A 57178-nucleotide genomic window follows, 5' to 3' on the forward strand; every position below is an offset into this window, starting at 1 on the left:
ATCTGCACGTCCTCCTGTATCTCTACCTCCACGTCCCGAATCTGGGCCAGTTTGAGATCATAGTTCTGGCCGTCGTCCGCCTGCAGGGTGAAAACGGAGCCATCCTCCGTGGTCTTCACCACCGTGCCCTGGAGCATGTGGTAGCGGTTGGTCAGATCCACCGCCTCCCCGTCCGCCTCGGTGGAGGCTTCCGTGGTCTCCGGCTCAGTGGCCGCCTCCGTGGTCTGGGCCTCGGTGGTCTCAGTGGCGGACGGCGCCGTCTCCGCCGCCGGTTTCTTCGAGCAGCCCGCCGCCAAAAGCACCGCCGCCAGCACTGCCGCTGTTGCTATCATCCATGAACGTCTCTTCATTGTTCAATTCCTCCGTTTCCATCCATTTCATATTGCGCTCCGGCTCCATCCGCGCCCACAATTCCCGGGGCCGCGCCTTTCGTCCCGCCCGTAAAAATCTTCCGGCGGAATCTGACCGGCGAACCGCAGCAAACTTGTTACTTATGAAGCTTACCATTAAGCTTTCTAAAAAACAAGGAAATTTCCCTTAAAGCTTTGTGAAGGAATATCCCCGGCAGAAAACGCAGATACAAAAGCAGAATCAACCGGGCCATCCTGGGCGAAAGATCCATACTATAAACTCCTTTTCCACTTCGGTATCCCCGAAGCTTCCAATTTCTTTATAGTATGCCCTGAATTCTGCATTTTCTGCAAAGAGACTCAAATTTTGCGTTCCGTAACGTAGGTGAAGGACGTGTACTGGGGCAAATGATAGGACAGGGTGTACTCGATCATCAGCCCCTGGCGGTCATAGGCCAGGTACGTGACCGCAAATACCTTTTTATCCGGCGGATTGTCCAGCAGCTGCGCGTACTCTGCAGGCGGCAGGTCGATGCGCAGGTAGGACTCCACCTCCGCGGGATAGCGGTCCTTGGTGTCCATGTAATCGTACAGGGAACCCTCCGCGAAATCATACCGGTCCGCATCCCAGAAAACCTCCGCGGGAATGTAGGTTTTCTGCACCGCGTAGGGTCTGTCGTTGATCTTGGAAAGGCGGAGCATGACAAAGACATGGCTGGTGTAGGGAAACATTTCCCTGATCTCCCCCTCCGCCGGACATTTCTCAAAACTGATCACATCCCGGCTGGACCGGTAGCCCCGCTGGCGGATACCGCGGCTCAAACTGATCACCGCGCCGGAATCCGCGCCGATCTCGATTTTCCGGCTGGGCTCCTCGGGAATCCGGGCCACAAAAGTGCCCCTTCCCCGGTATGCCTTCACATAACCTTCCTCCTCCAGGGCCTTCAAGGCGTTGCGCACGGTCATCCGGTTGATCCCGTACTGGGCTGCCATCACCCGCTCTGAGTCCAGCTTGTCTCCGATCCGGTACTCCCCGTGGATCATCTTCTCCTTCAGGCTCTTCATCAACTGCACATATATCGCATCATATTCAATCATAATCTGGTAACACTCCTGAATTCATAGAGATCCGAGACCGCCACAATCTCAAAATACTCGAAGGGCTCCGGCTCTTCCTTGTAGGTGATTCCCTTGATCATCATCAGTTCCCCGTCCCTGCAGCCCAGCAGCTCCTTTTCCTTCTCCCCGGCCGCCACGATCAGGATCTCCTCCTCGCTTCTGCGGGTCACATAACCGAACATTTCCTGTAATGTCTTGTAAAATGACTGCTTCCCAAGATCCGCGCTCTCCACGCCCTTAACCTTGTCATAGAGAATGTAGGTCTTTTCAATCGACTTGGGAACCCCGTCCACAAGCCGCAATTTCCGGAAATAAAAAATCCGCGAGGCGATGGGAATCTTCAGCTTTTGGCTGATATAGCGGTTGGACTCCGTGACCTCCATATCCAGCACACGGTATTCTGACCGGAATTTCCTGGATTCCAGCGTAGCTGTGATCGGCTCGAACCGTTCCATATCCCTTAATATGTATCGATTTCCCTGTTCCATAACTCCCCCTGTTCCGTTCCATTTTCAGTCTGTCCAAATCATAACACAATAAACCGGTCAATGCAAGAACGGCAAAGCCTCTTATAAAACGCAAAACAGCGCCGTGAATCCTATGTTCACAGCGCTGCGCACGTTTGTCCGGCGATTCCGGGCAGTTCCAGTATCTCGGACAGCGAATCGATCCGGTACGCCGCCCCGGTCTGGTCAAAGGGAAACCGGCTGTCCCGCCTGGCTGCCACGCAGGCCCCGGCGGCCACTCCGGCGGTCACCCCGTAGGTGGAATCCTCCACCACCAGACATTCACCGGCCTGGCAGCCCAGCGCCTCCATAGCGGTCAGGTAGATTTCCGGATTGGGTTTACTCTCCCGAAACTGTTCCCCGCTGACCACATAGTCGAACAGATCCCCGATCCCGCACTGCCTCAGCACCTTCCGAATCCCCTCCATACCGGTGGAGGAAGCCAGCGCCGTCTTAAATCCCATCTCCCGCAGGCTTTTAAGCACGCCGGGCACCTCCGGGTACAGAATCTCCCGGTAACACACATCGTCGAACAAGCTGTAAATTTCTTCCAGTTCCCGGTCGAACTCCAGGTTATCAAGTGGCTCTCTTGCCACCCGGTGCATCAACTCCCGGTTCCTGGCGCTGTCCATCCCCACGGACGGGTATAAGTCCTCCTCCCGGACCCAGGGCCGTTTTTTCTGCAGCTCCCGGTGGATTCCGGTCAGGTACAGATACTCGCTGTCGATCAGGACCCCGTCCATATCAAAAATCACTGCTTTGAAACCCATAAACTCCCCTTTCACGGCCGCAGCGCCGCCCATTTTCCCTAAAATGAGTCGTCATCCTCCTCCACGCCGCCCGCTTCAAACCGTCCCACCTGGCTCCGGCCCTTTTCCACGATATCCGCGTTCAGCTCCTCCAGGCTCTTGCCGAAATTCCGGTTCAGCGTGGTGTCCAACAGCATCGCCACGTTTGTCCCATAGTACACGGTGATTCCGCCCCGGCGCATGGCCCGGTCGATCAGCGTGTTGAAGGGAGAGCCGCTGAGAATGTCGCAGAACGCCAGAATGTGCTCCGTCCCCTCCAGGCGCTTTAACGCCTCGTCCATATTCCGCTCCAGCTCCGTCTTGGTGTCCCCGTCCGGGAAATCCACCGCCTCGAACCACTCCTGTTTCCCCAACACCAGCTCCAGGGCGCTGGTGATACCGGTGGCAAATCTGCCGTGGCCTGTGACTAAAATTCCGATCATCTTTTATCCTCCTGCGCCCGGCCGCCGGACCGGCCGCCCCCACAAAAGCAGGGGCGGGCGGCCCGGAAATACCGCGCGTTTAAATCCTATTCCCCGTCCGGATAGTGGGCCAGCGGCTCATCAAAGGGGTTGATATTGGTGTCGATGAAAATATCTTTGGCGCCCTTGGCCGCCACAAACTGGAACGGAACCGTGTACATCAGGGGCGCGATAAACTTGTTGGCCTTGATTCCAAACACCAGATCCCGGCCGTCGCCCTCGATCTCCCGGCAGGTGATCACGTGAACACGGTCGGTATACTTCTTGAACGCGGCCCGAAACTGCAGCATGCGCTCAAACTCCGCCTCGTCCGAACCGATCATAAACAGGGTCTGATTGGGCTTTAACGCCATCGTCGGGCCGTGGGAATACTCCTCGATCTCATAACCGATGGTGGGCAGGCGGAGCATCTCCCCCACCTTCAGCATGCCCTCCAGCATGGAGCCGTAGTCGATGCCGTAGCCCAGCACAAACAGCCGGTCGCTGTTCACGATGGAGGCCCGGTTGCGGTCATACCACGCTTCGCTCTCCTCGATGACGGTCTGGAAATTGTCCACCAGCTCCTTTGTCTCCCGAATCGCGGTCTGGTACTCTTCCTCGGAATAGACGCCCTTGTCCCGGGCCACGCCCACGGCCCACAGGTAAGCGCTCAGCACGGAAACCGTGTAGCCCTTGGTCTCCGGCGGGGTCAGCTCCTCGCCCACCAGCAGGTGAACCGCGGTGTCCACGTGTTTGGTGATCTCGCTCTCCAGATTTCCCGTCAGCGCCAGGGTGGGGTAACCGTTGGCCTTGGCGTGGGCCATCACCTCGCAGGTAGAAACCGAGGTGCCGGACTGGCTGATACCCACGAACAGAATCTGATCGTTTCGCAGAAGCCCGGTCCAGTCCGCTTTCTCATAGTTTTTAAATACTGTGGGGTACTGGGCGATTCCCTCGATCCCCACAATGTGTTTGAAATAGTAGGCCGCGATCTGCGACACGTTGTAAGAGGTGCCGGAACCAAAGAAATAGATTCGTTTAATGTCGTGTTTGCGGAACAGCTCCACAAATGGCTCCACAAAAACCGCCTGATTCTCCAGCACCTGGGGCAATACCTGGGGCTGGAACTTGATGTTGCCAAGTACCGTCTGCTGCATGTTGTTCTCCTCCTCTGATGGGTCCGGCCCGGCGCGCCGGCCGCGGCCGCCGGACCGTTGATCTCTGAATTTACATTAATTCCTTAAAAGTTCGGAAATGTCCTCCCTCGCCTCATTGGGAACCATCTGGGAATAAATAGGAATTCCCATCTCCACCAGCTCCGCAAACGCCGCCTTTTCCTCCGGCGACACAAACACCGTCTTGCGAATCTGGGTGGCTCCCTGCTTGGTGGACATGTTGCCCACCGTGACAAAGGGCGCTTTGTAGCCCAGCTTTGCCATCTTTAAAATCGGCACCGGGCTGTTGCACAGGATCATAACCCGGATCCCCTCGTCGATCTTGCGGATAAACTTATCCGCCGCCTTGACCGTGCTGAAAATGGACAGCTTGCACTTCTCGGGGCAGCCGAACTTCAAAGCGGTCTTGCGAATCTCGTCGTTTACAATCTCATCGTCCACGATGGCGATGCGCTCCAGGGAATAGTGGGGAATCCAAAACCCGCACACCTGGCCGTGAATCAGCCGGTCGTCAATTCTCACATCCAAAATGGCCATACTACGTCCTCCTTACATTGCGATCAGTCCCAGGATACCCAGGATAAAGCCGACCACCACGATTCCGCCGATGATGGCGGTCACTTTCATTTTCTTCTTGATGCAGGCGAAGATACCCAGGGTAAACGCCAGCGGCAGCAGCTTGGGAAGAAGCTGGTCCAAATATTCCTGGAGCACGATCTCACTTCCCGCGATGGTGAACTGCAGGGGGCAGGAAATGCTCACCCACATGGCGATCATACAGCCGATGGACATGGCTCCGATGATGCCCGCGCAGTGGGTAAACAGCTGCACGCGGCCCGTGGCCTGCATCTCCGACAACAGGGAATGTCCCTGACGGTAGCCGATAAACAATCCGAACCAACGGGTCAGGAAGTTGGGAATATTGAAGAACAGCAGCAGCACAAAGGGCGCCAGGATATTCCCCTCCTTGGCAAAACCCACCGCCAGGGCGCAGGCCAGAATCCGGAAGATGCCCCAGAAGAAGGTGTCGCCGATTCCGGACAGCGGGCCCATCAGGGATACCTTGATGGCGTTGATGGAAGCCACGTCAAAGGTCTTGTCCCGCTTGGCCTTCTCCTCCATGGCGATGGTGGTGCCCATGACAAAGGGCGAGGGCGCCACGGTCATGTTGAAGGCTGCGATATGGCGGTGCATTGCGGCTTTTAACGCCTCGTCGTCCCCTTTATAGATCTTGCGCAGCACCGGCATCACCGCGTAGAGGAACCCCAGCCCCTCCATGCGCTCATAGTTAAAGGACCCCAGCAAGGTAAAGCTGCGCCAGAAAACGCCTACAAAATCTTTCTTCGTCAGATTATTTTCCGCACTGATTATCTCATTTTTCCCCATCGTTTAATCCTCCCACTCGTCTTCCACACTGGACGCAGCAGCGGCGGCCCTGGTTCCCTCGTTCTGCCGCAGCATAAAGATGATCCACGCAACTGCAACCGCGATCGCCGCGATCGCAACCATGGTCAGGTCGAATCCCACGTAAGCCGCAGGGATAAAGCCCAGGATAAAATACGGAACCAGATTCTTTTCCATAATGATGTTGAGCAGCAGCGCGAAGCCCAGGCAGGGAAGAATAGCCGCCACGCCGGTCAGGCCCGCGTTCATCCAGGCCGGAAGGCCGTTTACAATACCCTCGATCATATTGTTTCCGAAGTACATCACGATAAAGGTCAGGCCGAAATACAAGAGAAACGTGCCGAACCCGCAGAGATAATGGACAGCGTTTACGCTCTTAAAATTCAGCTCGTCGATCTTGCGGTCCGCAACCAGCATAGCGCCCGAGTATGCGGACAACAGCAGGGTGTTCAAAAACTGCATAATCACGGCCACGGGAACGCCGAACAGAATGGCGCTCTCAGCGCCGGTTCCGGTCAGCAGCGCCACCGCGGTTCCGATGGTTCCGCCGGTACCAATATCCAACTGAGCCGTAGGGCCGATGCCCGTGGCCCCCATCCACATCAGCTGCAGTGTCGCGCCGATCATCAGGCCCTGTTTCACATCCCCCAGAATCAGACCGACCAGAAATCCCGTCACAATGGGTTCACGGAGCTTGCATTCCCCCAGCCAACCCCCTTCCAACTGGGTCAGCGCCGCCACACAGCCGATCAGTATCGCTTGTAACAAACTCATATCGCTTCCTCCTATTCATCTCTCCATCTTCATACCGGTTTGCGCAAATTGGTATATGTGGTATAGCAAATAATCCACTTAGATTTTTTATACCACTTTATTATCAGAAATGCAATACTAATTTTAAAATTAACGATACTTTTTATTCACATTTATAGTTCTATGCAATGCTGACGCCTATGGACCGCTGAGACACATGCACAGAACCTCGCGCAACGCCGCTCCGGTTTCCGTCAATTTTGCGCGCCAAAAAGGAGGGTATTCCAAAGGCCAGCACTGCTGTCCTTCGGAATACCCTCCCGATAAAAGTCGTTTTCAGTTTATTCAGCTATCCCCTCTGCAGCATCTCCCCATACCGCCCCAAAAAGCTCTGGGTCCGCTCGTTGTCCGAGGCAAATACCTGCTCCGGAGTCCCCTGCTCCACGATCACTCCGTCGGCCATGAAGATCACCCGGTCGGAGATATCCCGGGCAAAGGCCATCTCATGGGTGACGATCACCATAGCGATATCCAGGTCCGCCAGGGATTTGATCACCTTCAACACCTCGCCGGTCAGCTCCGGGTCCAGGGCCGAAGTGGGTTCGTCAAAAAACAGAATCTTGGGGTTTAACGCCAGCGCTCTGGCGATGGCCACCCGCTGGCACTGTCCGCCGGAGAGTTGGCAGGGGTAGGCATTTTCCTTGTCCTCCAGCCCCATTTTGCGCAGCAGCTCCCGGGCCTCCCGGTAAACAATTTCCTTCTCCCGCTTCTGCACATGGATGGGCGCGTCGGTGATGTTCTTCATCACGGAATAGTGGGGAAACAGGTTGAAATTTTGAAAAACCAGGCCGTACTGGCTCTGGATCTCCCGCAGCTCCTTCTTGCCCGCGTACACGGCCTTACCGTCCGCGCCGGTCCAGGCCGCCTTTTTCCCCAGGTAAATGACCTCCCCGCTGTCCATGGTTTCCAGCATGGTGGCGCAGCGCAGCAGGGTGGACTTTCCGGAGCCGGAGGGCCCGATAATGGACACGATTTCGCCTTCCCCCACGGTCAGGGAGATGTCCTTAAGCACGCCCAGCCCGTCGAAGGCTTTTTCCACATGATTGATCTCCAAAAGATTCATTGTCCCCAAACTCCTTCCCCTTACTGGTAATAATTCAGCTTCTTCTCAAGCCCTTCCATGGCCAGGGCCACGATCAGGTTGAACACATAGTAGAACAGGCCTGCTGCGATAAACGGGATCATGTTGCTCTGGGACGCCGCCAGCATCTTGGCGATGGAGAACATCTCCATAACGCTCAGGGTAAACGCCAGTGAGGTATCCTTTACCAGGGTGATGACCTCGTTGGTCACGGACGGCAGAATCCGCTTGATCACCTGGGGCAGAATAATCTTGAAAAAGGTCTGTCCTCTGCTGTAACCCAGGATCTTGGCCGCCTCGTACTGGCCCTGGGGCATGGACTGGATGCCGCTGCGGTAAATCTCCGCGAAATAGGCGGCGTAGTTGATCACAAATCCGATCAGCGCGGCCCAAAGGCGGTAGCCGCTGCCCAGCTTCAGCCCGAAAATATAGTAAGGCCCGAAATACACCACCATCAGCTGCAGCATCAGCGGCGTGCCGCGCATGACCGATATGTACCCCTTCACAATGGTGCGGACCACGCGGTTCGCGGACATCCGCCCAAAGGCGACCACCAGGCCCAGAGGCAGCGAAAATACCAGCGTCACCACGAATATCTGCACGCTGGTCAGCATCCCCCCCATGAGCTGGATCAGAATCTGTTCAACCGTCATTTTCCCCATAATTATCTACCGCCTTTTCCATCCATTAAAGCGCTCCCCGATGCCCGGCCGTTTTCTGCCGGTTCCGGACCGTTTTCACCCGGCCATCGCCGAAGCCCTCTTAAAATCGCGCGGGCCGGGCCCCGCCCCCCAGCGCGGCGAAAACCGCTGTACGGTTAAACATGCAGCGGCTTTCGGAATATGAATTGTTTACTTGCCGATGGTGGTCACGTCCTCGCCGAACCACTTCTCGGAAATCGCCTTTAAGGTGCCGTCCTGGGCCATCTCCTCCAGAGTTTTCTGAACCTTGTCGCGCAGCTCCGTGTTGCCCTTCTTAAAGCCCACGCCGTACTCCTCAGCGGAAAGGTGATCCTCCAGGATCACAAAATCGGCGTTCCTCTGCTGAATCTGGTACCCCGCCACGATCACGTCCATGGCGATGGCGTCCACCGCGCCCTGCTCCAGGTCCATAAACGCGGAGTTGTAATCCGCCGTGGTCAGAAGCTGTTTAAAGGTGGCCGTCAGGTCCGGGTTCTCATTCAGCGCCGCCAGCGCGGAGGAATCAGCCTGACACTCCACAACCTTGCCCTTTAAGTCGTCCATGGACGCGATACCGGAATCCGCTGCGACCACAAACACCTGGGAGTTGGCCATGTAGGCTTCCGTCCACTCGTAATCGCTCTCACGGCCCGTCATGGTGAAGCCGTTCCAGATACAGTCGATATTTCCGGAATCCAGCTCCATGTCCTTGGTATCCCAGATAATGGGCTGCGGCTGGTATTCCAGTCCCAGGCGTTTGGCGACCTCCTGGGCCAGCTCCAGGTCAAATCCGGTGTATTCCCCGTTATCCCCCATGAATCCCATGGGCGGGAACTCCTGGTCAAATCCTACGATAAAATGTCCGCCAGCCGCCTGGGCCTCCGCGGAAGTCTCGCTCTCAGCCGCGGAAGTGTCCGCCGCCTTATCCGCCGCAGTGGTGTCCGCCGCCGTAGTATCCGCAGTGCTCTCAGCCGTGGTGGCTGCCTCTCCCTTGGTCTGCGCTCCGCCGCAGCCTGTCAGCCCAAAGGCCATCACGGCCGCCATGGCCAGACAAAATGTTCTCTTTTTCATAATACTGATCCTCCTCAAAACATGATTTCATGGGTTCGATACTTTATTCAAAAATCACTCTACCATAGTAGCATACTAAAGTGAATATGTAAAGAGGAAAAATCAAAGGACGGCTCCCTTTGCAGAATATCTGCAGGTAAGCCGCCCGAATCATCTGTTATGACTTCGCCTCGCGCGCTGCCTTCACGAAAGCAGCCGCCCGCTGCGGATCAATCTGATTCCAGAGAATCCCCTCTTTTTTAATACTGGTTCCGATAATCACACCATCGGCGATTGTCAACAATTCCTTTATGTTGTCCACACGGCCTCCGCTCCCCAGAATCAGAGGGGTCTGCGGGAACCGTTCCTTCACCCTGCCCAGAGCAGTGGCCTGAGGCGGCAGCCCCGCCCGCGGCCCCCCCATAAGCACGCCGGCTATGGGTAGATTTAAAAGTGCGCCGTCAATCTGGTTCTCCACTGGCCTGGTATCCATTCCAGTCCCGGCGTGAGGTTCAAAATAAGTATAAACGCGTACGTTCTCGGCACCGATCTGCTTCTGGTAGCGGAAAATCTCACCGGGATTAAAGGTTTGCCAGCCGAACAGGCCGTTGTATGTTCCCGTCACATAGGTACGCACAAATTTTGCATCAATCGCTTTTGCCACGGCCAACGTTGCAATGGGATCAATGAGAACCCCACAGCCATAGGGAATTGTTAAATCCGCAGCCACCTCCGCGGCAATCCGGACATAGGAGGCCACCGTCTCCGGTCCAACCTGCGACAGGTATGGCCGGTCCCCCTCATTGGCAAACACACAAGCGTCAAATCCTTCTCCCATTAAAATTTTGGCATCCTCTTTCAGGCGTCTGATCTGGTCCCGGTACGTCATTGTGGGGTCCGCATAATAGCTTCCGGGCAGGGCCGCCATATGCAGGCAGCCGATCAGCGGTTTTTTTGTGCCAAACACATTCTCATGCTGTTCCATCATCATCGATATTTCCTCCACTTTCCACCGTCCTGCGTCATACTAAAATTCCGGTCAGCGACAGGACCGTGCCTGCCGCAAAAATGATCCCCATAGTTTTCATAGGCGTCATCCCCTTACGCAAAAGCGCATATACGCCGAAGAACAGCGCCAGCGGAAGCAGCGCCGGCATAATCTGGTCGATCAGCGCCTGGACTTCCGTTACCTTCTCGCCCAGCGCAAAGGACAGCGGAGTCGTAACACCGATTTTCGTGGCCACCAGACCGCCCAATACCATCATTCCCATTGCGCCGCAGCCTTCCGTAATTTCCTTGATCAGACCTCCGCTGAGGATTTTCACAACAGCGTTTTTTCCCATCTTATATCCGGTCATGTAACAGGTATAGCCTACGCCCAACGCATACGCTGAAAACACCAGCACAAACAGAATCGGTCCCAGCGGATTGCCCTGCATGGCCAGATCAATTCCGATTGCCAGAAGAATCACCTTAACAATCCCCTGAGTGATTGCATCTCCTACCCCGGCCAGCGGCCCCATCAGCGCTGTTTTGATATTGCTGATTGCATCGTCCTCCACATCCGCTCCGTTCGCCTTTTCCTCCTCCATTGCGGCGACGATTCCAGGTATCAGACAGCCCCAGGTATTCTCCGTATTATAGTAGGTCAGATGGCGGCTCATACCCTCAGCCCGCTTTTCCTTATCGTCCGGGTACAGTTTTTTCAAAATCGGGATCATGGAGTGGCAAAAACCCAATCCCATCATACGCTCGAAGTTGTAACAAATCTGCCCCCAGCAGGTCCAGTTCCACCACGACTGGCGAAGCGTTTTTTTATCCAGAACTATTTTCTTTTCCTCAGGCATTCTCTTCCGTCCTCCTTCCCCTGGTATAAAGCAGATGCAACATTCCAAACGCAGCGCCCAGTATTGCCAGGGCGATGATATCCAGCTTCAGATATGCAGCCAGCACGAAGCCCATAAAGAAAAATGGAATCGTGGAGCGTTTGTTCATCATATTCATCAGCATTGCAAGGCCCAGCGCAGGAACCATGGCCCCGATCAATTTAAGTATGCCGATCACCTGCTCCGGAACGATCGCCAACATCCGATCCATAAACGGAGCCCCGAATACCACACAGAAAAACGCCGGGAGAAAATAGGTGATGAACGGTACAATCTGCGAGGCAACCAGATTCATCATAACAACGCCCCTGTCATTTCCCTGCGCAGCATACTGATCCGCCTTATGCACCCAGATCGGATTCAGCGCCATTTTTGCGTTGGAACAAAGGATCCCCAAAAATCCCAGGGAAACGGCGATAGGAAGCCCAACCGACGGATCAGCATGGGAAGCCATTGTCATATATACACCCAGATAACCGGCCAGCGAAAGATCCGACGGCAGGGAGCCGCCGATTGCCACCAGGCCAATATAGGCCATCATTATCGTGCCACCGCACTGCAGCCCATAGGTCATATCTCCAAGAAGTATCCCATTAATCAGCCCCGCCACCAGCGGAGCGCCAAAGTACATGGACCATCTGAGCCACATTGGAAATGCCGTAGCTACCAGCCATGTAAGCAATGCAATAATCAGTGCATGCAACAGTTGCATAATCCCCACTCCTTTATCGAATCATTCTGCGTCTACAGTTTCGTGGCAATACTCACCCGGCTCTCCTGCTGAACCATCTGCAGGTATACATCAATCCCCATATCCAGAAGCTTTTTGAATATTTCGACCTCAGAGGCGGAGGCATACACATTGCGCGAGATTGCCTTTCTGGACGGACCAGCCCCCATATTACCGATGTTCAGCTCCCTGATCTCAACCCCCTTCTCAACCAGTGCCAGTGCGCATTGCGGCCCTTTAAACAGCAGCATGGTGTTGACCCCGTCCTGTGTCCCATCCTTCTGAATACGCCGCACCGCTTCATCCACGCTGACCAGTTCAACCTTAACCCCTGAAGGAGCGGCCATTGCCAAAACAGTTCCCATAAAGCTGTCTTTCGCCAGCTGATCGTCAATTACCAGAATCTGCCTGATACTCAGAATCTTTGACCAGGAAGCGATGACCTGCCCATGTACCAACCGTTCGTCCACTCTGCACATTACAATTTTCATAACGCTACCATTCCTTTCCGTTCCATGATCCGACCAGAAAATCCCTTATCCCGCGCAGCAATCCTGGATCTTTGACGAAAATGCATGGATACCTGCAATTCCGTCCCTAAGCGCTCCGCTTCTGGCCGCCTCCAAATCGTTAACCGCGCGGTTTGAAACTGCCTCAATCACCATCGGAAGATTCATCCCTGTGATAATGTCCATCTTGACACTGCCGGCACGTTCTCTGTACACCTTTGCGGATGTGATAAACGGGCTTCCGCCTGCAATGTCCGTAAAGACCATACATCCCCCACACGCTTCCGATTCGGCTACAAATCTGTCGATCGCACGAAAATATTCGTTCATATCCTGCTCAGGGTGAAGCGAAAACGCCGTCACCTCCTTCTCCGGCTGCTTACCGATCACCATCTCCACGGTTCTGAGCAGCTCACCGGCCAGGTTGCCATGGCTCAGCAGTAATACCCGATACATTCAACCACCCCCTTTCAAAACTTTAAACCGAATATAGCACGCCCATTTTTTTCTGTAAAACTTTTCTCCGTTTTGTATTTTTTCCAATGTGTGTCAAATATTTATTTTCATATTTTCGTATTTTCTCCCCATTATCTGATCAGAACACGACACGATTTTCCCCATCTTTTCTACTTTTCCGGCTTATGTGACACACATCTGCCTGACGTTTACTCATCTTTTCAAATACCCAAATGTCTTTTATCACAAAAAAACACAGATTTCCAGAAATTTATTTATCTATTTTTAAGCATTTTTCTTTCCTTTCCAGTTTTTTCCTCATATTGAATATTTAATTGCTATTTTTAGCGATCTATATTATGCTAATTTATACAATCATTTAACTACGACACGCTTACGAAAGGACAATCACATGAGTCAAACTGTTCCCCGGCGCCTTGACAGGGTTCTGGCGCTGATTCGTGAAAACACGCTCAAGGCTGCTGAACTCAATTTTACAGATACGATCGGCCTAACCGCTTCCGGGCTGGCCGTGGAGGCCGGACTGGACCGCACCAATGTGTCCAAAGAACTAAACCGCCTCTACCGGCAGGGCCTTGTCATCAAATGTCAGGGTAAACCCACCCTGTTTCTGCACCGGGCAGCTCTCGCTTCACTTTTCCCCCAGGCATTTTTCCCAGGTACAATTCCGTGCACCGGGCGTCTCTCCGACTATTTGGCCTCTCAGAACACGAACGACGCTCAGGCCAGGCAACCCGCCGACAGCCTGGAGGCCGTGATCGGCAGCAACGGCAGCATGAAGCAGGCGGTCCGCCAGGCCAAAGCAGCCATGCTCTATCCCCCCCGTGGAATTCATACCCTGATTACAGGCAGCGCAGGCATCGGAAAGCTGCGTTTTGCCAAAACCATGTACGAGTATGCAAAACAGCATGGTCATCTGGCCCCTGAAGGGAAATTTATCGTGCTGAATTGTCAGGACCACTCAGGATCTCAACAGCTTTTGATGGCTCAGCTTTTTGGATATGGAAAAAATTACCTGCCCGGTGCAGAAAAGGGGCGGTACGGCCTGATCGAGCAGGCAAAAGGTGGAATCCTCTGCCTGAACGGTGTCCAAAAGCTCTCCCCAAAAGTGCAGGAACTCTTAGCCACTCTGATCGAAAAAAATACGTTCTGCCGTATGGGCGAGTCTGCCGTTGTGCGGGAAGGCGAGACCACGATTATTGCCACTACCACAGAACCGGCGGATTCTCCCAGCATCGAACGGTTTGTGCGCAACATGCCCATGCTGATCGCTCTCCCTGATCTGTCGGACCGCGGCCCCAGGGAAATTTTAGAGCATCTGGCTCTCTTTATCAGCCGGGAATCCCGCTGCATAAAGCTGCCGTTTTGTATTCACCGTGATGTGCTTTCCTGTCTCCTCCAAGCGCCTTACCCCGGTCAGATCGGTGAGCTCAAGGGCTGCGTCAAAGGTATCTGCTCCTTAGCGTACCTGGAATATATGACCGACGGCCACACCTCATCCACAATAGAAATCGGCTACCGGCATCTTCCTCTCTCCGTTACCGGCATTTCGCTGACTCACAATGAAAAATACGCTCAGACCGGGAAGCTTCTGAGCAGTTTGAGAAGCGATTATCTGACCTTCTCCCCTGAGGATCCTCCGGAACTTTCCCTTTCCCCCAATGCACCTGATGACGATCCTCGAAGCGGCCCGGAGTTTCCCCTTTCCACGGAACCTCTGCAGATTACCGATGTGGGCAGTTACATCAACCGGTGCGTCGACCGCATACGCAGCGTACAATCCATCAGTATGGAGCGGCTGCGCGCCTCATTCCCGCCAGCTCTTTGCCAGGCGGTGGACCATGCGCTGGAAAATGCTCCCCGCTATAAACACGCATTGGAAAATCCCCGTTTGTATTACGGTTTTCTGCTGCACCTGCACAATGCGCTTCGGCGGCAGGACGGAAATCCCACGGTTTCCCCGGATCAAACAGGTCATATCAGGCGTACCAATCCACAGGAGTACGGACTTGCTCTGAAACTCCAATCCGAACTGTCTGAAAGCGGCCTGACTTCCCTGCCCGACTCTGAGCTGGGCTTTATCGCAATGTATTTATATCTGTCCATTAACTGGACTGCAGAACACAATGTGGAGTTTATCACGGTCTTTCACGGCGAGGGTGTCTCCTCCGGAACCGCCGCTTTTTTAAACGGCGCTGTCCGGCTTCCACTGGTCCATGGCATCAACTGCGGCCCTGAAACCTCACTCGGCCAGGTGTTGGAACAGGCAACCGCCATTGCGCAATCTGTGGATTGCACCGCCGGCCTTCTCATTTTTACAGATATGGCTCCCTTTACGGACCTGCACCACCATCTCACCCAGCTCACCGGCATTCGGGCCGAACTTATTTCCGGCGCCTCTATGCCGCTGATGCTTCGCCTGGTTGAAAAATCGGCCTCAGAGCACGCTTCCCTCATCGCTCTGATGTCGGAGGCCCCGGGAGCGGAACCGGAGACCCGGTCATTGTCCGGAACCGTTACCACCTCGTTTTTAAACCGGATTATTCACGAAATCCTCTCCCCGTCCCTGACTTTTTTAAACCCTGGTAAAGCTGCGGACACGCTGCTCCACGTATTAAACAAAACGCTTGCTGACCTCTCCCTCAGCTATTCCGACGAAATCGCTTTAAAGTTCATTTTTCACACCGCACACATGCTGGAACGGGTAATAAAAGGAGAGCCGTTAAATTATCCACGCTTAAAAACCTTTATCAATCAACACTCCGCCCTCATGTCGGTTCTTGAACGGCGCCTGGTTTACGCGGAGGAAGTGTTCGGCGTTCCCATTCCAGCCTCCGAAAAAGCTTATATCACCGAAATCTTTATTCCCTTCGTGGAAGATGGTCGATAACTTCATAGGAACGATTATGAAAACGAACAGAAGCCGCGGATCACTCAACGTTTCGTGATCCGCGGCCTCTGCCGTTTGCTTACTTTTTATACAATTTTTTCCAATTCCCTCAAATCCCGTATCTCATAATCCACCCGGATCCCGCTCTCTCCCGCCTTCCCCTTCGGATTATACCAGCAGGTATCGGTACCCGCCACATTTCCCCCCAGTATGTCGGAGTGCAGCGAGTCCCCCACCAACAGCATACGGGAGGGGTCCGCGCCGGGAATCCTTGAAAAGCAGTAGTCGAAATACTCCTTCTGGGGCTTCTGGCTCCCCGCGTCCTCGGACACGAAAATGTCTTTCACATACAGATCCAGCCCGGAAGCCGCCAGCCGCTTGTACTGGGTAGACGAAGTTCCGTTGGTCACGATATACAGATCGTACCGGTCCCGCAGATAACCGCAGATTTCCACCGCCCCGTCGATCAGGATAGCGGAGCCGTCCAGCTGCCTGCGGTACAGGCTCTCCACCTGAGCTCCGCCCACGGTCTTGCCGAGACTCCCGAAAAATGTCTCGAACCGCTGGCAGACCAGCCGTTCCTTGGTCACCTCGCCCCGCTCAAAGGCCGCCCAGTACGCGTTATTCACCTGGTGGTAGGCCTCCAGAAGCTCATCCGTCGGTTCGAACCCGTATTCCCGCAGCACCACCCGCATCCCGTCCGCCTCAGCCTGATCGAAATTCAGCAGCGTGCCGTCCACGTCCAACAGGATCACGTCATATTTTCTCTCGCCTGTCATCTGTCCTGGTATACCACCTTTCCCTCACAGATCGTGTACTTCACACGTCCGGTGAGCCGTTCCCCCACAAAGGGACTGTTGACCGCCCTGGAGGCGAAATCCGCCACCGTCCACTCCTCGTTCTCATCGAACAGCACCAGATCAGCCGGAGCTCCGGCTTCCAGGCGGCCGCAGTCCAGCTTGTAGAGCCGGGCCGGATTGAAGCTCATTTTCTTCATCAGTTCGCACAGGCTCAGATGTCCGGGCTTCACCAGACAGGTGATTCCCAGCGCCAGAGCGGTCTCCAGGCCGATGATCCCGCTGGGCGCCTCTGTCAGCGGTCTGGCCTTCTCCTCCACGCTGTGGGGCGCGTGGTCCGTGGCGATCATGTCGATGGTGCCGTCCTTTAACCCCTCGATCAGCATCGCGCGGTCGGTTTCGGTGCGCAGGGGCGGGTTCATCTTAGCCAACGTGCCGTATTTGAGCACCGCTTCCTCGGTCAGCGCAAAATGGTGGGGCGTCACCTCGGCCCACACATTTGCGCCCAGATCCTTGGCCAGCCGGACCATTCTCACCGCGTGCCCGGAACTGATGTGCTGGATGTCCACCTTCGCCCCGGTTTCCAGCGCGATCATACAGTCCCTGGCCACCAGCACGTCCTCGGCCAGCGCCGGGGAGCCGTAAATCCCCAGGCGGTCCGACACAGCCCCGTGGTTGATGCCGTTGTTGACGATAAAACTCTTGTCCTCCTCGTGGAAGCTTAGCACCGTGTCCAGACGGGCCGCCTCCTCCATGGCCTTCTTCACAAACACACCGTCCATCAGCGGAATCCCATCGTCCGTGAATCCGGCGGCCCCTGCGGCCAGAAGGCCCTCCATGTCCGTCAGCTCCCGGCCCTCAAAGCCCTTGGAAACAGCGGCGCAGCTCAGCACGTGGATGCCGGTCTTTTTGCCCTCCGCAAGGACGTAACGCAGCGTCTCCTCATTGTCCACAATGGGTTTGGTATTCGCCATGCACACCACCGTGGTGAAGCCGCCTCTGGCCGCGGCCCGGGCTCCCGAGTGAATGTCCTCCTTATAGGTCAGTCCCGGATCCCGGAAATGCACGTGAACGTCCACAAGTCCCGGAGCAGCCACCAGGTTCTGCGCATCGATCACCTGGTCAAAATCAGTCTCCGCCGTCTGGCCGGGCGCGCAGATTTCCCGGATCACTCCGCCCTCCAATACCAGATCGGCCCGCTCATCTCTGCCCGTCGCCGGGTCCACCACGCGTCCGCCGCGAATCAATATCATAATGTTCTTCCATCCTTTCCCTGTGCGGCTTTTCCGCCCATAATTTTCCAAATCGCAAACGCAGGCTGGCCCTTATCTCACCGGACTCAACTCCGCGCCGCCAGGCTCACCCATCCGCAAGCCCCAGCCCTGCCGTTCCCTCTAAATCACAAACTCCTCGCCGCAGCGGTGGATTTCCATCACCCTGCTGCGGTAATCCGCAGAGCACTCCAGCTGTTTCAGCTTGTCCGTCACCGTAAAGTCTCCCCAGAAATGCATGGGGAATACCACATCCGCGCCCACCGTGCGCATAAAGCCGTCCATGCCCCGGTAAAAATCGCCCTCCTGGCGCGGATCCAGGGGCACGAAGGCCACGTCCACGTGGTTGCCCTTCATCTTCTCCAGCTCCAGGCGGTAATTTTCGCTCATACGGAGGTTGTCCGCCTCCGGCTCGCCGGACCACACCCAGTTGTTCAGATCGCCCGCATGGTAAATCCGTTTGCCCCCACACTCCACCAGAAAGGCCACGCCCTCGTCCGTGGACTTCATAGTCCGCACGTGAACCGCGGGCGGGAGATTGATGGAAGCCTCCTCGTCCGGCCCCATAAACAGAATCCGACGGCGCAGCTCCTGAGGCGCCCGCTTGCGCCAGATATCGTCGCTGAGAACATACAAAACCTGCTCCGCCTGGTCCGCCAGCTCAAAAATCACCGGCGAAAAGTGATCTCCATGGCGATGACTGGAAAATATCACCAGCGGTTTGTCGAGAATCTCCGGCAGTTGTCCCTCAAAATAGTCGAACAGAAACGCTGCCTGGTCCATTTCCACCAGAAATGAACTGTGGTGAATATACGTGATCTTCATTCCTAAATCCCCCTTTCCGGAACATTCCAAAATCGGTTGACTATCCTTCTCTCTTTCTATTATATATCATAATATTCCATGATAAAAGCATTTCCACGTTCCCTCAAAAACTGCGGCGCAAAAAAACAAAACGCAGAATGTGTTATATTAAAGACTAATGCATAACACCATTCTGCGTCAACCTGCATTTTATCCAAAAAAGGATTATTTGATCATCAGACCCAGCCGTTTTGATAGCTCGGCCGCCTGGTAAAGATCCACCGTAAGCCCGCGCAGCTCCTCGCAGCTGTCGGACAAGACCAGGCCGCCGATCTGACTGGTGGTGAAGTCCATTGCCCGAAGGGGCGTCCTAAAAAAGCTGGCCCCGGTCAGGTCAACCCGGTCCCAGTACACATCCTTGGCCCGGCACTGGCTGAATACGGCCCCCTTCAGGCGGCTGTCCGAAATGCAGACGCGCTCCAGGCGGCAGGCGTCAAAGTTGGCAAAATCCATGGCGCTGCCGTCCAGGGTCAGATTCTTTATCGTACTGCCCGCGAACTTTGTCCCAAGCCCCTTGCAGGATTTGAATTCACAGCGGTTAAAAAAGCTGTCGCTGAAATCACAGTTGGAAAAATCGCAGGACTGAAACACCGTGTCCACAAACGAACTCTGCTCAAAGAAACAGCTTTGAAAGCTGCAATTCACAAACCGGCACTGGGCGGCGGCCAGCAGCCGCAGGGATTCCTCCCCGGCCGCCAGCCCGCTAAACCGCAGGTCCCGCACGCATTCCTCCTGGCGGACGCAGTCCAGGAGATAATCCAGCCCCCGGGAGGCCGTCTCCGGCTCCCGGGACAGCCAGGGCCCGGTCACGCGCTCCGCGGCCATCAGGTATTCTCCGCCCCGTCCACAAACAGCGGCGTAAACTGGAAGGTCCGGCAGTCCACCAGGCCCCGGTCCGTGAGCCGCAGCTCCGGCAGGCAGGCCAGGGGAATCAGAGCCATGGTCATAAACGGGGAGACCATGGTGCAGCCAATCTGCTCCCAGCACTCCGTCAGGCGGCTTACCATGGCGGCCATCTCCTCCGCCGGCTTATCATTCATCAGCCCTGCGATGGGAAGAGGCACCACGCCCAGAACCTGGCCGTTCTGCACCACGGCCATGCCTCCCCTGCTCTCGATCAGGGTATTGGCTGCCAGCGCCATATCCGCGTCGTTGGTTCCCACCACCAGCAGGTTGTGGGCGTCGTGGGCAACGGTGGAGGCCATGGCGCCGCAGCGGATGCCAAAGCCCTTGCAGAAGCCGAAGCCCACCTTACCGGTCTCGTGGTGGCGCTCAAACACCGCGGTCTTTAATACGTCCTGCTCCACGTCGGAGTGCACCTGCCCGTCCGACACGGTCAGAAGCGCCGTGCCCGCAATATCGGCCACCTTGCCGGAGCCTACCTCGATCACCTGCACCTTCACCCGGCTTCCGTCGGCCAGCGGGGCGCCCTCCCCGGTTTCCGGCGCATTAAGCCGGAAGGATTCCGGGGTGATGGAGCCGCCGACGTGCACGGAATCCATCGCCCAGGCAGGATAGGAATAGGGTTTAAAGGGAACGGTCATCTTCCCGTCCTCCGCCACCACGTCGCCGTCGATCAGCACCCGGGTCACCTTGAGCTCTTCCAGATTGTTGAGGAACACGATGTCCGCGCACTTGCCCGGGGTGATGGAACCCAGCTCGTGGTCCATCTGGAAGCACTGGGCGCAGTTGATGGTCACCATCTGGATCGCCGTGACGGGGTCGATGCCCTCCTGCAGCGCCCGGCGCATGATGTGGTCCAGATGTCCTTCCTGGATCAGGGTCTCCGGGTGGGCGTCGTCGGATACCAGGCAGGCGAACCGGGTGTCCACCTTGTGCTCCGTAATGGCCTTTGCCACCTGGTGCAGGTCGTGCCAGGCGGAGCCCTCCCGCAGCTGGGCGTACATCCCAAGGCGCATCTTCGCCAGAGCGTCCTCGGCCCGGGTGGACTCATGACAGCAGCGGGTTCCGGAGGCGATGTAGGCGTTTAAGCCCTTTCCGGTCTCCGGCATGGAATAGTGGCCGGTGACGATCTTCCCGGCTCTCAGGGTGGCCCCCACGATCTTGTGGGTGCGCTCGTCGGAATTTAAAATACCCGGAAAATTCATCATTTCCCCCAGGCCCACAACGCTGTCCCAGTACATGGTTCCCTCCACGTCCTCCGGGCCGATTGCGGAGCCGGTGTCCTCAAATCCGGGCACCGCGGGCACGCAGGACGGGGTGGTGATCATGGCTTTCAGCGGCGTCCTGGCCGCGTCCTGCGCCATACACTTGACGCCCTCCAGGCCCAGCACGTTACAGATCTCATGGGGATCCATATAAATGCCCACGGTGCCGTGGGGAATCACCGCCCTGGCATACTCGCCCACGCCCATCATGGAGGACTCCACATGGATATGGCCGTCCATAAATCCAGGCGCTATGTACTGTCCCTCAGCCTCGATCACCCGGGTGTCCGGCCCGATGCAGTGGGAGCCATCCCCCACCAGGGCGATCCTCCCCTGGGCGATGGCCACGTCCGTGTGCTCCTGAATCTCACCGGTACACACATTGACCAGCCTGGCATCCCGGATCACCGTCTCCGCCGGAATCCTTCCCTCTGCCGTGGCGGCCAGCGTCATAGTCGCCTCCCACAGTGGCGTTTTACAGAATTTGTTAATCATACGTTCTCCTTTCTAAGCCTAAATAGAAACAACAGCGCCCTGAAATCCCGGCGCTGTCTACCCCTTTTTTGTTATTACCAGTATGCCATATTGTGGCCGGCTTTTCAATACTTTCCGGCTTCTTTCTGAATATTTTAGAATTGACACTGTATTGATGAATAATTCATCGAAAACTTGCAGGAAAATGCAGCGTTATAGCACGTTGGCGGGGCCGGGGCCGGGACCAGGCCGGGCGGCGGCCTCTCCAAGGCACCGGCGCAAAAATCCTTTTCGCCTATTAAACGCAGTGGTATAATCTTCTAATAGAAATTCATTTCACACACAACCACACCCCAAATCACACGAACCTACAGGAGGATTCTCTATGTTTGAACTGACCCAGGCCGGGGATTGCAGCTACTATGTCAACGCACCGGCAAAAATCGGCGTTTACTGCTCAGGGGACAACCAGGTCTACCTGATCGACAGCGGAAACGACAAGGACGCGGGACGCAAGCTCCTGCGGATCCTGGAACAGCGCGGATGGCGTCTTGCAGGGATTGTCAACACCCACTCCAACGCGGACCACATCGGAGGAAACCATTTTATCCAGCAGAAAACCGGCTGTAAGATTTTTGCCGAGGGAATCGAAGGGCATTTCACCGAAAGCCCCATCCTGGAACCGGCCTTCCTGTACGGCGGTTTTCCGGCGGGAGAGCTGCGCCACAAATTTCTCATGGCCCAGCCCAGCAGCGTATCCCCCTTCTCGGACCCGGACTTTCCCAGCGGGCTTAAGGTCATCCCTCTGCCCGGCCATTTCTTCCAGATGTACGGATTCCGGACGCCCGATGACACCGTGTTTCTGGCGGACTGCCTGAGCAGTGCGGCCACCCTGGAAAAATACCACGTCTCCTTCATCTACGACGTAGCCGCCTACCTGGAGACACTGGACGCGGTGGAGCGCATGGAAGGCCGCCTGTTCGTCCCCTCCCACGCGGAGGCCACGGACGACATCGGCCCGCTGGTGGACTTAAACCGCAAAAAGGTCCGCCAAATCGCGGACCTCATCTGCACCTTCTGCCAGACCCCCGCCTCCTCCGAAGCGGTTCTAAAGCATGTATTTGATTCCTACGGCTTGACTATGAACTTCGAGCAGCACGTGCTGGTGGGAAGCACGGTCCGCTCCTATCTGTCCTGGCTCCACAACTGCGGAGAGCTGGAGGCAGAATTTGCGGACAACACGCTGCACTGGAAACGGAGCTGACCTGCCCCGCCTCCCCCGGACATTACCCCGCGCTGTCCTGATCCTGCACAAAGCGGACCAGCCCGGCCGGGGGCACCGCGGGACTGTAGAGATACCCCTGGAAAATGCGGCAGTTCAGCGAGAGCAGCAGGTCCCGAAGCTCCCGGCTCTCCACATACTCCGCCACCACCTGGAAGCTTAGGTCCTCCCCCAGGCCCACGATGGCGCGCACGATATCCTGACTGCGCGGGCTGTCAAGGAGCTGGCGCACAAGAGTGCCGTCCAGCTTCACAAACTGGAAATTACTGCCCTGAAGATATTTCAGGGACGTCTGACCCATACTGAAATCGTCGATGGCCGCCAGGATGCCGTGCCGGAAGAGCTCGTGCAGATTTTCCGCGATCTTTCCAAACCGCTCCAGGGCGGCCTCCTCCGTCACCTCCAGGCAGAAGCTGTTCTGGAGTCCGGCCTCCTCCACCAGGCGGATTGCCGTGCGGACAAATTCCTCGTCGTTTGCCTCATAGGGGGAAATGTTCACCGACACCATGAGGGGCCTGCCAAGGGCGTTTTGGAAGCGTACGCTGTCCGCCACCGCCGTGCGCAGAATACAGGCGGTCAGGTCCCCGTAGATCCCCGCCTCCCTGGCCAGCTTGATCACCAGCGGGGGCGGCAGCGGCGTGCCCCGGAACTTCCAGCGCAGCAGAGCTTCCGCACCGCAGACCCAGCCCTTTTCGTCCACCTGCGGCTGGTAAAATACGGGAATACTCCCGGCTTGCAGGTCCCGGTGAAGCTGTTCCGCCACCACCTTAGCCACCGCGCCGACATTGTCCGGCCGCTCCAGGAACTGATTTCCCAGAGCGGGCAGCTCGCTCTCCTCCGCAAACACCCTCAGAAGGTCCTCCAGATCAATCCGGATGCGCTCCTGCTGCATGTGCTCGGAGAGCCGCACAAACGGCGCGTAAACCGCCGTGCCAGCCGCCACAATCACCGCCTGTACCAGAGCTCCGTTGACAGAGCGGGAGGCGGCGTATCCGCTGAGAGGCGCAGGGGTCGTCCAGGTCACCGTGGTGGTCACCACCGGCATAAAACCGCAGACCACCGCCGCGTACCCGATGAGCAACGAGATCACGGGCACCAGGAGAAACGGCAGAAACAGGATGGGATTTAAGATCACCGGAAATCCAAACACCAGCAGCTCGTTCATATTGAACACACCGAAGGGCAGGGAACACCACGCCAGCCGCCGGTTCTCGTGGGACCGGGAGAACAGCAGCAGAGCAAGCAGCAGGCACAGCGTGGCTCCGCTGCCGCCGATGAGCGCGAAATTGTCCACAAAGGATTTGCACACAACGGCGCTGGTACTCTGGTCCAGGGTGGCGAAATAGGCCTGGGCCACCGGCTCCATCACATTTCCCCCGTGGATGCCGAACAGCCACAGCAGGTCGGTCAACAGCACAAACAGCACGCCCTTGCCCAGCTCGTTGGGCACATTTTGAAACAGGGCCATCATTCCGCCCGAGAGCAGTTCATTGATGCTTCGTACCCCCAGAAAATGTTCCATCGCCAGCCCCGCCAGGGCAAAGACCAGCAGACACAGACAAAGCGGCACGATCAGGGAAACCGACACCCGGAACTGCACGTCCATGCCCGCGCTGTAGGACCGGAGGCGGGCCGGCAGGTAACGGCTGAATGCGCCGAACAGCGCCGTAGCCGCGATGGAACACAAAATGGCCCCGAACATGCTGACCGCGCCCAGACTGGCGAACTCGAACACGCCGTTGCTCTGCACGCTGAACAGGATGAAAAAGCTTCCAAGGGACGCCATGACCGCCACCAGGCAGAACGTCCTGTCGGACCCGGAAATGGTCGCTGCGTAGGAGTAGCTGATGCCGCACAGCAGGCAAAGGGACATGATGCCGATGGTGGCGTCGTAGACAAACCCAAGGGCGCTGTAAACCGCCCCGCCCGCCGCCCCCATGATCCACTCCTGGAACCCGGGAATGGGAAGGTTCCGCAGCATCAGGGCCACCGCTCCCACGATCAGCACCGGCGTCAGCAGCAGCAAGCCGCGTTTGACCGAGGCGAACACCGGATTCCGTTCCAAGCGGTATGTAAAACGCAGCAATTTCCCGTACAGCATAGATTCCCCCCTCTTTCTACTTCCCCAATTCCCGTTTTTCGCTAAACCACCACAGCGTCGCGGCGATTGCCGCCAAAAGCACCACCGTAGACACAATACTGCCCTCCGGCCCGAACGCCCCGCCGTTTAAAAGCGGAGAACCGGTCAGCTCCGTCACCGCCACGCTGGGCGTGCTGATGCCGCTGACGCCGAAACCGAACACGCAGCCCTGGAAAAAGTTCCAGGAAATGTGAAATCCGATTCCCAGCCAAAGGTGCCCGCTCTTTAAGGCCAGAAGCCCCAGCAGAATCCCGGCCAGGATAATATTACCGCAGCCCATCAGGCTGAAATTGGCATTGGTGCTGTGGGCGATCCCAAACAGCACGGCGGGCAAAAGCACTATGAGCCAGTCCTTTTCCGTCTGCCGCAGCGTTCCCATGGCATAACCGCGGAACGCGATCTCCTCGCCGAACCCCACAAACACGAACATGAGCAGGTACCCCGCCAGCCACGGGCTGAATTGCAGCCCCGATCCGGCCATTATCCGGGTGCTGCCAGTCAGATAAATCCCACCGCAGACAATGGTGATCAACGCCACCCCGATGGCAAAACCCACGCCCAGCTCCTTCAGCCATGTTCTGCCCGCCAATCCCATGGAACGCGCGCTGCCGCGGAGCAGGTATTTCCACGCTCCCAGGAAAAACAGGGACAGCAGCAGGTTCTGTATCACCATTCCAGCGATAAACCAGCTGTTCTCAAAAACCTCCGCATACTCCATCCGCAGAACGCCGTCGCCGTCCAGCACCCCGGAGGCCTGTAAAATCGGGAACAGCAGATTTACAAGAGCCACGGAAACCAAAATTATGGCGATGGGCCCCAAAATCTCCTGTATCAAAAGAAAGGAGGCCAGCTTATAACCCCACCGAACCTGGTTTCTGTCGTTCTTAAATAGATTTCTCATCCAACGTTTTCCTTTCTGTCTCTCAAATCCGTGCTCTCAGCCGCTGCTCCTCATCGTCAAACAAAAGCCGTTTATTGTACTGGTAATACCGATCGCAGTCGTAATCCTGCAAAAAGCGGACGCAATATTCATTGGTATTTAACTCGGTCACAAAAATGACCATCTCCTGGCTGTCCCCGAAAGCCGCCTCCATAAAGTCAAAGGCGTGCTCCAGCATCTCCCCGCAGGAAACCCGCTGCTCCTCATAGCGGTCGCTGGCCCGGCCGAACCGCCCGCGCACCTGCTCCCAGGCCGCCGCACCGTCCACGCTCTCCGCGCCATCCATCTGCGCCAGCTCTTTTCCATAATTCTCCAGTTCCTTCAGGGCAGACCGGCGCACCGCCTCCTCCCTGCGGCTCAAAAGTCCGGCGGAACGGTCCGCGTTTATCTCCCGCTCCATTCTGGCCGCCAGGTCCGTCATGACCGCGGCCGGAGTCATGACGTTTTCCGAGTCCGCCAGTCCGGCGCATGCCTTGCCCGGATCCACCCGGCCGGCGTGCGCGGCTCCCTGGTCCGCCGCGCCGTGCTCAACACCGCCTGCCGCCCCCGTGACAACCCGCTTCTGAAACTCCTTCAGTCCATTCATCACAAGTTCCATCTGCCGTTCCTTCAGGCGCAGTTCCCGAAACGCCCCGGACAGCCTGGACAGCAGCAGGCCCACCACGCTGAGCTTTTCGTCAAATGCGGCCTTCGCCACCTTGTCGCACAGGGCCTCGCTGATAATCCCGGCCAGAATCTGATCCACCTGGTAATCATCCCGGTACTTGTAGTACAGCTCCAGATAATTGGCGAAATCCTTTGCAATGGCGGGAAACTGGATATATTGTCCCACCACGTCCCGGTCCGCCTTCTTCTCAAGCCGCTCGTAAACGCAGATTAGTTCTGACAAGTCCTCCCAGCCCCGGGGCGTGGCGAACCGTTTGCCATCCACCGTCGTCTCGATCTGGCAGAAATTCTGCCGTTTGATGCCCAGGTAAGAGAGAATGGCCGGGTGGATATTTTCCCGGTAGGCGTACTCCTTCCAGACCTCAAAATCCGGCTCCACCGTGATTTTCTTGATCCGGTCCAGCGTCACCACGTCGAACTCCCGAACGGACTTGTTGTACTCCGGCGGGTTGCCGGCGGTCACGATGATCCAGCCCTCCGGGATCCGATGGCTGCCGAAGGTCTTGCACTGCAGGAACTGCAGCATGGTGGGCGCCAATGTCTCGGACACGCAGTTGATCTCGTCGATAAACAAAATCCCCTCCTCCAGTCCCGTGGACTCAATCTTGTCGTAGATGGAGGCCACGATCTCGCTCATGGTATACTCCGTCACCGTGTACTCCCGGCCTCCGTACTGCTTTTTCTCAATAAACGGCAGCCCCACCGCGCTCTGCCGCGTGTGGTGGGTGATGGTGTAAGCCACCAGGCCAATCTCCATTTCCTGGGATATCTGTTCCATAATCTGGGTTTTGCCCACGCCCGGAGGGCCGATTAACAGCACCGGCCGCTGCCGGATGGACGGAATCGCGTAAGCGCCCGTGTCATCCCGCAGCAGATACGCCTGGATGGTGTCCTTGATCTCTTGTTTGGCCCGTTTTATATTCATGTCATTCTCTCCTGCTCTTCCTTCTGCAACAGTCCCATATTCCCCGTCTCCGGCTCATTTTGCCCCTTCTCCAGCAGATCGTCCGCCTCCAGAATCACCTTCATGGCCCAGGGCGGCACCGACTCGTCGCTGTACTGATCCTTGACAAACACAAAGGCCATGTCGTAGGGCGGAGCCTGTACCGGATAAATCCCTTTTCCGTCCGTAAAATAGATCAGGCCCCTGAGCCTGGAAAATGCCCCCGCCGCCCGAAGGCCGTTCACATAGTCAAAGGCCGGCCTGAAATCCGTGCCCCCCAGGCCCTTTAAGGTCAGATGCTCCATATAATCCGCCAAATCCTCCGCCCTGGTGATCACCACGTCGGACCGTATTTGGTCGTCGCACTGGATCACGTGCACATTAACCCGGCGGAAAAAACTCTCCGACTGGGACAGCACGTCGTAGGTCTCCTCCAAAAAGCGCTGTACCAGTTCCCCGGAGCAGGACATGGACGTATCGATGACCACGGCGAAATCCTCCACCCGGTACACTTCCCTGGACTCCTGGGGTTCAACCAGCGGCATGTTCCCGTACAGGGACAGCCCATAGGTGTAAAAGGCGTAGTCGAAGGAGTCCATATCCACCTGAATCTCCTCCTTTAACACCGCGAACCGCCGGAGAAACTGCCGGTAATCGTACCGCTCCCGGTTCTCCACCTCCAGCTCATCCAAAAGGCTCCGGTTGTCCTCCGAGGCGTCTTTGGAGCCGGTCTCCATCTCGGTCTGCATGCGCTCCCGGTTGTCCTTCCACTTGTTTTGCCGGTTTCTGACCTGGCGGGGCGGCTGAGGCTCCTCCCAGCGGCTGTGGTCGTCCACATAAAATTCCCGTTGCAGCTGGCCTCTGCGCCGGTCGTCGGGTTTCATCTCCACCAGCGCCTTGTATACGCCCTGGGCGGTCAGAACCTCCTGGTTTAACATCTTCCGGATCCGCAGGTAGGTTTCCCGGCGGAACGCCCCCGGCTGGACGTGGGTGCACTTCTGGTAGAGTCCGTCCAGCACCGACTCCATGGCGATGTCGCAGGCCAGATTCCAGTCGGATATTTCCCGCTCTCTCCGCCCGTCCAAATGTCCGAACAGGCAGTGAAACAGCATGTGCAGATACGCGCGGTTCACCCGCACGCGCCCCTGGCCGTAAAGTCCGGTCAGCCAGTCCGGGCCGTAATAGATATTGAAACCGTCCGTTCGGATTCCGTTCAATCCCCACTCCGCCTCGAATCCCAGGCTGCTTAAGGGAATATCCAGGAAACGCATATTCAGATAAAGCTCATTCCTGGCCTGGTAGAGAATCTGCGCGCAGAGATTTACCTGCTCCAATTCCCGCAGCTGCCGGTCTCTGGTTGGATCAATCATAAGGGCCGCCTCCCGGGTTACTCTGCGGGCCGGGCGGGGGCCGCCTGGCTGGCGGACGCTGGGGCGCTGTCCCGGCCAGCAGACGCTTCCGCCGGATCGCCCGCGGACGCAACCGGTTCCGGCGCGGCCATGGCGCTCATCTTCTCGTGCTCCTCCCGCAGCTCCTCATACAGCGCGTAGAAGGTCCACCCGCAGTTGTGCTCCGTGAGCACCGCCTTGAGGGAGATGCGCGGAACTCCCGCCTTGCGCAGGTTCAACAGCAGTTCGTCGATCCGCCGGCTGCTAAATTGCTTTAAAACCAGCATCTCCTCGCCGATCACCGGCAACTCCCCTGCGTCCGCATTTTCCTCAAATCCCGGCACGCCGGCCAGATACCCCACCGTCTGGTTCACCTGGTCCGGACCGATGTTGCGGATTCGGATTCCCATACGCACCAGCACGCTTTTTAACTTGGTCACGTGCTTCATCGTCTCCGGAGTGCCCGGATTATAATATAAAACTGTCTCCATTATCTTTGCCATCGCAATTCCTCTCCACTATTTAAACAGGTCACAGCTGTCCAGCATCAGCGTGAACGGGCCGTCGTTCAACAGCTCCACCTTCATATCCGCGCCGAATTCCCCGCGTTCCACTCTCTTCACGTATTGTCTGCACCGCTCCATAAAATATTCGTACAGCCCGTTCGCCATATCCGGGGCGCCCGCTTTGATAAAACTGGGCCGGTTGCCCTTTCTGCAGTCCGCATAGAGGGTAAACTGGCTGATCACCAGCAATTCACCGTCCACGTCCGCCAGGGACAGGTTGGTCTTGCCGTTCTCATCCTCAAAAATCCTCAGCTTGCAGATCTTATCCGCCAGCCGGTCCGCCACTTCCTCCGTGTCCTCGTCCGACACGCCCAGCAGAATCAGGAAACCTTTTCCTATTTTTCCCAGAACCTTGCCGTCCACCGTCACTCCGGCGTGGGACACACGCTGTATTACCGCTCTCATTGCTCGTTCTCCTTTATAATTGTTTGTCGATTGCTCTCATTATAATTCATTTTAACCATCCAATCCAGACTTTCCAGATGATCCAGCAATTCTTTTGTGACGTCGAAACGCGCGCAGCCCGGATACAGGACCGTGCCATCGCGCTTCTCAGGCCCGCAGACCACATGACTCACCCACAGTTTGCCCTCAAATCCCTGATCCGGCTGGAACTGATTTCTGCCCTCCGCGCTGCTCACCTGGTAACCGGGATGGGCGGCGTCCGGGTCCGGGAGGTATGTTCCCTCCGCCAGCGCCTCAAGGGCCGCGTCCGCATCCCTTCCATAGATCACTGTGATATTTAAGGGCTGCATAGCCTCCCCCGCGTACCTGCTGTACTCCTCAAACACGGCGGCAAGGGCGTATTCCAGAAATACCGTCCGCTCCACCTCCGGCCAGGCGATTGCCAGACCCACCTCATCGTACGCGGGATACCAGACCTGGCAGTTGATCTGTTTCTGCCCGCAGAAATAGCGGAACACCTCCGGGAGATAACCGGACGTGAGCACCACAGGCGGCCGGATTCCGTTTTCTGAAGGCCGCACCGTAAAATAGTAGGCGATCCCCCGTTTATCCTGAGTCCTGGACCAATAAACAGCCGGTGTTGTTCCGTCCGTCTCTCTGACGCACTCCAACTCCACCTGGTTGGGAAGGTCGTGTTTGCCATTAATATGAAGCCGGGCGGTGGCAACCACGGAAAAATCCTCCAGAAGAGGCGTTATTTTTTGGCTGAACGCCTCCTCATCGGACATGCGGTAGCCGTCGGGGTACGCCCTGCAAAACCCATAGTCTTCAAGCCACCCGGCGCTGTGTTCCGCCCCGGCCTCGTGCCCGGCGCTATAGCAGAACGGCTCTACCTGCTCCGCCTCTCTGCTGGTCCTGCCCGGAAGGAGGAGCATGACAGCCATCATCAAACAGAAAAACACCGCCGCCCACATCAGGCAGTAAAGCAGATTCCGCCTTCCGATCCCCGCCTTTCCGGCGCGCTCCTGGCAGGAACGGTCTTTTACGCGCCCGATAATGGACAGGCCGCTGTATTGCAGCATATCCCGCTCATATCTGCGGGCCTGGTACATCAGCTGTATATAAACTTCATTGATGAACGGCACATCCGGGAAATCCCGGTCCAGGTAATGGATAAAATCATACGCGTTATAGAGGCTGATCGCCTCCGCCCGGTTAATGCCGTCCCGGTTCTCCCGCAGCCAGTCCGAGAGCATTTCCAGAAACTCTGGCTTCCAGCCCGCTGTGCGAAAATGTTCGGAGTCCGTCAGGCAGCGCCACTGCTGCAGGCATGTTTCCAGCTGGCCGGTATAACGGTTGACATTCTCTCCCGCCCCCTCGTGGAGCTTCTTCATCTTCTCCAAAAGCAGCTCCGGGTCCCTGGCGTAATCCTGTTCCAGCCCCCGGGCGATCAATTCGTCCAGCTGTTGGTAGTCTGGCGCGGGGAAATGGACGGACGAGGCCACCCCGGGGCGTTCCTCCGGTTCTTCCTCAGCCTTTCCCAACGCGCGCTCAAGGCGCGCTCCTCCGGCTTCCCGCTCTTCTCCGGCCTCCCGTCCCGCCCTTTCCTCGCGTCCTCCTCCGGCCTCCCGCTCCCGTCTCGCCTCCCGCTCCGCCAGCTCCAGCGCCAGCCGGTACGCCTCGTGAAGCCGCCTGAACTCCTCCGGCTTCTCTTCCGGGTGGCACAGACGGCTTTTCTTCGCGTACGCCCGCTTGATGGCCCGCCGGTCGTTTGTGGGCTCTATTTCCAATTCATTCCAGATCCAAAAGACTGCCATCAGACATCCCCATCCAGCTTCCGTTCAATATAATCCAGCGTTTCCATGGCCTTTTTCCGCGCGGCCGCCATGGTCGCCGGGCCGCCCTCTCCCAGAACCTGGGAAAACCACCGCAGAAGCTGGGAAATCACTTCCCGGTCATTCCCCAGCGCCTCCGCGTACAATCGCTCTCCCCGGGAGATCACCAGCTGATTGGCCGCTTCCTCCCGTGGGCTGCGCTTGATGGCTTCCAGCTCCGCCGTCCGCCGCTCAAGCTCCTCCTCGCTCATACGCACCTTCCGGCTCATAATCACCTTGCCCGCCCTCTGCCCCAGGCGATTCATGGCCTCCACCTCCAGAATCCCGTTGATATCATAGGTCAGACGCACCAGAGCCGCCTCCCGGCCCTTGGGAGCAGGCGGCACCGCCAGCTCCACCGTCCCCATATATTCATTCTGGCTGCAGTGAATGGACTCCCCCTGGAAAATGCGAAACGCCACCTGCCTCTGGTTGTCCATCGTAGTCACGTACTCCCGCATGCGGCTGACCGGCAGCACGCTGTTGCGCTCAATCACCGGCGACATGATCAGGTCGTCGGGATCGTCGTAATCCACGATCCCCACCCCCAACGTAAACGGACAGATATCCGTCAGGATCACATCCCGTATTTCGGTCTGGCGACTCTTGATTCCCGCGTAAATTCCGGCCCCCAGGGCCACGATCTCATCCGGCCGGCCGCACAGATACGGCTCCCGCTCCAGGGCTCTGGCGATAAACTGCCGGACCAGCGGCATTTTACAGGAACCGCCCACCAGCACCACCTGATCGATGTCGTCCATGGTTTTCCCAGCATCCTTCAGAGCCTGGCGCAGCACCTTTTCCAGGCGGACCAGCAGCGGCGCTAGGAGCTCCGTAAGCTGCTCCCCGGTCAGGAACATTCCCATGGTTCCCTGATCCCCGGAAAACTCGATCATGCCTGCGGGCGACGAGGTCAGGGAACGCTTGCACTGCTCCGCTTTTTTCAGCAGCGCGGCCTGATCTCCGGGGGACAAAAGCTCAAACACCAGCCCGTGCTCCCGGCAGAAATGCTCGGCAATCCGATGATCGAAATCATCCCCGCCCAGGCGGTTGTCCCCGGCCACTGCCTGAATCTCAATCACCTGCTCAAAACACTCCACCACCGACACATCCAGCGTACCTCCACCCAGATCCACCACCAGAAACGAAGAATCCTCCTCCCCGCTCCCGCTGCGGCAGGCCAGGGCCGCTGCGGACGGCTCGTTGACCAGGCGCTCCACCCTGAGTCCGGCCATCTGACCGGCTTCCTTTGTGGCAAAGCGCTGCTCGTCGTTAAAATAGGCGGGCACGCTGATCACCGCCTCCTCCACCTCGCAGCCCAGATACTCCTCCGCGTCCTCCTTCAGCTGCTTTAAAACCATGGAGGACAGCTCCTGGGGCGTAAATCCCATAGAACCCAGGAAAATTCGCTTATCCGTCCCCATATGCCGCTTGAAGGAGGCGGCGCACCGCTCCGGCCGGATACACATATGCTCCCTGGCCACCGCCCCGGTCCAGAGCACCTGATGTTCGTCCGCGTAAACCGCGCTGGGCGTCAGATATTCCCCCAGGGAATTGGGCACCAGCTCCGCCTTTCCATCCCTCCAGACGCACACCAGGCTGTTGGTGGTTCCCAGATCAATTCCGATAATCGCCATACCCGCACCTCCCGTCTAGTTCCAGGCAACCGTTCATCCTTTCAATCCGCGGCCTGTCCCGCTATTCCTTCTATTATAATCGATTTCCCCGCAATATAAAACAAATTTTTCCAATCCCCCGTCTGCCGGGCATCCCCTCCGCCCCCGACAACCGCCTCAGCGGCCCATTACATTCAAAGCCAAATTGCCGGCGGCCGGATATTTCCCAATACCCGGTCCGCCGGCAATCCCTCGCGCCCTGCGTGCAAAAATGCTCACCGCAGCACCATTTTCAAATATTCCATCAGGCTCTCCGTGGCCTCCTCCCGGTACAGCACCTCCCGGGCCAGGGCCGGATAGTCGGTGATAATGTTGTCCACCCCGAGCACCTTCATCTGCTCGATCTCGCTCTTTTTGTTGACGGTCCAGACATGAACCGCCTTGCCCTTCTCATGAGCGTTTTCCACCAGCCCCAGAGTCACAAAGCTGGAGCGCAGACTGATAAAGTCAAATGCATCGTTGTCGTAGTACCTGCCGTAGGCGGCCGGCAAAATGTACCCGGTGTGCAGATCCGGGTCCGCCTCCTTCACCCGCACCAGGTAGTCCAGCTTCACGGAGGTGATCACGCACTGCTCCTGCATCTCCCGGTCCCGGATCATCTCCACCACCTGCTCCGGCAGGTCCGTCCGGTCCCCGATGTTCTTGAGCTCGATGTTCAGCTTGATCCGCCCCTTGCAGTCGTCCAGCGCTTCCTCCAGAGTGGGAATCCGCTCCCCGGCGAAATCCGCCCCGAACCGGCTGCCCACATCCAGGTCCCGCACCTCGCCGTAGGTCATGCTGCCCAGACGCCGGTTCACACCGGCTAACCGCTTTAAATTCAGGTCGTGGCACACCACCACCACGCCGTCCGAGGTGGTCTGCACGTCGATCTCCGCGTAGTCCGCCATCTCGTCGATGGCAGTCTCCAGAGCCGCCAGGGTATTCTCAGGGGCACGCTTGGAACTTCCCCGGTGGGCCGTGATCTCCGTCTCGGTCAAAACCGACGAATCCAGCGGAAAACCGTTGCACACCATATCCAGAAGAAACAGCAGGCTGACGCCGGCCACCGCCCCGGTCACGGCCAGAATCCGCTTCCGGCTCAAATGGTCCCGGCACACATAGGAAAAGTCCCAGGGCTTCACCTGGCTGTGCCGCGTCTCAAACTGATAATACACCACGGTCAGCGCCCCGAAATCCACAAGCCCGGCCGCCATGCTGGCTACGGCCAGCACGACCAGCTCCAGCCTGCGGCAGACCGCGGCCAGCACGGCCATCGCCGCGTAGCTGTCCACAAAGAGCGTCACACACACGGCCGCAGCCACCACAAACAGCAGGTGCAGAGCCACAGAGGCGGCCACCATCAGGGCGTTCAGCCCAAACAGCAGCGCCAGGGCTTTCGGCCATCGCCCTTTCACCAGCTCCATACTGCGCCTGACCCCGTCCCGGAACCGTTTCTGCTCCACCATACACGCGAAAAACACCAGCATGGTGGGAATCCCGATCACCACCAGCCCTGCCACAACCGCCGCAAGCCCGGCCCGGCCGGCCCTCTGGCTCCAGATCTCGGCCATCACGAAATTCACCGGCTTGACCCGGGTCAAAAGCCGCAAAAGGACCATACTGTTCATCATCAGGTAGCTGGCCAGGGCAAGCAAAAAAAGCTGCCAGTTTCGTTTTGACAGCTCGTCCACCGCCTTGCCGACAGCGCCCCGCACAATGGAGACCACGTCGATCCGCCGGGAATATGCGGCCGCCTGGTAGGCGGTCATCAGTCCGCCCAGCTCCACGACCATTAAAAATGCTCCAACAAGCACAAGGACCATGGCGCAGCCCACCGTCACCGGCCGCAGCAGAAACGCCGCAAGGTTGCTCATGGTCAGATAACTGTAACCCGCCGCCCGCAGGGAAATCTTAAGCAGCAGGTTGACAAGCCTTATATAGAATGCACCTGCCACCAGCCGGTACAGAATTTCAAACAGCACCAGCTGGCGCAGGTTCACCCGCAAAACCTGATAGGTCTCTCTAAAAAATGTCTTCACAAAAATTCTTCTTCCGTCTTCGCCGCCTGCTGCTCCTGGCGCCGCTGCTCCGCCGCGTAGGCCGTGATGGCCTCGTTTAGCGAGAACATCTTGGCGTCCAGCATATCCACGATGTCCGCGCAGGCTTTCAGCTCCTTCAGCAGATTCTCAGGCGCGTTGCCCTCGAACTTGTAAGCGATCTTGTGCTCCAGGCTGGCCCAGAAGTCCATCGCCACGGAGCGGATCTGCACCTCCACCTTTGTCTCCACCGGCCCGTCGGACAGGTAAACCGGCACCGTGACCACCATGTGGTAGCTCTTGTAGCCGTTGGGTTTGGGATTCTTGATGTAATCCTTCACGTGCAGCACCGTCACGTCAGCCTGATGGGCGATCATCTCCGCGATCTGATAGATATCCGAGGTAAAGGAACAGATAATCCGGATCCCGGCAATGTCGCTGAGATGCTCCATCATATTTTCAATGGTCACGTCGTGACCGTCTTTTTTTAGCTTTTTGACAATGCTGTCAGCTGTTTTAAGCCGCGACTTGATGTGCTCAATGGGGTTGTAGTCGTAGCGGTTCACGAATTCGTTGTTTAATATCTCAATTTTAGTGTTGACTTTCTTCAGGGCGGAATCGTACAAAAACATAACCGAACGCCATTGATCCACCTGGTCGTCGGATTTGGGGATATTTGACATCGCTATCCCTCCTTCTATGCTTGCTTACAGCTTCAGTCCTTTTAACAGATCTCCCAGTCCGGTGGTCACGGAAGCGGTCTCCTTGTAATCGAAGCGCTCGTGCTGCTCCTCATCCTCCACCGGTGCGGTCAGCGCCTTCATGCTCAGGCTGATCTTTCCGTCCGCAACGGACAGAATCTTCACCTTCACGCTCTGGCCTTCCTTCAGCACAACGCCCGGATGTTTGATGCGCTGGGTGCTGATCTGGGAAACGTGCAGCAGCCCGTCAACGCCGTCCGCCAGCTTGATAAACGCGCCGTAGTTCTTCAGGCTGTCAACGGTGCCTTCCACCACGTCGCCTGCCTTAAACTGCGCCAGCTTCTCCTTGCGCTCCGCCTCCTTGCGGTCCTTCTCAACCTCGCGGCCGGACAGCACCAGGCGCTTCTTCTCGGTGTCGGCGGTAATCACGATCACGTCGATGTTCTTGCCCTGCCAGTCCTCCAGCTTCTCCACGTACTCGGTGGACAGCTGGGAAGCCGGAATAAACGCGCGCACGTCGTCCACGTAAGCCACAACGCCTGCCTTCACCGCCTCGGCGATCTTTACGGAAAATACGGTGCGCTCCTCCAGCATCTGGGTGAAATGCGCCCACTTCTCCAGCACGCCGCTCTCGTCCTCGGAGATCTCGATATTCCGCTTGTTCAGAGTCTTATAAGAGGCCTCCAGTTCGGCCGCATAGTCTTCCATGGTTTCTACCGGCTCAGCCGCAGTTTCAACTGCCTCCGCATTTTCAAGTTCCATCTCGTTTTTCATTTCTTCACTCATGTTTCTCTCCTCGCTTTTCCTTTCATTTCACCCGGCGTCAACGCCTGAGTTCATTCCTCTCCATTATAACAACAACCCACCTAATATTTCTATAGTTTTCTCACAAATTTTATACCTATTTTTCATTTTCAGGGACATTTTGGCAATTTCCTTCCGGATTATCATCGTTTTTCCTCCCCCCAGCCTGTCCGGGGCCGGTTTCCACCGTTTAAAACGTCCCGGATGCCGCAAACATTCACCTTTTCACCGCGGATAAAATGTGGTATGATTTGATTGAAAATTTGTAACTGTTCAGTAGGTCTGCGCACTTGCTGCGCTGACCGTATGAGAACCTAAGCTTGCTGGCAAAAAACCCTTCGACGAAGTCGATTTTAAATGGATTTTGCCCGTATCTGTGAAGGTACTGAACAGATACGAAAATTTACTATAGAAAGCAAAGAAAGGAATATTCCTGCAGCCATGTATGACATATTGGATTTGCATACCCACACCACAGCCAGCGGACACGCCTACAACTCGCTCTGTGAAATGGTGCGGGCCGCAGCTGAAGCCGGTCTGACCCTCTTCGGCTGTTCCGATCACACCCCGGCTATGCCCGGAAGCTGTGAAGCGTTTCATTTCATCAATTTTAAGGTGATCCCAAGAGAACTCTTTGGCGTCAAAGTCCTGATGGGGGCGGAGCTCAACATTATGGATTTCGAGGGTACGGTGGACCTGCCGCCGGATTATCTGGAGCGGCTGGACTACTGCATCGCCAGCCTGCATCCGCCGTGCATCGAGAGCGGCACCCGGGAGCAGAACACCGCCGCTTACATCCATGCCCTGGAAAATCCTTACATCCACATCATCGGGCATCCGGACGACAGCCGGTATCCGGTGGACTATGAGGCCCTGGTTTCCGCCGCCAAACGCAATCACAAGCTTCTGGAGATGAACAACAGTTCCTTAAATCCCCGCGGCTTCCGCCCGGGCGCTCCGGAGAATTACCGGGTGATGCTGGAGCTGTGCCGCCGGTATGAGCAGCCGGTGATCATCGACAGCGACGCCCATTTCTGCACGGATGTGGGCAACCACAGGTATGCGCATGCGCTGCTTCAGGAACTGAACTTCCCGGAAGAGCTGGTGGTCAACACCTCCCTGGACAAACTGGCGACCTATCTTCCGAAGCTGGCCGCCCTGATGGCGGGGGGGTGGCAGGAATGATCAACTTTCTGAACCTGGAATATTTTCTGGTCGCCGCCGAGGAGCTGAATTTCACAAGAGCCGCAAGAAAGCTCTATATCTCCCAACAGTCCCTCAGCAACCACATCTCCAACCTGGAGAAGGAGTTCGACGTGATCCTGTTCAACCGGACCCTGCCGCTCACCCTGACCTACGCCGGGCAGGCGTTAAAGGCCAGAGCCAGGGAGCTTCTGGATCTGCGGGACGAGACCTACCGCGAGATCGCCGACATCAAGGATTTCTCCACCGGACAGCTGTCCATCGGCGTGTCCCACACCCGGGGCCGCGTGATCCTGCCGGAGATCCTGCCCTCCTACCAGACCCAGTTTCCCGGCATCGAGCTCAAGCTGATCGAGGGTAATTCCAGCACCCTGGCCTCGGAGCTGCTCCACGGCAACATCGATCTCATGATCGACTTGCTGCCCTTCGCCGTGGAAAACGTGGAGACGGTGCCGGTCTGCGCGGAGGAAATCCTCCTGATCGCGCCGGACATCGTGCTGGAGAAGGCCTATCCCGGCAGGCTGGAGGAGATTAAGGCCCAGCTCTCCCAGTCCACGGACCTGCGGCTGTTGGAGTCCTGCCCCTTCATTCTGTTAAAAAAAGGCAACCGGGTGCGCACCATCGCGGACGAAATGTTCGAGGAAGCCCAGATCACGCCCCGGATTGTGCTGGAGACAGAAAATATCGAGACCGTGTTGGCCCTGAGCGCCAAGGGCATGGGGATCACCTTCTTCCCCCGCATGTTTATGTCCAACGACCAGTCCACCCAGGACCACCGCACCAAATTTATGGAGCGGGCCCGCTTAAATCCCTACCCGCTGAACTTCCGGCGCGCCCACGGCGTTCTGGGAATCGGCTACCACAAGGGCCACTACATGTCCCGGGCCACCAAGGAATTCATCCGCATCGCCAAGGAGCGGATCCCCTATAATCCCGACTAACCGTCATGTCCCTGAACTGAGAGATTTTTCCAGTTCAGGGATTTTTTACGTTCTTTTAATCCCCACTTGACAATCCATGGAAAATCTACTATATTATTAATAGTAACTATTACTATTATCGTAGCAGATACAGATATAAGGAAGGAGATGCTATGAAAACGCTCAAGTATAGTCGTCAGAGGGAATCCATCAAAGCCTGTTTGATGAACCGTCATGACCATCCAACGGCAGACGCCCTATACGCCAGCATCCGCGAGGAATATCCCAATATCAGTCTTGGCACGGTTTACCGCAACTTAAACCTGCTGGTTGAAACCGGTGAAATACAGCGGCTTACCTGCGGCGATGGCGCGGACCACTTCGATGGAAATCCCAGACCCCATTACCACTTTATGTGCAGGGAATGCAAGCAGGTCTACGACGTGCCCATGGAGACAATGGAGGCCTTAAACACCGCCGCTCAGGAATTTGCGCCCGGCGTTGTGGACGGTCATTCCGTACTGTTTCTGGGAGAATGCAATGACTGCCTGGCAAAGCACGCGGATCACAAGATCCATAAGTCCGCCTGACCGTTCTGCAAACGTTCGCGACAGCGAGCCGCCGGCCTACGCCGGCGGCTCATTGTCTGCCTGCGGCGCTGCTTTTTCCGGTTACAAAACGCACATTTCTCTGAGATTTCATAAATATTTTTAAAATAGGTGTTGACAAAACCGGCCGGTTGGTTTATAGTAATGTCAGTAACGATTACTAATATTAATTTGACAAATATCATATAGATAAAAAAGGAGAGAAAAACGATGAAAAAATGGGTTTGTACAGTATGTGGCTATGTATACGAGGGTGAGCAGGCTCCTGAGAAATGTCCTCAGTGCGGCGTTCCGGCTTCCAAGTTTAAATTACAGGAGAGCGAAGGCATGGCATGGGCCTGCGAGCACGAGGTAGGCGTGGCTCAGGGTTCCCCCGAGGATATCATGATGGATCTGAGAGCAAACTTCGAGGGCGAGTGCTCCGAGGTCGGCATGTACCTGGCGATGTCCAGAGTTGCTCACAGAGAGGGTTATCCCGAGATTGGCCTGTACTGGGAGAAGGCTGCTTTTGAGGAAGCTGAGCACGCTGCCAAGTTCGCCGAGCTGCTGGGCGAGGTTGTGACAAGCTCCACCAAGAAGAACCTGGAGATGCGCGTGGCCGCTGAGAACGGCGCTACCGCAGGCAAGTTCGACCTGGCCAAGAGAGCGAAAGCCCTGAACCTGGATGCGATCCATGACACCGTTCATGAGATGGCTAAGGACGAGGCCCGTCACGGCAAGGCGTTCGAGGGTCTGTTAAAGAGATACTTTGGTTAATTCCAGCCGATTGAGACTGATTGACATTACAAAAGGCGAAGGTTCGTTTCTGCGGACCTTCGTTTTTTATATCCTGCGGATTTTATAAAAAATAGTGGGATAGTGATTGCAAGCGATAGAATATGAAATGCCGCAAAGCCGCATGAACACTATACTTTTCGACATATCAACACTCTATCGTTGGATTGTAGAACGTCTTGATTAGTGCCCCAATGGTGCCCACATTCAGCGCGAGCATATAAAAAGCTATAAGAAGAAGTAAAGGAATATGCTCTCCCAAACTACATTTCATCACAATTTTCTTATCTCTATTATTGACTTTTGGGGAGCTGCTTGCTATCCTTTGGCACTGGTTCCGGTTTGACAATCGCATAGTGTACCACGCCGTGTACGCCCGTTTTGTTGCGCAGTAGAACGCCATTTTGAGGGGTGCGAGTATAAAAACTTTACCACACCCTGTTCTGTGTCTGCAAAGCCTTGCAGACAGCGACTTAATCAGCTTCTGCTGCGTAACGTTTTTCCATGATAATAGAGGGCGAAAGCGCTCGTTGCTTTCGCCCCTTGATTACCTCACAGCAGGGGCAGACGGACTTGTCAATGGCGGTACAACCGTTCTATTCACCATTGCCAAGAGCGGCTGGCTCTGCTAACAGTTAGGCGGCTATTTGCCCATGTTGTAAAGTTATAATTCAAACTCTACAATTTCTCCATTTTCTGGATGGTATCCGTTGCATAGAGATTGAATAAACATTCCATGACAGGCAACTATTATTTTTTTATAAGGCTTATATTTTTCAAGAACAGGTAGAATTCTCTTTCTCATCGAGCTCATGTCCTCCCAATCCATATCATGACCAGCAGGATATGTGCCCTTAAACTCAATAAATTCATGATAATTCTTGTTTGCCTTTTCATCGTCTTCATAGATATAATTTTTATTTGCCATCCATTCATGTAAATCTGTTTCAATAACTATATCTATTTGAAGTTCTTTTGAAAGTATAGCAGCGGTTTGTACTGCTCTTGTATAGGGTGAAGATAAAATAATACTGGCTTCAAGTAGCCGTTTATCTTTTGAAGTGTTTTCAATTTCTTTAACTCCCTCAACACTTAAAGGAGATAAATTCACACCAAACCCCTGATATATTTTTTTGTTTCGTTCTGAGTAATCAGTTTTTCCGTGTCTTACTAAATAAAAAGTAGCCATCCCCACTTCTCCTATTTAAAAATAACGTTATTGTTTTCTGGAATTTATTATACCATATTTTGTTCTATTGTTCTATTTCACTCTCTAAGAATCGCGCTTAACAGCCATTTGCCAAAATATAAAGAGGGTTTGGGAGACTTCCCAACAAGTCGCTTTTCGGAAGAGGGTACCCTCTTCCTATGCTTGCTCTTCCAAAAATCATGCTGAAATATGGGAACAAAATGGAAAGGAAGAGATTTTCAAACAATATCCTACACAGCTTCTTGGTGCCCGGTCTTACAAAACCATCTTGTACGGAGATACGGCAAAATAAACGACGGTATGCGAAAAACCTTGATTTTAAGCCATTTTCTCATGGTGTCATAAACATTAATGAGGACTTGTAAGAAGATTCCATCTATCAAATCAATAAAAAAGCTTGCGAAACTGGATAAAAAAGATCAAAAAATATTAGAAAAGGTGTTGACAAACTGCCGGACTTGTATTATATTAATATTAGTAACAATTACTATTATTAATTAAAGAAACACAAACATATAAAAGGAGAGAACGAATATGAAGAAATGGGTATGTACCGTATGTGGTTATGTATACGAAGGCGAGCAGGCTCCTGAGAAGTGTCCTCAGTGCGGCGTTCCGGCCTCCAAGTTTAAATTACAGGACAGCGAAGGCATGGCATGGGCCTGCGAGCACGAGGTAGGCGTGGCTCAGGGCTCCCCTGAGGATATCATGATGGATCTGAGAGCAAACTTCGAGGGCGAGTGCTCCGAGGTCGGTATGTATCTGGCCATGTCCAGAGTGGCTCACAGAGAGGGTTATCCCGAGATCGGCATGTACTGGGCCAAGGCCGCGTTTGAAGAGGCTGAGCACGCTGCCAAGTTCGCCGAGCTGCTGGGCGAGGTTGTAACCTCTTCTACCAAGAAGAACCTGGAGATGCGCGTGGCCGCTGAGAACGGCGCTACCGCAGGCAAGTTCGACCTGGCCAAGAGAGCGAAAGCCCTGAACCTGGATGCGATCCATGACACCGTTCATGAGATGGCCAAGGACGAGGCCCGTCACGGCAAGGCGTTCGAGGGTCTGCTGAAGAGATACTTTGGTTAATTGATTTCAACCCCCTGAAATTTTAATATCCTCCTTGTGAAAGGCGCCGGTTCCCCCCAACCGGCGCCTTTCCTGCACCTGCTGCCGGCTCCCGCCCCTGCGCCCGCAAGGAATCTTTTCTCTCCCGCGGAATATAGTAAAAGGAATGCGGTGCGGCCGCGGATCGCGTTGAAAAATTGTAACCATTCAGACAGCGGGAAAAATTATTGCAAATAGGTGTTGACAAATCAGCTTCTATGGTATATATTAATATCAGTAACAATTACTATTATCAATTAAAGAAACGTAAACATATAAAAAGGAGAGAACGAATATGAAGAAATGGGTATGTACCGTATGTGGTTATGTATACGAAGGCGAGCAGGCTCCTGAGAAATGTCCTCAGTGCGGTGTTCCGGCTTCCAAGTTCAAATTACAGGAGAGCGAAGGCATGGCATGGGCCTGCGAGCACGAGGTAGGCGTGGCTCAGGGTTCCCCCGAGGATATCATGATGGATCTGAGAGCAAACTTTGAGGGCGAGTGCTCCGAGGTCGGCATGTATCTGGCCATGTCCAGAGTGGCTCACAGAGAGGGTTATCCCGAGATCGGCATGTACTGGGCCAAGGCCGCGTTTGAAGAGGCTGAGCACGCTGCCAAGTTCGCCGAGCTGCTGGGCGAGGTTGTAACCTCTTCCACCAAGAAGAACCTGGAGATGCGCGTGGCCGCTGAGAACGGCGCTACCGCAGGCAAGTTCGACCTGGCCAAGAGAGCGAAAGCCCTGAACCTGGATGCGATCCATGACACCGTTCACGAGATGGCCAAGGACGAAGCCCGTCACGGCAAGGCGTTTGAGGGCCTGTTAAAGAGATACTTCGGCTAATTGACTACCCCCTTTTCATTTCCTAATATACCCTTATTAAAAGGGCTGGCGCACTTCGTGCGCCAGCCCTTTTACTCGACTGTTTTTCCACCTCAGACCGTTCGCTGCACAGCCTTTTCCATATCCACGGCAGGCTCCACTCCCGGCCGCGCCGCTGTGTAAACAGGCTCTCTTTATTTACGAGTGTATTTGTCCATCCAGTCCGTGATCTCCTGAAGGCGTTTTTCCCTGTGAAGCGGCTTGCCCGAGCGGCTCAGCTCGTGGTTCTCGCCCTTGAAACAACACATTCTGGCCTCCACGCCCCTGTCCACAATGGCGGTGTACATCTGCATACCTTCCGGAATCCAGCAACGGTAATCCTCTTCTGAGTGGATAAAGAGGGTGGGGGTGGTCACATTGTTGGCATATTTTAACGGCGAATGCCACCACAGCTTCTCATAGTCGTCGTAGATGTTGGCCTTCACCTGATCGGGTCCAAAGGAAGTGCCAATATCCGATGTGCCGTAGAAGGAAATCCAGTTGGAAATGGATCTCTGGGAGGCTGCAGCTGCGAAACGGCCGGTGTGGCCGATGATCCAGTTGGTCATAAATCCGCCGTAGGACCCGCCGGTAACGCCCAGGCGGGCCGGGTCAATCTGCGGATACCTGGCTAAAACCTCGTCCACAAATTTCATGATGCCGTCGTAATCCTTGGTGCCGAATTTTCCCCGGATATCAGCAAAGTCGTTGCCCCGTCCGTCGCTGCCCTCTGGATTACAGAAAAACACAAAATAGCCCTTCCCCGCCCAATACTGCATCTCATGGACAAAAACCGGGGAATAGAGGGTCTTGGGGCCGCCGTGGATGTCCAGGATGCCGGGATAGGATTTATCCGGGTCGTAATCCATGGGCTTTAAAATCCAGCCGTCCAGCTCCACACCGTTCAGCGTGAAGGCGACAGGCTCCGGCTCCGCTACATATTTGTCTTCCAGTACCTCCTGGTTAAAGCGGCTTACCTGGTTCATGGTTCTGTCCGCCAGGCTGTACGTATAGATCTCCTGCAGTTTCATATCATACATGCCGGTCAGCAAAACAGAGTCGTCCACAAGGTCGAAATCGTCGACAGAGCCCTCTCTTTCCAGCACCAGCTCCACCTTGCCGGTCAGATCCATGCTGTAAAGGTAAGAAGAGGTTCTCTGGGTGGAGATAAAATAGAGCTTGTCTCCCACAGCCTTCGCGGCCCTGGTTCTGCCGTAGCGGCAGTCGCTGTTGGTGCTGTTGCCGACGTACAGGTCGGTTTCGGCCAGCACCTTGATTTCCCCGGTTTCCGGGCACAAGGTATAGAAATATGGGTTTTCACATTCGCCGTAGCGCGCCCGCGAAGCGCCGATCAGCACGATGGTATTCTCCACCGCAAACAGGCTGCACTCGCTGTAGCTCCGGCTGTCGTTGATGCATTGACTGGCCTCATCCCCGATCCGGTATCTGTAGAAGGATTCCCGGTCCGTGCGCCTGGTCTGATAGGACTCTCCGCTGTATACGATCAGATCGCCTGCTACGGTATAGCTGTTGACGTTAAACAGCGGCTCGGAGATCGGTTTCATTTCCCCCGTCCTCTCGTCAAACAGGAACAGGCGGTTTCTCAGCTTGTTGATGATGCCGCTGCCATTGTACCAGAAGGGGATCTCGTCAAAAATCTCATAGTCCGCATTGGCCTTTTTGGCCTTGTGGACCGCGGCCCGTTCCTCGCTGCTCATCTTGTAATAATCCGGCGCTCCGGCGTCGCAGCTGGCTGTGATCAGGTAAAGGCCGTCGGACAACTTTTTGATACCGACCGCCTTTACGGGCAGCGTAAAAGCCTTGACCGCTTCGCCGCCGTGGATGCTGATGCGGTTGAATACGGTGATTTCCTCCGTTTCCATGCGCCTCTGATCGGAAGCCAGCCTGGCGCCTGCAAACAGGATGGTATTCTCATCATCCCAGATGAAGGAGCTCTCCTTGTTGAGCGCCGTAAACTGCCGAAACCCATCTCCCCTGTATAGCCACAGGTTCTGATCGTAACCGTTGTCCTCCGGGTTAGCGGTGGTCACTGTGACTGCGGCCGCCTTTCCGTCCGGGGACCAGGTAAGATTTGACAGAAAACGGTAATTGAAAAATTCATTCAGTTTTAACGGCTTCATGGGCATTTGTCTCCTTTGGCTATCAGCCTGCATAATATGCGCGACACACAATCATCCCTTTTTAAAGGGAAAGGATTCTTTGCCATGGGTTTACCCATAATACCCAATCCAATAAATCCAACCCTCATGTGATTACCCTCCTTATTCAATAGAAATTTTATGTTTGGAGCCGCAATAGCCGCAGCCGTCAAACGAAATCCGCTGATGACCGCCTCTCGCCTATATGTAAAGATTATCAGAGTTGGCACCTGGGATACGGACAAAAATAAGCGGATTTTTTGTATTTTAACCCCTTTTTTATAGGAAAATATCCCTGTTGGGGCGGGCAATGCTATAAAGCCCGATCCCAACAGGGATGTTGATTCAGATCATGTCATTTCTTAAAATCCGTGCAATGCGCTCCTGGTCCAATGCCCGTATTACCTCAACGGCCATGCTGACCGTGGCGTCCACGTCCTCAGCCGCACAGAAATTGTAGTGGCTGTGCACATATCTGGAGGGGATGCCCAGCACCAGCACGGGGACCGCTTTTCCAGTCAGGCTGATCTTACCTGCGTTGGTACTTCCGCCCCGGCGCACTGCGTCCTGGTACTTAATCCCGCACCGGTCGCCCACCTCCTGGGCCAGACGGATGAACTCCACATTGGAAATATAGCTGTTGTCCATGTGCCGGATCTGAACTCCGCCCTTCATGCTGCACTGGGCCAGTCCCGGCCGGAAGAAAAAGTCGTCCGCAGGAGAGCCTTCGAACACAATCGCCAGGTCTGGCTGCACCTGCTGGGCCGTCACGGTGGCCCCTCTGGTGCCGACCTCTTCCTGAGCCGCAAACGCTCCTACCACGTCCACTGCCAGCCGGTCCGCCTCGTCCTTTAAGGCCTGCATGGTTTCGATGATGCTGACGCAGCCCAGACGGTTGTCAAAGGCTTTGCCGTACATGATGCCGTTTTCCTCGTGATACTCAAAACTCACATCCGGCATAATGGGATCACCCGGCCGGATTCCGTAGACCTCCATGGCCTCCTCCCGGCTGCTGGCGCCCACGTCCACCAGAATGTCCTCAATGTCCAGGGAATTGTCGTTCCTCTGGGCCGGAGTGAGAAAATGCACCGGCTTGGAGGTGGTGATCCCCCTGTGCTTTTTCCCGGACCGGGTCCGCACAATGACGGAATGGGCGGGCAGGCTGGTGAGGTGGAAGCCCCCCAGCATCAGGATGCTCAAAAGCCCGTTCTCCAGGATGGACTGCACCATGAAGCCGCATTCGTCCAGATGGGCGTCCAGCATAATTACCGGACGTCCCTCCTTCCTGTTCTTCATGGTCGCATACACGTTGTACATGGCGTCGTTTTTCACGTCCAGTCCCCGGCACCAGTTCTTCACCTCGCGGATGACCTCTTCCTCAAAACCGCTGGGACCGAAGGCGTTGGTCAACGCCTCTATTTCTTTAATGTTTGCCATCATTACCTCCAGGCTTTGCCGTGTGTTACAGCTTAACCTTTTTTAACTCCTCAACCAGGTCCACAATGTAGTCGGCAGTGGTCTGCACCATTTCCTGTCCCCATTCCGGAGTCGCTGTGTTGGGGTGATCGGGTCCGATCCAGCCGTTGTCCGTCACCTTCGGGGTATTCCTCAGGACTTCAATCTCCACGCCCTTGAAGTGGACGGTGCGGAAGCCGGTGGCAACCAGATTGTCCGTGATGTTGGCCATCTCCAGGGGAAGGTCGATCTGGCTCATATCGATCAGGGATGGATCGACCGCCATAACTCCCGCCGTCTCCTCGCCGCCGCCGTGGCCGCCCTTCCACTCAGGCTTCATATCCCAGGCCATCAGCCACCAGTTGAGCATCACCACCATGGCGCCCTTTTTGTCAAATTCCAGGCCGATACGCTCGATGGTCTTGATATTGCCTCCGTGGCCGTTAAGCACCAGAATCTTGCGTGCGCCGTGCTTGTACAGCCCGTCCACAATCTGGTACACGTATTGGTACAGCACATCGGGATCAATGTTGATGGTCCCCGGATAGTCTGCCAGGGACTGGCAGGCTCCGTAGGGGATCATGGGCGCAATGAGGATGTTGTCGTTCTTCTCCTCAATCAGGTCCAGAATCTTGTCCGGGATCAGGGTATCGGTTCCCAGCGGCATATGGCGTCCGTGGCACTCTGTGCTTCCGATGGGAAGGATCACCATGTCGTTTTCCTTAAAATAACGCTCTGCCGCAGGCCATGTAATCTTAGATAATCTCATGCTGCTTGTCTCCTTTGACCTCTCTTATTTCCCTACCTTTACGCGATCCAGCTTGTGATAGCCGATGGGATCCATCACAAAGCCCTCTACCTTGGCGTTTGCGCCTGCGGTAATGGTGCTGTAGTAGACGGGCGCGTTGTTGTTGATCTCTTTCAGCTTCACAGCCAGCTCCTCATATGCTTTCAGTCTGACAGACTCATCCGCGCTGGTTCTGCCGGTCTCAACCAGCTTGTCAACCTCAGGATCATTGATAAAGGTACGGTTTCCTGCCGCGCCCTGCTGGGAGGAGTGCTCCAGGGAATAATAGGTGTAGTCCGCGTCGGTTGTGGAGGTCACCCATCCGAAGTAACCCATGTCGTGCTCGCCGGCGGTGGTTCTGGAAATGAAGCTTCCGAATTCCATCACCTCGATGCCGCAGGTGATTCCAACCTCCTGAAGCATAGCCTGTACAGCCTGACACACCTCAACGCGGGTCTGGTTGTCGTTCACCCAGATGCTGGTCTCGAAGCCGTTGGGATAGCCCGCCTCAGCCAGCAGGGCCTTGGCCTTCTCGGGATCATACTCATATGCGCCGGGGCTGTAATAGCCGAATACGGCCGGAGCGATGATGGCGTCAGCCGGCTCGCCGGAGCCGCTGGCAATGGTGTCGATGATCAGCTGGCGGTCGATGGCGTAGTTGATGGCATCTCTTACCTGCTGGTTGTCAAAGGGCGCTTTGTTCATATTCATGGAGATATAGTAGCAGGTCAGGGACGGAGCCTCGAACAGCTGCAGATCGGAATTGCTTCTCACCTTCTCCAGGTCGTTGGGAAGCAGGTCGTAGGCCAGGTCCACCTCGCCGGTCTCCAGGGCGATGGTTCTCTGGGATGCCTCGGGGATCACCTTCATCACCAGTTTCTGGGTCTCAGCCGCTCCTGCGTAGTAATCGTCAAAGCGCTCCAGGGTAACGGAATCGCCCTGCTTCCACTCTACGAACTTGTAGGGACCGGAACCGATGGGATGAAGCACAAACTCCGCCTCGTTGGCCTCCACGGCAGCCTTGGGCACGATGGCCGCAAAGGGAACGGAAAGGTTTCTAAGGGCCGGGGCGTAGGGCGCCTTCAGCTCCACATTTACCGTATAGTCGTCCACTACGTCAACCTTGTCGATAAAGTCCACGATATAGGAAACAGCCGCGGAATTGATGGCTCTCTCCAGGGAGAATTTCACGTCCTCAGCCTTCACCTCAGAACCGTCATGGAACTTCACGCCCTTGCGGATATTGAAGGTGTAGGAGGTTTCGGAATTCTGGGTCCAGCTCTCCGCGATCTGGGGCTGAAGCTCTCCGGTGGCCGCGTCAACCACGGTCAGGGTGTCGAAAATCTGGTCCGTCACCTCAACGGCCGGGGTCTCCTTACCCTGATGGGGGTCAAGGGAGGTCACGTCCGCGCCCTGCGCCCATACCAAGGTGTCCTTGTACTCTCCGGAGCCGCCTCCTGTTGTATCTCCTGCGGCCTCCTTTGATGCGGCCTCGGTGGCGGCGCCGCCGTCCGCGGGGGTCTGTCCTGATTTGGAACAGCCTGCCGCGCTAACTGCCATTGCGGCAATCAGGGATAATGCAATCGCCTTTTTCCATGTTTTTCTCATACTTTTGCTCCTCTCTTTTTTGCTTGCGCTGCCCGGCGGCCCAGCAGGGACCGGCGGCAGCTTTCCAATCTATAAATACCGGATTCAGCCGGAATTTATCTCTGTTCCTGAATCATCCGGCAGCTGACAAAATGCTCCGGCTCCAGCTCCATCAACGTCATCTCCCTGCTGGTGCAGGCCTCTGTGGCATAGGGACAGCGCTTGGCGAACCTGCAGCCCGGGTCCGGGTTGATGGGCGACGTCAGTTCTCCCTTGAGCGGTATCCGCTCCATTTTGAAATCCGGGTCCGGAACCGGGATCGCGGACAGCAATGCCTTGGTATAAGGATGCAAGGGGTTCTTAAACAGAGTTTTCGCAGGCGCACACTCCACCATCTGACCCAGGTACATCACCACGATATTGTTGGAAAAATGCCGGACCACGGACAGGTCGTGGGTGATAAACATGTACGTCAGGTTCAGTTCCTCCTGAAGATCCTGCATCAGATTCAGAATCTGGGCCTGGATCGATACGTCCAGGGCGGACACCGGCTCGTCGCACACGATGAACTTGGGGTTCACTGCCAACGCCCTGGCGATGCCGATTCTCTGGCGGCGTCCGCCGTCCAGCTCATGGGGATAGGTATTGACCAGGCGCTTTGCCAGTCCCACCAGGTTCATGATCTCATCCACCCGGCTGATGATGGCCGCCCGCTCGCTGGACTTGTAGATTCCCTGTACCAGCAGCGGCTCTATGATGGCCTCGCTGACCGTCATTCTGGGGTTTAAGGAGGCGAAGGGGTCCTGGAAGATGATCTGCATGTCCTTCCTCAGTTCCTTCAGCTGCTTCTTGTTATAGCCCAGAATATCATTTCCCTCAAAATACACCTTGCCCGCCGTAGGCTCGTGAAGCCGCAGTATGGCCCTGCCCATGGTGGACTTGCCGCAGCCGGACTCTCCCACCACGCCCAGGGTTTCGCCTGCGCGGATGGAGAAATTCACGTCGTCCACCGCATGCAGGGTACCCTTGGGCGTTGTAAAATATTTCTTCAAATGCTCTACGCGTAAAAGCTCTTTCTTCTCTTCCAGCATATGTAAATCTCCTTCCTCAGTTCATATCCGAAGCCTGATGGCCGTATCGGAGGCAGCGAACCTGATGGGTGCCGCCCAGGGACACCATCCCGGGATGGGACTTGGAGCATTCAGGAGTCGCGTATTTACATCTTTCACAGAAGACGCAGCCCTCAGGCAGCCTGGTGGGATCAGGCATCATGCCGTCAATGGCCTGCAGCCGCGTTACGTCGCTTGTGAGGCTGGGGATTGAACCGAACAGCCCCTCCGTGTATGGGTGTTTCGTGTCCTTATAAATCTCCCGCAGCGATCCGTATTCCACCACCTCGCCCGCGTAGATGATGGCCACGTAATCGCAGTTTTGGGCAACCACACCCAGATCATGGGTGATCAGGATCATCGAGGTATTGTTCTCTGACTTCAGTTGATAGATCATCTCCAGTACCTGGGCCTGGATGGTCACGTCCAGGGCCGTGGTCGGCTCGTCTGCAATCAGAAGCTTGGGATTGCAGGCCAGGGCGATGGCGATGACCACTCTCTGCTTCATGCCGCCGGAAAACTGGTGGGGATACTCTCCGAACCGCTCCGCCGGGATTCCCACCCGCTCCAGCATGTTCTCCGCCCATTTCCTGGATTCCTGCTTGGACAGGCCGGGATTATGGATCTCAATCACCTCCAGAATCTGCTCGCCCACGGTCAGCACCGGGTTTAAGGAGGTCATGGGGTCCTGGAAGATCATGGAGATATCTCTGCCCCGAATCTTCATCATACCTTCCTTGCCAATGGTCAAAAGATCCTGTCCCTCAAACTGCACCTCTCCGCTTAAAATTTTCCCCGGAGGGTTGGGGATCAGACCCATGATTCCCTTGGCCAGGGTGGTTTTGCCCGCCCCTGTCTCTCCTACCAGGCCCAGGGTCTCCCCCACTCCGATCTGTATATTGACGCCGTTTAACGCCTTCACTACCCCGTCATCCGTCTCATAGTGGATGACCAGGTCCTTTACTTCCAATAATGGTTTATCTGCCATGTCATACCCATCCTTTCTTCATCAGCTCTTCAAACGCGGGTCAAGGGCGTCCCTCAGCCCGTCACCCACCAGGTTCAGAGCCAGAATGGTCAGCATAATGCCCATGCCCGGGATAATGGTCACGTGCCATGCGTCGCGGATATAGCTGCGGGCATTGGACAGCATCGCGCCCCACTCAGGGGTAGGCGGCTGAATGCCGAGTCCCAGGAAGGAAAGTCCTGCGATGGAGAGGATGGCTCCTGCGATTCCCAGTGTCACCTGGACGATAATAGGCGCCATGGAATTGGGAATCACGTATTTAAGAATGATGCGCCAATCGCTGCATCCGATGGCCCGGGAGGCCTCGATGAACTCCTGATCCTTCACCGTCAGCACCGACGCCCGCACCGTTCTGGCGAAGGTGGGCACATAGGAGATGGCGATGGCGATAAGCACGTTGGTGATGCTGGTTCCCAGGGCTGCCACAATGGCAATGGCCAGCAGCATGGAGGGAATCGCCAGAAGAATATCCATGATTCTCATAATGATATTGTCCGCCGTTTTCCCGTAATATCCCGCGAAAGCCCCCAGCAGACCGCCAAAAATACAGGAAATGATAATGGCAACCGTCCCCATAAACAGGGAGTAGCGCACCGCCCAGAGCATACGAAGCAGCATATCCCGCCCGAACTCATCCAACCCGAAGGGATGGGCCAGACTGGGGCCCTGGAGGCGTCCTCTCAGGTTCTGCTTGACCACGTAATTAAGATAAATCGACTTTCCCGTAACTGCATCTATAATAATAGTCGCAATGGCGATAAACACCAGGGTCAGAATGAAATACATACCGATCATGGCCATCCGGTTCTTTTTAAATCTGCGCCAGGCCTCGCCCCACAGCGAGCGCTGGCTGCCTTCCGCTTCCACGGCAATCAGATGTTTCTTTCCCATGAGCTGCACCTACTTTCTCTTATATTGTGATTTGATCCGCGGGTCCACGAAGGCGTATATGATATCCACTGCCAGGTTGACCACGGTAAACATGATTGCCAGGAAAATAACCGACCCCAGCACCATGGGAATATCCTTTGACTTGATGGAATCCACCATCAACCGTCCCAGTCCCGGCCAGGAGAATACGGTCTCCGTCAGCATGGCTCCCCCAAGCAGGGTTCCGAACTGAAGTCCCACCGCAGTGATGATTGGGATCATGGCGTTTTTCAGCATATGACGGGTGGTGATCTTTTGATCGGAAACGCCCTTGGCTCTGGCCGTGTCTATGTAATCCTGCCGGATCACCTCCAGCATGGAGGAACGGGTCATACGCGTAATCATGGCCGCGGCTCCGGTTCCCAGCGTCACCGCAGGAAGAATCAGGCTTTTAATCAGTGGAATAAATCCCTCCCCCATACCCTGAGAAGGCAGCCAGCCCAGGTGAAGGGCGAAGATAATCACCATCAGCAGGCCAAACCAGAAATTGGGCATAGCCACGCCGATGAGGGAGAATAACATAGCAGTGTTATCAATCATGGAATACTGTCTCTTGGCGGACAGGATGCCCGTGGGAATTCCGATGAGGATGGCTACCAGAATACCGGCAATGGCCAGCACCGCCGTGTTGGGGAAGCGCTCCATCACCTGCGCCCACACGCTCAGATTATTTTTGTAGGAGGTGCCCAGATCTCCCTGGAGCATGGCAAACATATAGCGGCCGTAGCGGACCAGCAGCGGATCATTCAGACCCAGCTCCTCCCGCTTCATTGCCAGCGCCTCCGCGGTCGCCTGGTCGCCCAGAATAATCGCCGCCGGGTCTCCCGGCGACAGGTTCAAAATGAAAAATACAATGAACGTCACGCCGATAATGACCGGAATCAGCATAAGCAGTCTTTTCAACACATACTTGTACATATTTCTCTCTCCATTCCTCGTTTGTTTGCCGTTTTAACGCAGCAAAGGATTATGGTTGCTTCCCATCCGAAATCAAAGGCCGGGAACCATAATAACAAAAAAGAAGCTTAAGGACTTGAAACTCCCTTGCTTCGTTCTAATAATAAAACAATTTCTTAAAATTGTCAACAATCATTGTATCTTTTTTACATTATTATAGTTTTGTCAACATTTTCTATTGTAATTTTTCCCAATACCATGCTATACTTGTCCTTACACAAAATCAATATGTCCTCGTAGCGCGCACACACATGTGGAGCAAGCGTCTGCGGGGGCCTATATTCCGGGAGGTACTGCAATATGAAACAGATCGGCGGATTTTTTACTTACGAGCCACTGCCCGAAGTCGAAAACCATTTTTTGGAATCCCTCTGCCCGCCTGAAGGCGATCTGGGCTATTTCATGTCCGGCCGCTGCGCAAACTACTATGCCCTGGAGGATATCTGCCTGACCGATCAAAAAAAAGTCGCCTACGTCCCCGTGTACACCTGTGAGACGGTGCTGGCCCCCTTCCTGAAGGCGGGCTACCAGCTTAAATTCTACGGCGTTTCCAGAGATATGACCCCGGTCTTTGACGAAGCGGCCCTGGAGGAAATCAGCGTCGTCAATCTTTGCGGCTACTACGGCTTCTGCAACTATGACCGGAATTTCATCCGGAAATGCTCGGAGCGAGGCATTGTCATTATCGAGGATGCCACCCACTCCATCTTCTCCGCCGACGGGGTGGACCCCTGCTGCGACTATGTGGTCGGCAGCCTGAGAAAATGGATCGGCATATCCGCCGGAGGTTTTGCCCTCAAACTCAAGGGGAAATTCACCCTGCCGGTGAGAGAGCCGGACACGACTCATCTGGCCCTGCGTGCCAGGCTCATGGAGGGAAACCGGCAGCGGATGTCCTGCGACGGCGGACAAACCATACAGCAGTTGAATGACTCCTTCTGGGAGGCTGAGATGATGCTGCGCCGCATCTTTGACAGCTATGGCAGCGATGATGAATCTGTGGATATCATCCGCCGCTATGACTTTAACCGTTTAAAGGAGCGGAGGCGGGCCAACTACCGCTATCTGCTGGAACATATGCCGGATCATCCACAGATTACGGTGGTGTTCCCCCGGCTGCCCGAGGGAACCGTTCCCAGCCACTTTACCGTATATGCAGCCAATCGTGACATGGTGCAGAACTATCTGGCGGAGCAGGGAATAAAATCCACCACCTACTGGCCCCGGGGAGCCATGGTGGATACAAAGGGCTTTGCGGATGCGGACTATATCTACAATCACGTACTGTCCATCCCCTGCGATCAGAGGTTCGGCGCGGAGGATATGGAGTATGTCTGCCAGCAGATTGGGGCCATGCCGGGGTGAGCTTAACCCGGCAATCGCCCGCAGGCTGCGCCGGCGGACCATTACACGCAAACTAAAAATGGAGGGACGCCGCTGCGTCTCTCCATTTTCAGTACAGGTATGATATTATAGTACGATATGTTATAAAAAGAGATCCCGGTTCTCCATCTTCATTCCAATCCGGTAAATTCGCTCTCCATTTCCTATATAATGGGTGTTGATCGCTTCCACAGACCGCTCAAGGTTGCTCTGCTTTAAAATTTCCAACAGCCATTTATGCTCCAGATAGTTATTGCCCCGACGCCCGTCCCGGGCCGCCGCATCGTCCTCATCAAAGGGCAGCTGTTTCTCCGCCACATAGGCGTTAACCTGCTCGATGGTGTAGAACATGGCTCCGTTGAGAGGGCTTAAGGATTCCCAGAGATGGGTCAGACGCTCCATCTGCCCTGAGATCATGATCTGCTTATGGAAAATCTCATCATATTTGATAACCAGAGGCAGATCGCCGGCCGCTACGGCGTCTTTCATTGCCAGCACAGCATCCTCCATCAGGAATATGCCGTCGCTCAGCAAACGGCCCCCGCACCGGTTAAGCGCCAGATTTTCCAGATTTCCCCTCAAATAGAAAATCTCGTAGGCATCCTTGGGTGACAGCATGGACACCGAGTACCCCTTGTTCGTCTCATAGTCCAGAAATCCCTCATACTTCAGCTGCTTGAGCGCCTCGCGCACAGGTCCCCTGCTCATGCCCAGCTCCACCGCTATGTCATTTTCCACAATTTTTTCCTTCTGATGAAGCACTCCCTTCAGAATCTGTTCCCTGACATACTCCGCTGCTACATCCGAAAGGCTGCCTTTACCCTCTTTTATCATCGTATCCCCGCTCTCAATGTCTTAACTTGTACATTATAACGTAGGTGAGGAGCAAATGTCAAAAGATATTTACGACAGGGCCTCAACGGGCTCCCAATCTGCGCCCCACGCCTGATTCCGGCGCTCTCTCCGTGCGGTGAAAAAAATTATCTAAAACTTTAAAATAGGTGTTGACAAATCAGTTGGGATCGTTTATATTAATATCAGTAACAATTACTATTATTGATATTAAAAAACAGCAAACTTAAAGGAGAGAACGAATATGAAAAAATGGGTATGTACGGTATGTGGTTATGTATACGAAGGCGAGCTGGCTCCTGAGAAATGTCCTCAGTGCGGCGTTCCGGCTTCCAAGTTCAAATTACAGGACAGCGAAGGCATGGCATGGGCCTGCGAGCACGAGGTAGGTGTGGCTCAGGGCTCCCCCGAGGATATCATGATGGACCTGAGAGCAAACTTCGAGGGCGAGTGCTCCGAGGTCGGCATGTATCTGGCGATGTCCAGAGTCGCTCACAGAGAGGGTTATCCCGAGATCGGTATGTACTGGGCACAGGCTGCGTTTGAAGAAGCTGAACACGCTGCCAAGTTCGCCGAACTGCTGGGCGAGGTTGTGACAAGCTCCACCAAGAAGAACCTGGAGATGCGCGTGGCCGCTGAGAACGGCGCTACCGCAGGCAAGTTCGACCTGGCTAAGAGAGCGAAAGCCCTGAACCTGGATGCGATCCATGACACCGTTCATGAGATGGCCAAGGACGAGGCCCGTCACGGCAAGGCGTTTGAGGGCCTGTTAAAGAGATACTTCGGCTAATCCTTCCGCCAAACACGCCGGCGGTATCCGGTAAATCCCCGCTGGAAGCGCCGGCGCACCCGATATTTGATAAAAATTTTATTGAATTTTGCCAAAATATGGCATACAATAGAGGATAGGTAGCATTAAATTATACAAACGAGAAAGGTGAGGTACAAACATGGCATCAAAATACGCAGGAACAAAAACCGAGCAGAACTTAAAGGACGCATTCTCCGGCGAGTCCCAGGCCCGCAATAAGTACACCTATTACGCTTCCGCAGCCAAGAAGGCCGGATACGAGCAGATGGCTTCTTTATATCTGGAGACCGCGGATCAGGAGAAAGAGCACGCAAAGATGTGGTTCAAGGAGCTGCACGGCGGCATCGGCACCGTTGAGGAGAACCTGGCGGACGCGGCTGAGGGCGAGAACTACGAGTGGACCGACATGTACGCCCGTATGGCCCGCGAGGCCCGCGAGGAGGGATTCGAGGAACTGGCTGTCAAGTTCGAGCTGGTTGCCAAGGTTGAGGCTGCTCATGAGAGACGCTACTTAAAGCTGCTGGAGAGCTACAAGAACGACAAGACCTTCAAGGAC

At 55.6% G+C, this 57178-nt stretch carries 53 protein-coding genes and 1 pseudogene (2 of these 54 cut by a window edge); 11 read left to right on the top strand and 43 right to left on the bottom strand.

Features of this window, described 5'->3' with window-relative positions:
- The 17 genes from ACK2JC_RS11180 to ACK2JC_RS11260 all read right to left on the bottom strand — a co-directional run.
- Positions 1-350, bottom strand: the 5' portion of a protein-coding gene (locus tag ACK2JC_RS11180; RefSeq protein ID WP_118755093.1) for a hypothetical protein. 304 nt of this gene lie to the left of the window's left edge; only the first 350 of its 654 coding nucleotides appear in the window; it begins with the start codon at positions 348-350; the stop codon falls past the left edge of the window.
- A gap of 360 nt (positions 351-710) precedes the next feature.
- Positions 711-1448, bottom strand: a complete 738-nt coding sequence (locus ACK2JC_RS11185; RefSeq protein ID WP_092370518.1) for a GntR family transcriptional regulator — start codon at positions 1446-1448, stop codon at positions 711-713.
- Positions 1445-1957: a UTRA domain-containing protein gene (locus ACK2JC_RS11190; protein ID WP_320936556.1), complete on the bottom strand. Its 513-nt coding sequence runs from the start codon at positions 1955-1957 to the stop codon at positions 1445-1447. The genes ACK2JC_RS11185 and ACK2JC_RS11190 overlap by 4 nt, the downstream gene beginning before the upstream one ends.
- Positions 1958-2073: 116 nt before the next feature.
- Positions 2074-2745, bottom strand: coding sequence for an HAD-IA family hydrolase (locus tag ACK2JC_RS11195; RefSeq protein WP_320936557.1), 672 nt, complete (start codon positions 2743-2745; stop codon positions 2074-2076).
- A gap of 38 nt (positions 2746-2783) precedes the next feature.
- Positions 2784-3206, bottom strand: coding sequence for a PTS sugar transporter subunit IIA (locus ACK2JC_RS11200; RefSeq protein WP_092370527.1), 423 nt, complete (start codon positions 3204-3206; stop codon positions 2784-2786).
- Positions 3207-3292: 86 nt separating this feature from the next.
- Positions 3293-4381, bottom strand: a complete 1089-nt coding sequence (locus ACK2JC_RS11205) for an SIS domain-containing protein (RefSeq protein WP_118755091.1) — start codon at positions 4379-4381, stop codon at positions 3293-3295.
- A 75-nt stretch (positions 4382-4456) separates the two neighbouring features.
- Positions 4457-4936, bottom strand: coding sequence for a PTS system mannose/fructose/N-acetylgalactosamine-transporter subunit IIB (locus ACK2JC_RS11210; protein WP_276951927.1), 480 nt, complete (start codon positions 4934-4936; stop codon positions 4457-4459).
- A gap of 12 nt (positions 4937-4948) precedes the next feature.
- A complete protein-coding gene (locus tag ACK2JC_RS11215; RefSeq protein ID WP_092370536.1) occupies positions 4949-5785 on the bottom strand; it encodes a PTS system mannose/fructose/sorbose family transporter subunit IID in 837 nt (278 codons plus the stop codon).
- Between the two features lie 3 nt (positions 5786-5788).
- Positions 5789-6577: a PTS mannose/fructose/sorbose/N-acetylgalactosamine transporter subunit IIC gene (locus ACK2JC_RS11220; protein ID WP_092370539.1), complete on the bottom strand. Its 789-nt coding sequence runs from the start codon at positions 6575-6577 to the stop codon at positions 5789-5791.
- A 328-nt stretch (positions 6578-6905) separates the two neighbouring features.
- The gene (locus ACK2JC_RS11225) at positions 6906-7679 is read right to left on the bottom strand and encodes an amino acid ABC transporter ATP-binding protein (RefSeq protein WP_092370542.1); all 774 of its coding nucleotides are present in this window, start codon (positions 7677-7679) and stop codon (positions 6906-6908) included.
- Positions 7680-7699: 20 nt separating this feature from the next.
- Positions 7700-8359: an amino acid ABC transporter permease gene (locus ACK2JC_RS11230; protein WP_007719434.1), complete on the bottom strand. Its 660-nt coding sequence runs from the start codon at positions 8357-8359 to the stop codon at positions 7700-7702.
- Between the two features lie 189 nt (positions 8360-8548).
- Positions 8549-9448: an amino acid ABC transporter substrate-binding protein gene (locus tag ACK2JC_RS11235; RefSeq protein ID WP_118755088.1), complete on the bottom strand. Its 900-nt coding sequence runs from the start codon at positions 9446-9448 to the stop codon at positions 8549-8551.
- A 157-nt stretch (positions 9449-9605) separates the two neighbouring features.
- Positions 9606-10418 carry a BtpA/SgcQ family protein gene (locus tag ACK2JC_RS11240; RefSeq protein WP_166434647.1) on the bottom strand — a complete coding sequence of 271 codons (813 nt, stop codon included), beginning with the start codon at positions 10416-10418 and terminating at the stop codon, positions 9606-9608.
- Between the two features lie 31 nt (positions 10419-10449).
- Positions 10450-11274 (bottom strand): PTS system mannose/fructose/sorbose family transporter subunit IID, encoded by an 825-nt coding sequence (locus ACK2JC_RS11245; RefSeq protein ID WP_092370551.1) that lies wholly within the window; start codon positions 11272-11274, stop codon positions 10450-10452.
- Entirely contained in the window at positions 11267-12025 is a 759-nt protein-coding gene (locus ACK2JC_RS11250) for a PTS mannose/fructose/sorbose/N-acetylgalactosamine transporter subunit IIC (RefSeq protein ID WP_227167761.1), read from the bottom strand. Before ACK2JC_RS11250 ends, ACK2JC_RS11245 begins: the two co-directional genes overlap by 8 nt.
- A gap of 32 nt (positions 12026-12057) precedes the next feature.
- Entirely contained in the window at positions 12058-12534 is a 477-nt protein-coding gene (locus ACK2JC_RS11255) for a PTS system mannose/fructose/N-acetylgalactosamine-transporter subunit IIB (RefSeq protein WP_227167760.1), read from the bottom strand.
- 45 nt (positions 12535-12579) lie between these two features.
- On the bottom strand, positions 12580-13008 hold the full coding sequence (locus ACK2JC_RS11260) for a PTS sugar transporter subunit IIA (RefSeq protein ID WP_092370560.1): 429 nt from the start codon (positions 13006-13008) through the stop codon (positions 12580-12582).
- 412 nt (positions 13009-13420) lie between these two features.
- Here ACK2JC_RS11260 and ACK2JC_RS11265 point away from each other — a divergent pair, with 412 nt between their 5' ends.
- Positions 13421-15919, top strand: a complete 2499-nt coding sequence (locus ACK2JC_RS11265) for a sigma 54-interacting transcriptional regulator (RefSeq protein ID WP_368270961.1) — start codon at positions 13421-13423, stop codon at positions 15917-15919.
- Positions 15920-16005: 86 nt separating this feature from the next.
- Here ACK2JC_RS11265 and ACK2JC_RS11270 read toward each other — a convergent pair whose 3' ends face one another.
- The 5 genes from ACK2JC_RS11270 to ade form a co-directional block, all read right to left on the bottom strand.
- On the bottom strand, positions 16006-16698 hold the full coding sequence (locus ACK2JC_RS11270) for a YjjG family noncanonical pyrimidine nucleotidase (protein WP_368270962.1): 693 nt from the start codon (positions 16696-16698) through the stop codon (positions 16006-16008).
- Entirely contained in the window at positions 16695-17969 is a 1275-nt protein-coding gene (locus ACK2JC_RS11275) for a dihydroorotase (RefSeq protein ID WP_320936559.1), read from the bottom strand. The genes ACK2JC_RS11270 and ACK2JC_RS11275 overlap by 4 nt, the downstream gene beginning before the upstream one ends.
- Positions 17970-18110: 141 nt before the next feature.
- Entirely contained in the window at positions 18111-18812 is a 702-nt protein-coding gene (locus ACK2JC_RS11280) for an MBL fold metallo-hydrolase (protein WP_320936560.1), read from the bottom strand.
- 204 nt (positions 18813-19016) lie between these two features.
- The gene (locus ACK2JC_RS11285) at positions 19017-19676 is read right to left on the bottom strand and encodes a pentapeptide repeat-containing protein (protein WP_276856197.1); all 660 of its coding nucleotides are present in this window, start codon (positions 19674-19676) and stop codon (positions 19017-19019) included.
- On the bottom strand, positions 19676-21514 hold the full coding sequence (gene ade / locus ACK2JC_RS11290; RefSeq protein ID WP_092370575.1) for an adenine deaminase: 1839 nt from the start codon (positions 21512-21514) through the stop codon (positions 19676-19678). Before ade ends, ACK2JC_RS11285 begins: the two co-directional genes overlap by 1 nt.
- Positions 21515-21878: 364 nt before the next feature.
- On the opposite strand from ade, the gene ACK2JC_RS11295 reads away from it, so the two are divergent.
- Complete coding sequence (locus ACK2JC_RS11295; RefSeq protein WP_276856194.1) at positions 21879-22757, top strand: MBL fold metallo-hydrolase; 879 nt, start codon at positions 21879-21881, stop codon at positions 22755-22757.
- Positions 22758-22779: 22 nt separating this feature from the next.
- Here the strand turns inward: ACK2JC_RS11295 and ACK2JC_RS11300 are convergent, their stop codons facing one another.
- The 11 genes and pseudogenes from ACK2JC_RS11300 to ACK2JC_RS11350 all read right to left on the bottom strand — a co-directional run bounded on the left by ACK2JC_RS11300 (position 22780) and on the right by ACK2JC_RS11350 (position 36875).
- A complete protein-coding gene (locus ACK2JC_RS11300) occupies positions 22780-24876 on the bottom strand; it encodes a PTS sugar transporter subunit IIC/EAL domain-containing protein (protein WP_368270963.1) in 2097 nt (698 codons plus the stop codon).
- A 16-nt stretch (positions 24877-24892) separates the two neighbouring features.
- Positions 24893-25816, bottom strand: a complete 924-nt coding sequence (locus ACK2JC_RS11305; RefSeq protein ID WP_368270964.1) for a lysostaphin resistance A-like protein — start codon at positions 25814-25816, stop codon at positions 24893-24895.
- Between the two features lie 22 nt (positions 25817-25838).
- Entirely contained in the window at positions 25839-27446 is a 1608-nt protein-coding gene (locus ACK2JC_RS11310; RefSeq protein ID WP_320936563.1) for an ATP-binding protein, read from the bottom strand.
- Complete coding sequence (locus ACK2JC_RS11315) at positions 27443-28834, bottom strand: VWA-like domain-containing protein (protein ID WP_320936564.1); 1392 nt, start codon at positions 28832-28834, stop codon at positions 27443-27445. The genes ACK2JC_RS11310 and ACK2JC_RS11315 overlap by 4 nt, the downstream gene beginning before the upstream one ends.
- 119 nt (positions 28835-28953) lie before the next feature.
- A pseudogene (locus ACK2JC_RS11320) lies at positions 28954-29355 on the bottom strand (DUF3783 domain-containing protein); the annotation flags it as partial.
- A 15-nt stretch (positions 29356-29370) separates the two neighbouring features.
- Positions 29371-29823 carry a D-aminoacyl-tRNA deacylase gene (gene dtd, locus ACK2JC_RS11325; RefSeq protein WP_276951961.1) on the bottom strand — a complete coding sequence of 151 codons (453 nt, stop codon included), beginning with the start codon at positions 29821-29823 and terminating at the stop codon, positions 29371-29373.
- A complete protein-coding gene (locus ACK2JC_RS11330) occupies positions 29820-31640 on the bottom strand; it encodes a J domain-containing protein (RefSeq protein WP_368270965.1) in 1821 nt (606 codons plus the stop codon). The genes dtd and ACK2JC_RS11330 overlap by 4 nt, the downstream gene beginning before the upstream one ends.
- A complete protein-coding gene (locus ACK2JC_RS11335) occupies positions 31640-33334 on the bottom strand; it encodes an Hsp70 family protein (RefSeq protein WP_368270966.1) in 1695 nt (564 codons plus the stop codon). Before ACK2JC_RS11335 ends, ACK2JC_RS11330 begins: the two co-directional genes overlap by 1 nt.
- A 254-nt stretch (positions 33335-33588) precedes the next feature.
- Positions 33589-35391, bottom strand: a complete 1803-nt coding sequence (locus tag ACK2JC_RS11340; RefSeq protein ID WP_118755073.1) for a glycerophosphodiester phosphodiesterase — start codon at positions 35389-35391, stop codon at positions 33589-33591.
- A complete protein-coding gene (locus ACK2JC_RS11345; protein ID WP_092370611.1) occupies positions 35388-36071 on the bottom strand; it encodes a GTP pyrophosphokinase family protein in 684 nt (227 codons plus the stop codon). Before ACK2JC_RS11345 ends, ACK2JC_RS11340 begins: the two co-directional genes overlap by 4 nt.
- Positions 36072-36095: 24 nt before the next feature.
- The gene (locus ACK2JC_RS11350) at positions 36096-36875 is read right to left on the bottom strand and encodes a S1 RNA-binding domain-containing protein (RefSeq protein WP_092370614.1); all 780 of its coding nucleotides are present in this window, start codon (positions 36873-36875) and stop codon (positions 36096-36098) included.
- 459 nt (positions 36876-37334) lie between these two features.
- On the opposite strand from ACK2JC_RS11350, the gene ACK2JC_RS11355 reads away from it, so the two are divergent.
- The 4 genes from ACK2JC_RS11355 to ACK2JC_RS11370 all read left to right on the top strand — a co-directional run bounded on the left by ACK2JC_RS11355 (position 37335) and on the right by ACK2JC_RS11370 (position 40380).
- Complete coding sequence (locus ACK2JC_RS11355) at positions 37335-38078, top strand: phosphatase (RefSeq protein WP_118755072.1); 744 nt, start codon at positions 37335-37337, stop codon at positions 38076-38078.
- Positions 38075-39037 (top strand): LysR family transcriptional regulator, encoded by a 963-nt coding sequence (locus tag ACK2JC_RS11360; protein ID WP_092370620.1) that lies wholly within the window; start codon positions 38075-38077, stop codon positions 39035-39037. Before ACK2JC_RS11355 ends, ACK2JC_RS11360 begins: the two co-directional genes overlap by 4 nt.
- 152 nt (positions 39038-39189) lie before the next feature.
- Positions 39190-39606 carry a transcriptional repressor gene (locus tag ACK2JC_RS11365; RefSeq protein WP_007719487.1) on the top strand — a complete coding sequence of 139 codons (417 nt, stop codon included), beginning with the start codon at positions 39190-39192 and terminating at the stop codon, positions 39604-39606.
- A gap of 228 nt (positions 39607-39834) precedes the next feature.
- On the top strand, positions 39835-40380 hold the full coding sequence (locus ACK2JC_RS11370) for an NADH peroxidase (RefSeq protein ID WP_024737616.1): 546 nt from the start codon (positions 39835-39837) through the stop codon (positions 40378-40380).
- Between the two features lie 682 nt (positions 40381-41062).
- Here ACK2JC_RS11370 and ACK2JC_RS11375 read toward each other — a convergent pair.
- Entirely contained in the window at positions 41063-41587 is a 525-nt protein-coding gene (locus ACK2JC_RS11375) for a histidine phosphatase family protein (protein WP_092372101.1), read from the bottom strand.
- A 555-nt stretch (positions 41588-42142) separates the two neighbouring features.
- Here ACK2JC_RS11375 and ACK2JC_RS11380 point away from each other — a divergent pair.
- The gene (locus ACK2JC_RS11380) at positions 42143-42688 is read left to right on the top strand and encodes an NADH peroxidase (RefSeq protein ID WP_118755071.1); all 546 of its coding nucleotides are present in this window, start codon (positions 42143-42145) and stop codon (positions 42686-42688) included.
- A 313-nt stretch (positions 42689-43001) separates the two neighbouring features.
- Positions 43002-43547: an NADH peroxidase gene (locus tag ACK2JC_RS11385; RefSeq protein WP_024737615.1), complete on the top strand. Its 546-nt coding sequence runs from the start codon at positions 43002-43004 to the stop codon at positions 43545-43547.
- Between the two features lie 173 nt (positions 43548-43720).
- Here the strand turns inward: ACK2JC_RS11385 and ACK2JC_RS11390 are convergent, their stop codons facing one another.
- The 8 genes from ACK2JC_RS11390 to ACK2JC_RS11425 all read right to left on the bottom strand — a co-directional run bounded on the left by ACK2JC_RS11390 (position 43721) and on the right by ACK2JC_RS11425 (position 53537).
- Positions 43721-45706 carry a S9 family peptidase gene (locus tag ACK2JC_RS11390; protein ID WP_320938488.1) on the bottom strand — a complete coding sequence of 662 codons (1986 nt, stop codon included), beginning with the start codon at positions 45704-45706 and terminating at the stop codon, positions 43721-43723.
- Between the two features lie 363 nt (positions 45707-46069).
- Complete coding sequence (locus ACK2JC_RS11395) at positions 46070-47161, bottom strand: M42 family metallopeptidase (RefSeq protein ID WP_118755067.1); 1092 nt, start codon at positions 47159-47161, stop codon at positions 46070-46072.
- A gap of 25 nt (positions 47162-47186) precedes the next feature.
- Complete coding sequence (locus ACK2JC_RS11400; RefSeq protein WP_320938489.1) at positions 47187-47948, bottom strand: creatininase family protein; 762 nt, start codon at positions 47946-47948, stop codon at positions 47187-47189.
- Between the two features lie 24 nt (positions 47949-47972).
- On the bottom strand, positions 47973-49574 hold the full coding sequence (locus ACK2JC_RS11405; protein ID WP_092371907.1) for an ABC transporter substrate-binding protein: 1602 nt from the start codon (positions 49572-49574) through the stop codon (positions 47973-47975).
- Positions 49575-49669: 95 nt separating this feature from the next.
- Positions 49670-50644 carry an ABC transporter ATP-binding protein gene (locus ACK2JC_RS11410; protein ID WP_107435655.1) on the bottom strand — a complete coding sequence of 325 codons (975 nt, stop codon included), beginning with the start codon at positions 50642-50644 and terminating at the stop codon, positions 49670-49672.
- Between the two features lie 16 nt (positions 50645-50660).
- On the bottom strand, positions 50661-51650 hold the full coding sequence (locus ACK2JC_RS11415; RefSeq protein ID WP_118755064.1) for an ABC transporter ATP-binding protein: 990 nt from the start codon (positions 51648-51650) through the stop codon (positions 50661-50663).
- Between the two features lie 21 nt (positions 51651-51671).
- Positions 51672-52580: an ABC transporter permease gene (locus tag ACK2JC_RS11420; protein WP_092371921.1), complete on the bottom strand. Its 909-nt coding sequence runs from the start codon at positions 52578-52580 to the stop codon at positions 51672-51674.
- A gap of 9 nt (positions 52581-52589) precedes the next feature.
- Positions 52590-53537 carry an ABC transporter permease gene (locus tag ACK2JC_RS11425; RefSeq protein WP_092371913.1) on the bottom strand — a complete coding sequence of 316 codons (948 nt, stop codon included), beginning with the start codon at positions 53535-53537 and terminating at the stop codon, positions 52590-52592.
- Between the two features lie 339 nt (positions 53538-53876).
- Here ACK2JC_RS11425 and ACK2JC_RS11430 point away from each other — a divergent pair, with 339 nt between their 5' ends.
- Entirely contained in the window at positions 53877-54941 is a 1065-nt protein-coding gene (locus ACK2JC_RS11430; protein WP_276954255.1) for a DegT/DnrJ/EryC1/StrS family aminotransferase, read from the top strand.
- Positions 54942-55061: 120 nt separating this feature from the next.
- On the opposite strand, the gene ACK2JC_RS11435 is transcribed toward ACK2JC_RS11430, so the two are convergent.
- Complete coding sequence (locus ACK2JC_RS11435; protein WP_092371917.1) at positions 55062-55793, bottom strand: GntR family transcriptional regulator; 732 nt, start codon at positions 55791-55793, stop codon at positions 55062-55064.
- Positions 55794-56055: 262 nt separating this feature from the next.
- Between ACK2JC_RS11435 and ACK2JC_RS11440 the strand changes: the two genes are divergently transcribed.
- Together ACK2JC_RS11440 and rbr are read left to right on the top strand one after the other, a co-directional pair.
- A complete protein-coding gene (locus ACK2JC_RS11440; protein ID WP_320937257.1) occupies positions 56056-56601 on the top strand; it encodes an NADH peroxidase in 546 nt (181 codons plus the stop codon).
- A 160-nt stretch (positions 56602-56761) separates the two neighbouring features.
- Positions 56762-57178 carry the 5' portion of a rubrerythrin gene (gene rbr, locus ACK2JC_RS11445; protein WP_007719492.1) on the top strand. It continues 126 nt past the right edge of the window, so only the first 417 of its 543 coding nucleotides appear in the window; the start codon lies at positions 56762-56764; its stop codon lies beyond the right edge, outside the window.

Origin of the sequence: Enterocloster lavalensis (assembly GCF_046603895.1) — a bacterium.
GTDB lineage: Bacteria > Bacillota > Clostridia > Lachnospirales > Lachnospiraceae > Enterocloster > Enterocloster lavalensis.

Bases quoted from the DNA above. Each gene is read 5' to 3' on its own strand.
- ACK2JC_RS11250 (WP_227167761.1), bottom strand. From the start codon at position 12,025: ATGCAACTGTTGCATGCACTGATTATTGCATTGCTTACATGGCTGGTA.
- ACK2JC_RS11265 (WP_368270961.1), top strand. From the start codon at position 13,421: ATGAGTCAAACTGTTCCCCGGCGCCTTGACAGGGTTCTGGCGCTGATT.
- ACK2JC_RS11305 (WP_368270964.1), bottom strand. From the start codon at position 25,816: ATGAGAAATCTATTTAAGAACGACAGAAACCAGGTTCGGTGGGGTTAT.
- ACK2JC_RS11425 (WP_092371913.1), bottom strand. From the start codon at position 53,537: ATGTACAAGTATGTGTTGAAAAGACTGCTTATGCTGATTCCGGTCATT.
- ACK2JC_RS11260 (WP_092370560.1), bottom strand. From the start codon at position 13,008: ATGTATCGGGTATTACTGCTGAGCCATGGCAACCTGGCCGGTGAGCTG.
- ACK2JC_RS11355 (WP_118755072.1), top strand. From the start codon at position 37,335: ATGTATGACATATTGGATTTGCATACCCACACCACAGCCAGCGGACAC.
- ACK2JC_RS11255 (WP_227167760.1), bottom strand. From the start codon at position 12,534: ATGAAAATTGTAATGTGCAGAGTGGACGAACGGTTGGTACATGGGCAG.
- ACK2JC_RS11375 (WP_092372101.1), bottom strand. From the start codon at position 41,587: ATGGCTACTTTTTATTTAGTAAGACACGGAAAAACTGATTACTCAGAA.
- ACK2JC_RS11200 (WP_092370527.1), bottom strand. From the start codon at position 3,206: ATGATCGGAATTTTAGTCACAGGCCACGGCAGATTTGCCACCGGTATC.
- ACK2JC_RS11390 (WP_320938488.1), bottom strand. From the start codon at position 45,706: ATGAAGCCGTTAAAACTGAATGAATTTTTCAATTACCGTTTTCTGTCA.
- ACK2JC_RS11385 (WP_024737615.1), top strand. From the start codon at position 43,002: ATGAAGAAATGGGTATGTACCGTATGTGGTTATGTATACGAAGGCGAG.
- ACK2JC_RS11405 (WP_092371907.1), bottom strand. From the start codon at position 49,574: ATGAGAAAAACATGGAAAAAGGCGATTGCATTATCCCTGATTGCCGCA.
- ACK2JC_RS11275 (WP_320936559.1), bottom strand. From the start codon at position 17,969: ATGATATTGATTCGCGGCGGACGCGTGGTGGACCCGGCGACGGGCAGA.
- ACK2JC_RS11195 (WP_320936557.1), bottom strand. From the start codon at position 2,745: ATGGGTTTCAAAGCAGTGATTTTTGATATGGACGGGGTCCTGATCGAC.
- ACK2JC_RS11365 (WP_007719487.1), top strand. From the start codon at position 39,190: ATGAAAACGCTCAAGTATAGTCGTCAGAGGGAATCCATCAAAGCCTGT.
- ACK2JC_RS11270 (WP_368270962.1), bottom strand. From the start codon at position 16,698: ATGACAGGCGAGAGAAAATATGACGTGATCCTGTTGGACGTGGACGGC.
- ACK2JC_RS11225 (WP_092370542.1), bottom strand. From the start codon at position 7,679: ATGAATCTTTTGGAGATCAATCATGTGGAAAAAGCCTTCGACGGGCTG.
- ACK2JC_RS11285 (WP_276856197.1), bottom strand. From the start codon at position 19,676: ATGGCCGCGGAGCGCGTGACCGGGCCCTGGCTGTCCCGGGAGCCGGAG.
- ACK2JC_RS11230 (WP_007719434.1), bottom strand. From the start codon at position 8,359: ATGGGGAAAATGACGGTTGAACAGATTCTGATCCAGCTCATGGGGGGG.
- ACK2JC_RS11400 (WP_320938489.1), bottom strand. From the start codon at position 47,948: ATGAGATTATCTAAGATTACATGGCCTGCGGCAGAGCGTTATTTTAAG.
- ACK2JC_RS11335 (WP_368270966.1), bottom strand. From the start codon at position 33,334: ATGGCGATTATCGGAATTGATCTGGGAACCACCAACAGCCTGGTGTGC.
- dtd (WP_276951961.1), bottom strand. From the start codon at position 29,823: ATGAGAGCGGTAATACAGCGTGTGTCCCACGCCGGAGTGACGGTGGAC.
- ACK2JC_RS11280 (WP_320936560.1), bottom strand. From the start codon at position 18,812: ATGAAGATCACGTATATTCACCACAGTTCATTTCTGGTGGAAATGGAC.
- ACK2JC_RS11435 (WP_092371917.1), bottom strand. From the start codon at position 55,793: ATGATAAAAGAGGGTAAAGGCAGCCTTTCGGATGTAGCAGCGGAGTAT.
- ACK2JC_RS11245 (WP_092370551.1), bottom strand. From the start codon at position 11,274: ATGCCTGAGGAAAAGAAAATAGTTCTGGATAAAAAAACGCTTCGCCAG.
- ACK2JC_RS11380 (WP_118755071.1), top strand. From the start codon at position 42,143: ATGAAGAAATGGGTATGTACCGTATGTGGTTATGTATACGAAGGCGAG.
- ACK2JC_RS11350 (WP_092370614.1), bottom strand. From the start codon at position 36,875: ATGAGTGAAGAAATGAAAAACGAGATGGAACTTGAAAATGCGGAGGCA.
- ACK2JC_RS11410 (WP_107435655.1), bottom strand. From the start codon at position 50,644: ATGCTGGAAGAGAAGAAAGAGCTTTTACGCGTAGAGCATTTGAAGAAA.
- ACK2JC_RS11185 (WP_092370518.1), bottom strand. From the start codon at position 1,448: ATGATTGAATATGATGCGATATATGTGCAGTTGATGAAGAGCCTGAAG.
- ACK2JC_RS11215 (WP_092370536.1), bottom strand. From the start codon at position 5,785: ATGGGGAAAAATGAGATAATCAGTGCGGAAAATAATCTGACGAAGAAA.
- ACK2JC_RS11220 (WP_092370539.1), bottom strand. From the start codon at position 6,577: ATGAGTTTGTTACAAGCGATACTGATCGGCTGTGTGGCGGCGCTGACC.
- ACK2JC_RS11295 (WP_276856194.1), top strand. From the start codon at position 21,879: ATGTTTGAACTGACCCAGGCCGGGGATTGCAGCTACTATGTCAACGCA.
- ACK2JC_RS11315 (WP_320936564.1), bottom strand. From the start codon at position 28,834: ATGATTGATCCAACCAGAGACCGGCAGCTGCGGGAATTGGAGCAGGTA.
- ACK2JC_RS11240 (WP_166434647.1), bottom strand. From the start codon at position 10,418: ATGATGATGGAACAGCATGAGAATGTGTTTGGCACAAAAAAACCGCTG.
- ACK2JC_RS11235 (WP_118755088.1), bottom strand. From the start codon at position 9,448: ATGAAAAAGAGAACATTTTGTCTGGCCATGGCGGCCGTGATGGCCTTT.
- ACK2JC_RS11430 (WP_276954255.1), top strand. From the start codon at position 53,877: ATGAAACAGATCGGCGGATTTTTTACTTACGAGCCACTGCCCGAAGTC.
- ACK2JC_RS11370 (WP_024737616.1), top strand. From the start codon at position 39,835: ATGAAAAAATGGGTTTGTACAGTATGTGGCTATGTATACGAGGGTGAG.
- ACK2JC_RS11210 (WP_276951927.1), bottom strand. From the start codon at position 4,936: ATGGCCATTTTGGATGTGAGAATTGACGACCGGCTGATTCACGGCCAG.
- ACK2JC_RS11190 (WP_320936556.1), bottom strand. From the start codon at position 1,957: ATGGAACAGGGAAATCGATACATATTAAGGGATATGGAACGGTTCGAG.
- ACK2JC_RS11395 (WP_118755067.1), bottom strand. From the start codon at position 47,161: ATGGCAAACATTAAAGAAATAGAGGCGTTGACCAACGCCTTCGGTCCC.
- ACK2JC_RS11300 (WP_368270963.1), bottom strand. From the start codon at position 24,876: ATGCTGTACGGGAAATTGCTGCGTTTTACATACCGCTTGGAACGGAAT.
- ACK2JC_RS11440 (WP_320937257.1), top strand. From the start codon at position 56,056: ATGAAAAAATGGGTATGTACGGTATGTGGTTATGTATACGAAGGCGAG.
- ACK2JC_RS11360 (WP_092370620.1), top strand. From the start codon at position 38,075: ATGATCAACTTTCTGAACCTGGAATATTTTCTGGTCGCCGCCGAGGAG.
- ACK2JC_RS11310 (WP_320936563.1), bottom strand. From the start codon at position 27,446: ATGAATATAAAACGGGCCAAACAAGAGATCAAGGACACCATCCAGGCG.
- ade (WP_092370575.1), bottom strand. From the start codon at position 21,514: ATGATTAACAAATTCTGTAAAACGCCACTGTGGGAGGCGACTATGACG.
- ACK2JC_RS11330 (WP_368270965.1), bottom strand. From the start codon at position 31,640: ATGGCAGTCTTTTGGATCTGGAATGAATTGGAAATAGAGCCCACAAAC.
- ACK2JC_RS11415 (WP_118755064.1), bottom strand. From the start codon at position 51,650: ATGGCAGATAAACCATTATTGGAAGTAAAGGACCTGGTCATCCACTAT.
- ACK2JC_RS11345 (WP_092370611.1), bottom strand. From the start codon at position 36,071: ATGTCAAATATCCCCAAATCCGACGACCAGGTGGATCAATGGCGTTCG.
- ACK2JC_RS11205 (WP_118755091.1), bottom strand. From the start codon at position 4,381: ATGCAGCAGACGGTACTTGGCAACATCAAGTTCCAGCCCCAGGTATTG.
- ACK2JC_RS11420 (WP_092371921.1), bottom strand. From the start codon at position 52,580: ATGGGAAAGAAACATCTGATTGCCGTGGAAGCGGAAGGCAGCCAGCGC.